Here is a 57,671-nt window from a genome sequence, read left to right as displayed (position 1 = left end):
GCCTCCTTCTCCAATTAGCCGGTGGGAACGTGCTGTTCGTGGGTGAACGGCTTCTCGGCGTTGATGGCCGGTGAGCCTTGCGGGTTCTCGGCAGCGCCGGTGTTCTTGCGAGCGGTCCCCCCGAGCCACTGCTCTTCGGGCTTTTCGACGTACTCCCACTCCATGCCCTCGGGCCAGGGTCCCTGTCCTTGGTTCCACGGACCGCGAACGGACTCGCCACCTCCGTTGGACATGTTGAACGCCACGTTCTGGAAACGTGGGTCACCCGGCAGCTGTCCCGGTGGGAAGTTCACCGGCAGCTCGTTGAGCGCGGCGCTGAATTGCTGGTAGTGCGCTATCTCCCGTGTCATCAAAAACGTCAGGGTGTCCTGCACACCAGGGTCGTCGGTGAACTGCTTGAGGTATTCGTAGACGACCTTCGCGCGCGATTCCGCCGCGACGTTGTTGCGCAGGTCCACGGTCGGGTCACCGTTGGCGTCGATGTAGGCACCCGTCCAGTTGTTTCCCCCGGAATCCTTGACGTCGGGCCCACCGCCACTGAGCACCAGGAACAGCGGATTGACCGATACCGAGTGGATGAGGCCGTCCCGGCCGCCGCCGTTGGCCGCGACCGCCGGCATCCAGTCACATTTCTCATTGGCGATCTTGAGGTTGTCGTTGAGCCCGTCGAGCAACATCGTGATCATCGATCCGACCATTTCGAGGTGGCTGAGCTCCTCGGTCGCGATGTCCATGAACAGGTCATACATTTTCGGGTTCTTCTGGCGCAGCACAAACGCCTGGGTGAAGTACTGCAGCGCCGCAGTGAGTTCGCCGTTCGCGCCGCCGAACTGTTCCATTAGCAGCGACGCGAAGCGAGGATCGGGTCGGTCGACGCGAACCTCGAATTGAAGATCTTTGTTGTGCACGAACACTGGGGCCTCCTGGGGGTCGAGATCGGGGTGTCGACGCCGGATACCCGGGCCCTATACGGCCAAACTCGGGCGGCAGCAAATTTCTCCGACGCTGTCTGCAAAGCGTTGGGCAGACCGCGGGGGGTGACGCGTGGGGCCACATCGTGGAGAATCCGGTCCTATGGAGTCTTTAGACGCGACCTCTCGGCACGAGCTGGCTACCCGCATGGCGGACCTTGCCCGAGATATCGCGGCGCCGCGCTCGCTCAACCGGATTCTCGCCGACGTGACCGCCACGGCGGTGGAGCTGATACCGGCGGCGGACATCGCGGGGGTGTTGCTGGTGAAAGGGGGCGGCGATTTCGAATCGGTCGCCGACACCGACAGCCTGGTCGCCAAACTCGACAAACTACAGCACGACTTCGGTGAGGGTCCCTGCCACGACGCCGCCCTGAAAGAGACGATCGTGCGCACGGACGATCTCCGCGACGAACCTCGCTGGCCGAAATACGCACCGGCGGCCGTGGAACACGGTGTCCTCAGCAGCCTTTCGTTCAAGCTGTACACCACGGAGCGCACCGCCGGCGCCCTGAACCTGTTCAGTTTCCGGCCTAACGTGTGGGACACCGAAGGCGAAACCATCGGAAGTGTGTTCGCCGCGCATGCCGCCTCGGCGATCATGGCCGGGCGGCACGGACAGCAGATGCAATCGGCGCTGTCCACGCGAGACCGCATCGGCCAGGCCAAGGGCATCATCATGGAGCGCTACGGCGTCGACGATATGCGCGCCTTCGAACTGCTGCGCCGGCTTTCCCAGGAGAGCCAGACCAAACTCGTCGACGTCGCCCAGCGCGTGATTGAGACCCGCGGCGACGACTGATCCTCCGCTGCCCCGCTCTTCCTCCGCTGCCCCGCTCTAGGATGGAGTGGCTTCATCAACGAGTCCGGCGCGGCGTTGCGCCGGGGATTGGTTGGCCACGGTGTGGGACTTCGAAACCGACCCCGACTACCAGGCAAAGCTGGACTGGGTCGAGAAATTCATGGCCGAGGAGCTGGAACCGCTCGACCTGGTCGCACTCGACCCGTACGACAAGAAGAACGCCGAGATGATGGCCATCCTGCGGCCCTTGCAGCAGCAGGTGAAGGAGCAGGGCTTGTGGGCCGCGCACCTGCGCCCGGAGCTGGGCGGCCAGGGCTTCGGCCAGGTCAAGCTGGCGCTGCTCAATGAAATCCTCGGGCGCTCCCGCTGGGCCCCCTCGGTGTTCGGTTGCCAGGCGCCGGATTCCGGCAACGCCGAGATTCTCGCGCTCTTCGGCACCGACGAGCAGAAGGCCCGCTACCTGCAGCCGCTGCTGGACGGCGAAATCACCTCCTGCTATTCGATGACCGAGCCGCAAGGTGGTTCTGACCCAGGACAATTCGTCACCGCCGCAACGCGCGACGGCGACTACTGGGTCATCAACGGGGAGAAGTGGTTCTCCACCAACGCCAAACACGCGTCGTTCTTTATCGTCATGGCGGTCACCAATTCCGAGGCCCGCACCTACGACAAGATGTCGCTGTTCATCGTGCCGGCTGAGACGCCCGGCATCGAGATCGTGCGCAACGTCGGCGTAGGAGCGGAATCCGCGAAGCGCGCCACCCACGGCTATGTCCGCTACAACGACGTCCGCGTGCCCGCCGACCATGTGCTGGGCGGCGAGGGACAGGCGTTCATGATCGCGCAGACCCGGCTCGGCGGCGGCCGGATCCACCACGCCATGCGCACAATCGCGCTGGCCCGCAGCGCCTTTGACATGATGTGTGAACGTGCGGTGTCCCGCAAGACCCGGCACGGCCGACTGGCCGGTTTCCAGATGACCCAGGAGAAAATCGCCGACAGCTGGATCCAGATCGAACAGTTCCGGTTACTGGTGCTGCGCACCGCGTGGTTGATCGACAAGCACCACGACTACCAGAGGGTGCGTCGCGACATCGCAGCGGTCAAAGTGGCCATGCCCCAGGTGCTGCATGACGTCGCGCAGCGGGCCATGCACCTGCACGGCGCGCTCGGCGTCTCCGATGAGATGCCGTTCGTCAAGATGCTGGTGGCCGCCGAATCGCTGGGTATCGCCGACGGTGCCACCGAGCTGCACAAGATGACGGTCGCCCGCCGGACGTTGCGCGAATACGAGCCGGTGACAACGCCTTTCCCGTCGGCTCACATACCGACTCGGCGGGCCGAGGCTCAGGCGCGACTGGCCGAGCGGCTCGAACACGCGGTCGCCGAGTTCTAAGGCCGCCCACGTCAGGCGACGAAACGAACCACGCTTTCGGCCACGCACGCCGGTTTTGCCGATCCCTCGATCTCGACGGTGGTCGAGATGGTCGCCTGCACGGCGCCGTTACCCACGTCGTCGACGCTGACCAAGGAACTCTGCGCGCGTACCCGAGAGCCGACCGGAACCGGTGCGGGGAAGCGAACCTTGTTGAGGCCGTAATTGATTGCGAGCTTGATGCCATTGACGGTGTAGATCTGGTGCTGCAGCTGCGGCAACAGCGCCAAGGTCATGAACCCGTGGGCGATGGTCTTGCCGAACGGACCCGACGCGGCCCGCTCCGGGTCGACGTGGATCCACTGGTGATCGCCGGTCGCATCGGCGAACAGGTTGACGTCCTCCTGGGTGATGGTGACCCAGTCGCTGTGCCCCAGAGCTTCGCCCGCAGCGGCGGCAAGTTCGGTGACGGATTCGAAGGTGCGCATCGGCGTGTTCTCCTTGGTTTCGGCTGCTAACAATAGCGCCGCGGTTCGCTGCCTTGTTCATCCGGCCGATGCACCGCACGGTCGGCCCGGGGGCAGCCGTGGCGGAATGCCCGGGTTTCGTTTCGCGTGAGCAGTCGGGGGAATCCCATCCCGAACGCTGCGTCCACAGTAAAGGAAGCCACCATGCCAGATCACAAGGGCCACAAAGCCGAGGAAGACGTGGAAGCCGAGACCCACCAGACTCGCTCCCGCGCCGCGGGCGACGAGGATGGCTCATACGTGGGTGCGGCGGGCTCCGACGATTCCTTTGACGCCGGCGAGTCCGGCGCCGAAGCCCGCAGTCAAGACGGCTAGTCGACCCTTTTGGCGCAAGATGGGTCTGTGAGGCTGCTGCTGATTGCCGATACGCACATCCCCAAGCGCGCCCGCGACCTGCCCGCGCCGGTGTGGGATGAGGTGGCCGCGGCCGACGTCGTCGTCCACGCGGGTGACTGGATTGCCCCGGAGTTCCTCGACGAACTCGAGGACCGGGCGACCCGGGTGGTGGCGTGTTGGGGAAACAACGACGGCCCGGCCTTGCGGGCGCGGCTGCCCGAACGGGCGGACGTGACGCTGGGCGGGGTGGTGTTCACGGTCGTGCACGAGACCGGCGCCGCCATCGGACGAGAAACCCGTATGTCGCGGCTCTACCCCGAAACCCAGGTGCTGGTGTTCGGGCACAGCCACATCCCGTGGGACACCACAACCGAAACCGGCTTGCGACTGCTCAATCCCGGGTCACCGACGGATCGTCGCCGGCAACCCTTCTGCACCTATATGACTGCCCGCGCTGACGAAGGCGAGCTGACCGACGTCGTGCTGCATCGTCTGCCTCGCTAACGGGTACATACCGTATACATAGCTTCCCCACATAGATAGCTCGGCTACAGAGGTATTATGGGTGCATATGAAATCACGCACTGATGTAGCAGTCGAGCTGTTCGGTGTGGTCGGCAGGTTTCGCCGGCAACTCCGCAGGTCGGCTGGCCGCGCGTTCGATTCATCGCGGCTTTCCGAGTCGCAGTCGGAGCTGTTGTGGCTGGTCGGGCGGCGACCGGGGATTTCGGTCAGCGCCGCGGCCGCCGAGCTGGGGCTGGTGCCCAACACCGCCTCGACCCTGGTCACCAAGCTGGTGTCCGGCGGACTGCTGGTGCGGACAGCTGGAGACAGCGATCGCCGGGTGTGCCAACTCCGGCTCGCCGAGCCCGCGCAACAGGTCGTGGACGCATCCCGCGCCACCCGCCGGGCATTGTTGTCCGAGGTGATCGACGAGCTTGACGACGACCAAATCGAGTCTTTGACAAAGGGATTGGAGGTCCTCGACACGATGACCCAAAAAATGCGCGAGCGACGATCATGAGCGGATCGCTGCCGATGGCGGTCGACGGCAGGAACCTGACCTACCGCTATGGCCAGTTCACCGCCGTCGATGATGTGACATTGCAGGTACGCCCCGGCGAAACCATGGGCCTCCTGGGGCCCAACGGCGCCGGCAAGACGACCATGGTCCGGATGCTGACCACGCTGACCCCGGTGCAGGACGGTGCACTGCGCATTTTCGGAATGGACGCGCGCCGCCAGACCACGGACATCAGAAGCAACATCGGCTATGTGCCGCAACAACTTTCGATCGAGCCCGCATTGACCGGCCGGCAGAACGTGCAATGGTTCGCGCGGTTGTACGGGGTGCCTCGCACCGAGCGCACTGACCGCGTCGATCAGGCGCTGGTCGCCATGGATCTCATCGACGTGGCCGACCGGCTGGCGTCGTCCTACTCCGGCGGCATGGTCCGCCGCCTCGAGGTGGCCCAGGCGCTGGTCAACCGCCCCTCACTGCTGGTGCTCGACGAACCGACCGTCGGACTGGATCCCATCGCGCGTGACGGCGTGTGGGGGCAGGTGCAATCGATGCAGGCGCAGTTCGGCATGACCGTGCTGTTGACCACCCACTACATGGAGGAAGCCGACGCCCTGTGTGACCGGGTCGCGCTGATGCACCGCGGTCAGCTGCGGGCCGTCGGCGCACCGGACAAGTTGAAGGCCCAGATATCCAAGGTGTCGCCGGGGGCCACCCTCGAGGATGTGTTCCGCTATTACGCGGCCTCGGGTTTGGCCGACGAAGCGGATCCGGCGGATGCCAACGGATCCATTCGTGAAATCCGTTCCAGCAGAAAGGTGGCGCGCCGTGTCGGTTGATAGCGCCCTAGCCGGAACACTGCTTCGGGCCCCGCGCGGATGGCAACGAGTCGGCGCGCTGTCCAGCCGCATCGGAGCGTTCGCGATCGTCGAACTGCAGAAGCTGCAACACGACAGGACCGAGCTGGTCACCCGGATGGTGCAGCCCGCATTGTGGCTGTTGATCTTCGGGACCACCTTCAGCCACTTGCATGTCATCCCCACCGGATCGGTGTCGTATCTGGCGTTTCTGGCACCGGGGATCATCGCCCAGTCGGCGTTGTTCATCTCCATTTTCTATGGGATACAGATCATTTGGGACCGCGACGCCGGTGTGCTGGCCAAGCTCATGGTGACGCCGGCTCCGGCGTCGGCGCTGATCACCGGCAAGGCTTTCGCGGCCGGGGTTCGTTCGGTGGCCCAGGTGGTCGGCGTGCTGGCGCTGGCGTATGTGATGGGCGTCGGCCTGACGGTGAATCCGTTGCGGATCGTGGCCGCGATGGCCATCGTCATGCTTGGCGCCGCGTTCTTCGCCTGCCTGTCGATGACGCTGGCCGGTCTGGTGCGCAGTCGCGACCGCCTGATGGGCATCGGCCAAGCGATCACGATGCCGTTGTTCTTCGCGTCCAACGCGCTGTACCCGGTCGATGTGATGCCGGCGTGGCTGCACGTGCTGAGCAAGGTCAATCCACTCAGTTACGAGGTGAACGCGCTGCGGGCGCTGTTGATCGGCACCCCGTTCAACCCCGCGGACATCGCCGTGCTGGTGGTCGCCGCCGTGCTCGGAATCATTACGGCATCAACGCTTTTGCGCCGCCTGGTCGCCTGATCCGTCGCCGACGCGATAGCGCATCTGCTAGCGCATCGCAAGGTGGCCGCGGATTCCGAAAGCCGATCGTGACCAGGCCGTGACGATTTCTGGGCGACGCCCAATCGTTAGCTAACCGCGATCTGTCATCGCGGCCGCGACAAGGGAATTCGGCCCTCCCGCTGTGTTTCACTCCCCGAGAACAGATTCGACCGCACCATGCGGCAGATGAAAGTTGGGATGGGTAGAGAGCTATGTCGTTCTTCGAAAAGTTGCGTGGCGCCGCGGCTACCATGCCGCGCCGACTGGCGATCGCGGCTGTGGGGGCCTCCCTGATGTCCGGTCTCGCCGTGGCCTCCGGCGGCTCCCCTGTCGCGGGGGCCTTCTCCAAGGCGGGGCTTCCGGTGGAATACCTGGAGGTGCCGTCGCCGTCGATGGGCCGAAACATCAAGGTCCAATTTCAAGGCGGCGGATCGCATGCCGTTTACCTGCTCGACGGCCTGCGCGCGCAGGACGACTACAACGGCTGGGACATCAACACCCCCGCCTTCGAGGAGTTCTACCAGTCCGGCCTTTCGGTGATCATGCCGGTCGGCGGCCAGTCCAGCTTCTACAGCAACTGGTACCAGCCGTCATCGGGTAACGGACAGAACTACACCTACAAGTGGGAGACGTTCCTGACCCAGGAAATGCCCTTGTGGATGCAGGCCAACAAGCAGGTTTCTCCGGCCGGCAACGCTGCGGTGGGGCTGTCGATGTCGGGCGGCTCCGCACTGATCCTGGCGGCCTACTACCCGCAGCAGTTCCCGTATGCGGCCGCGCTGTCGGGCTTCCTCAACCCATCCGAGGGCTGGTGGCCGACCCTGATCGGCCTGGCAATGAGCGACTCCGGCGGTTACAGCGCCAACAGCATGTGGGGTCCGTCCACCGATCCGGCGTGGAAGCGCAACGACCCGATGATCCAGATTCCGCGGCTGGTCGCCAACAACACCCGCATCTGGGTCTACTGCGGTAACGGCACCCCCACGGACCTCGGCGGCGACAACATGCCGGCGAAATTCCTGGAGGGCATGACGCTGCGCACCAACCAGCAGTTCCAGAACACCTACGCGGCCGCCGGTGGACGCAACGGGGTGTTCAACTTCCCGGCCAACGGGACACACTCGTGGCCCTACTGGAACCAGCAGTTGATGGCCATGAAGCCCGACATGCAGCAGGTGCTCCTGGCCAGCAATACGACGGCGCAACCGGCACAACCGGCACAACCGGCGCAACCGGCGCAACCGGCCACCTAAAACCCTGCAGGCCAGCATCGGCAGTAGCGCACCGGTCAGCGCTACTGCCGATGCTTTTTTCACGTCTCGTCGAGCAGGGCCCGTCGATCGGAGTGGAAGTAGGTGTAAGCGGTGGTCAACGCGCAGACGACGGTGGCCACCACCAGCATCCACGTCCCGTTGACCAGGGTGCTGACGAAGCCGCCCACCGTCGCGCCCGCCGTGAAGCTGGCGAACAGCAGGAAGTAGCCCAACCAGTCCGATGACGATCCGCCGGCGATGTGGCGTTCGATCCCCTGGCCCATCTTCACCAGCGTCCCGGTCACGTAGCTCAGGGGGACCGACACCTCACCGTCCTTGACGAATGACGTGTTCAAAGCGCCAATTCCGAAGGCCACCAACATGATGGGCGCGAAATCGAGCAGATTCTCTTCCCAGCCCTCATCAACGACGTCGGCCAGGGTGGCCGCCGCCAGGCTGAACGTCGTCAGCACCGTCGGGCCGTGCGGGTGCGCCACCCAGAAATGCCGCCGACAGACCGAGGCGACCACCACGCCCGCGACGAAGCACACGATCAACACCCCCGCCGTGGCCGACAGCAGGACGTCGCCGCGGAAATACCCGAGCACCGCGCGCTGGGCGTTGCCGGTCATGAATGTCACGAAGTAGCCGGCGGAGTGGGTGAAGGCGGTTGCCCCCAGCACGCCCGCGAGCGCTGCCAGCACCCACGACAACCGCGACTCGCTGTTGTAGATGTCACTCGGCACACGCACATGCTGTCAGACAGCCGCGGCGCTCGCAGCCGACGGCCGATGGCGGCGACCCGCTAGGCAGCGGTGAGACGAGCGATGGAGCGCAAGGGAATCGGTAACCACCCCGGCCTGTGCCGCGCTTCGTAGCCGGCCTCATAGACGGCCTTGTCGAGCTCGTAGGCGGCCAGTAGCTGGGCCGAATCGCGCGGGTCGATCCCGGAGGCGGCGGCGTAGCCGTCGCAGAACGCGGTGCGGTTGCGCTCGACCCACTCGCGGGCCCGGGCCGCCAATTGCTTGTCGTCCGCCTGGTCGACCAGTGGCCCGTACGCGGCGTACTCGAACGACCGCAGCACGCCGGCCACGTCCCGCAACGCTGAATCGGGCGCGCGGCGCTCCTCGAGCGGCTGTCCCGGTTCGCCCTCGAAATCGATGAGCAACCAGCGCTCCGGTGTACGCAGCACCTGACCCAGGTGCAGATCACCGTGGACGCGCTGCACGGTGATCGTCTCGGTGACCAACTTCTGGAAACGCTCTTCGATCGCCGCCGCGTGCTCCTTCAGCTCGGGAACCAGCGCCGCGGTCGAGGACAGCCGCGCCAGCACGTTGTCCAACGGAAATACGGCTTGCGAGGTGCCGAGGGTCTCGGCCAAGGTGGCGTGCACGGAAGCCACGGCTTCGCCGAGGCGGTAGGACTCACCGGCGAAGTCGCCGCCGACCTCGTACGCATACAGGTCGCCTTCAGCGAACAGGTCACGAACGCTGGCGGTGGCCATCGCCCAGCCCTCGGCGCTGTTGGCGGCGAATTCGGTCACCATGCCCAGCGGCCACGCCTCGTCGGCACTGCCGTCCGACCCGGTCATCTCGTAGGTTCCCAGCAGCCGCGCGACATGCGGGTTGCCGGCCCGCCCGAGCACGCGGTTCAGCTCGATGTCGGGGTTGATGCCGCTGCTGACCCGGCGGAACACCTTGAAGATGGCGTCTCGGTCGAAGATGACGCTGGTGTTGGACTGCTCGGCGTCGGATACGTGGGCCATCGCCTCCAGGGGAAGGTCCGCGCCCGGCTCCTTGGCGAAGATCACCTCGGTGCCCGACGCGCTGCGCACGGCCGACGAATCGATCAGGGAGAGCAGAAACTGCGGTGCAGCGGCATCGAACATCGCGTCGAAGGCGGTCCGATCGTCGGCGGCGCCGATAGTGGCGACGCTGCTGTATTCGGAGACCGGCGCGGAATCCCACCGCACGATCACCTGATACCGGTGCCGGGAACCGTCCGCGTAGTCCGCGTCGACCAGAATGAGGTCAATGTCGTCGCGGAGCGGAACGACAACGCCGGACTCCGCGCTGGACAGTTCACGGTTGCGCCCGGCGTACCAACGTTGCTGTGGAAGCCACTCAGACCAAGGCAGCTTGGCTGGCTGAGTCATTGTGCGCCACTCCTCATCGCTTCGCTCTGCATCGTCACGGCACGAGTAGAAATCATCCGTCCTCCTCGCATCCGGTCAGCTGGAACCAGTAGAACCCGTGTCCCGGCAGCGTCAGCAGGTAGGGCAGGTGACCGATGCGCGGAAACTCCACATGCCCGGTCAGCTCTACGGGTGTACGACCGCTCCAATGCTGCAGATTCAGTTCAATCGGCTGGGGAAAACGCGACAGGTTGTTGACGCACAGCACGGTGTCACCATCGTCGGATGCTTGCCGCACGAACGCCAGTACCGACGGGTTCGAGCCGCCCAACTCTTCGAAGGTTCCGATCGCAAAGGCCTCGTGCCGGCGCCGCACGGCCAGCATCGTGCGGGTGAAGTTAAGCAACGACGTCGAGGTGTCGCGCTGGGCTTCGACGTTGACGGCCTGATAGCCGTAGACCGAGTCCTGGCTGGGCGGCAGATACAGCCGGCCGGGGTTGGCCTTGGAGAAGCCCGCGTTGCGGTCCGGGGTCCACTGCATCGGTGTGCGCACCCCGTCGCGGTCACCCAGCCAGATCACGTCACCCATCCCGATCTCGTCGCCGTAGTAAAGCACCGGTGACCCCGGCAGCGACAACAGCAGCGCGGTAAACAGCTCGATCTGATTGCGGTCGTTCTCCAGCAGCGGCGCCAGCCGGCGGCGAATCCCGACGTTGGCTTTCATCCGTGGATCTTTGGCGTACTCGGAGTACATGTAGTCGCGTTCTTCGTCCGAGACCATCTCCAGCGTCAACTCGTCGTGGTTACGCAGGAAGATTCCCCATTGCGCCATGTCCGGGATCTCGGGCGTCTGGGCCAGGATCTCCGAGATCGGAAACCGCGATTCACGCCGCACCGCCATGAAGATGCGCGGCATGAGCGGGAAGTGGAACGCCATGTGGCATTCGTCGCCGCCGGTGGTGGCGTCGCCGAAGTATTCCACCACGTCGGCCGGCCACTGGTTGGCCTCCGCCAGCAACACCCGGCCCGGGAACTCGTCGTCGATGACCTTGCGCACGCGCTTGAGGAAGGCGTGGGTCTCGGGCAGGTTCTCGCAGTTGGTGCCCTCCCGTTCGAACAGATAGGGCACCGCGTCCAGCCGGAAACCGTCGATCCCCAGCTCGAGCCAGAACCGGAGCACGTCGATCATGGCTTCCTGCACAGCCGGGTTGTCGTAATTCAGGTCGGGTTGGTGGGAGAAGAATCGGTGCCAGTAGAACTGCTTGCGCACCGAATCGAACGTCCAGTTCGACTCCTCGGTGTCGATGAAGATGATCCGGGCGTCGGTGTACTTCTCGCTGGTGTCGCTCCACACGTAGAAGTCGCCATACGGGCCGTCGGGGTCGTGCCGTGACTCCTGGAACCAAGGGTGTGAATCCGATGTGTGGTTCATCACAAGGTCGGTGATGACCCGGATTCCCCGCTCGTGCGCGGCGTTAAGAAGCGCGACGAAATCCTCGACCGTCCCGAACTCCGGCAGCACCTTGTAGAAGTCCCGGATGTCGTACCCGCCGTCGCGCAAAGGCGAGTCATAGAAGGGCGGCAGCCAGATGCAGTCGATGCCCAACCACTGCAGGTAATCAAGGCGGCCCAGCAGACCGCGCAAATCACCGGCGCCATCTGCGTTGGCGTCGTAAAACGCCCGCACCAGCACCTCGTAGAACACGGCGCGCTTGAACCAGGTGGTGTCGGTGGGCAGCGCGGCGGCGTTGTTGAAGTCCTCGGCATCCGGGTGCTCCACGACGCCGTCCTGGACGTGACTGCCCCCCTCGGGATGGTGCTCGACAGCTTCTCTTGCGTCGTTCATCAAATCCACGATGCCACGGATACCCTGGGCGCGACTTTCGGAATCACGCCCACACGCTTATGACGAAACACGCCCGGTGGCAATCGAATTGATCGCCGGGCGGGTCTCGTCGGCGCGCATGTCAGGCCGGCGGTCCCTCCGCCAGTGTGATGTTCGCGGTGCGCTCGCCGCCGTCATTGGACCGGTAGTGCACCGCGATGTTGTCTCCGGGGTGATGCGGAACGAGCACCTCGGTCATGGACGTCGCCCCGTTGATCGCGACGTTGTCGACGCCGGTGATGACGTCGCCGGGCGCGATTCCGGCCGCACCGGCGGGACCGGCGTTGACCACCCGCTGCACCCGCGCGCCGTTGCCGTTGTTGTCCATCACACCCAGGCCGAGGAACGCCGTGGGACCGATGTGAACCGTGTTCGAGCCGGCGCCGGACCGGATCTGGCCGGCAACCCCCATCGCGCGGCCGATGGGAATGGCGAAGCCCTGGCCGCCGGACATCTTGTAGCTGTCGGTGGCGGCGGTGTCCACGCCGATCACCTGTCCGGCGTTGTTCACCATGGGCCCGCCGGAATCACCCGGCTTGATCGGGGCGTCCGCCTGGATCAGTCCGCCCAGGCTCTCTTGCGCGCCGGTGAGCGTGTCAGTTGCCGAGACGCTCTGGTTGAGGGCAACCACCTTGCCGGTCACCGCGTTGGGCGTGCCGCCCTGGCCACCGACGTTTCCGAGCGCGACGATGGGCTCTCCCACCGTGGCCTCGCCGCCGATCGCGACGGTGGGCAGGCCCGCCGCGCCGCGCAATTGCAGCACCGCGACGTCCTGCGTGCGGTCGTACCCGACCACGTCAACGGCGTATGTCTGCCCGTTGCCGACGTCGAATGCGCTGATTTCGGTGGCACCGGAGATCACGTGGTTGTTGGTCAGGACGACGCCGTTGGGATCGATCACGATGCCCGTTCCGGCGCCCACCGCGTTGTTGTAGCCGAACTTGGTGTCGATGTTGACCACCTGCGGCCCCACCTGACCGACCATCGCCGACGGATCCAGCGGCGCCTGGGGACGGTCGGTGAACCGATCCAGCGCCAGGTTCGACGGTGACGCCCCCGCCGGCGCAAGGCCCGCACCGGAGCCGAAGCCGAGGCCCAGTCCCACCACGGTCAGCACGCTCACCAACCATGACCACCAGACCAAGCGGTGGTGCGATTTGCTCATCGGTGTCACCCTCCTGCTTTGCGGTAAGAACAAACTGTCCCGGCCTCAGGCTCTTGGCGGCACATTTGTGTGTATATAACCGTAATGCAGGTAGCTATGCACGGCACGCGCCAGGTTCTGATCAACCTCATCGGCTCCTGCCGTCATTTAGCCCAGGTCCTAAGCTGACACCGTGGGCGATTTCGACCCCAAGGCCAGCTTCACCCGGTCCCCGGTAGCCCGACTGGCCACGGTCGCGCCCGGCGGCCGACCGCACCTGGTGCCGGTGGTATTCGCGGTCGACACCGACGGCCGGGACGGATCCGACATCGTGTACACGGCCGTCGACGCGAAGCCGAAAACGACGCTGCGGCTGCGTCGCCTGGCCAACATCGACAGCAACCCCCAAGTGAGCCTGCTGGTCGACCACTACGCCGACGATTGGACCCAGTTGTGGTGGGTACGGGTCGACGGTGTCGCCACGGTCCACACCGCTGGGGACGCCGTCGATAACGGATGCCGCCTGCTGCGTGCGAAATACCCTCAGTATCAATCTGTTTCACTGGACGGCCCGGTGATCGAGGTAGCCGTTCAGCGTTGGTCCAGCTGGCACTCCTAAGCGGTGGCCGGTGCCGCCCGTGGGAGCAGGCAGCCCATCTGGCCGGACGGTCTTGTGGTCTACCGGAGTTGGGTGAATGGTAGCTAGAGAGGTGCCAGCTAGGTCAGCAACGGCGCGCCATGGGCAACCTGGAGGAAAGTCATGGCCGACAGGACAAATAATTCCCAAGGAGCGGGGAACGCTCCTACCGCCAACGGTCCGGACGAAATTCGCAACGTGGTGTTGGTTGGCCCGTCGGGTGGCGGCAAAACCACTCTCGTAGAAGCCCTGTTGGTCGCCGCCGGTGTGTTGACCCGGAGCGGCTCGGTCGCCGACGGCAGCACGGTCTGCGACTACGACGACGCCGAGATCCGCCAGCAACGATCGGTGGGCGTCGCCGTGGCGTCACTGTCGCACGACGGCGTCAAGGTCAACCTGGTCGACACACCCGGGTACGCCGACTTCGTCGGCGAGCTGCGGGCCGGGCTGCGGGCTGCGGATTGCGCGCTGTTCGTGATCGCGGCCAACGAAGGCGTCGACGAGCCCACCAAAGCGCTGTGGCAAGAATGCAACCAGGTCGGCATGCCCCGCGCCGTGGTCATCACCAAGCTCGACCACACCCGCGCGAATTATTCCGAGGCGTTGGCTGCCGCACAGAATGCATTCGGCGACAAGGTTTTACCGCTCTACCTACCCACGGACCTGCCCTCCTGCCACGGCCTGATCGGACTGTTGTCACAGAAGCGCTACGAATACACCGACGGGAAACGGACCGTGCAACCGCCGAATCCCTCCGACGCCGGGCAAATCGAGGAAGCGCGCGGCGCCCTGATCGAAGGAATAATCGAGGAGTCCGAGGACGAGTCGCTGATGGACCGCTATCTCGGGGGTGAGGCCATCGACGAGTCCGTGCTCATCGCGGATCTGGAGCGGGCCGTCGCGCGGGGATCGTTCTTTCCGGTGATCCCGGTCTGCAGCAGCAGCGGCGTCGGCACCCTGGAATTGCTGGAGGTCGCCACGCGCGGCTTCCCGTCTCCGATGGAACACCCGCTGCCGGAAGTCTTCACGCCGATCGGTGCGCCGCACGCCGGCCTGACGTGTGACGCGGACGCGCCGCTGCTCGCGGAGGTGGTGAAGACGACGTCGGACCCCTACGTGGGCAGGGTCAGCCTGGTCCGGGTGTTCTCCGGCACCATCAGGCCCGACACGACGGTCCATGTGTCGGGCCATTTTGCGTCATTCTTCGGCGCGACCAACGGCTTCGACTCCAGGGGCCATGCGCATCCCGACCACGACGAGGACGAGCGCATCGGGGTGCTGTCCTTCCCGCTGGGCAAGCAACAGCGCCCCGCCCCGGCCGTGGTGGCGGGTGACATCTGCGCGATCGGGAAACTCAGCCGCGCCGAAACGGGTGACACGCTCTCGGACAAGTCGGAACCGTTGGTGTTGAAGCCGTGGACCATGCCCGAGCCCCTGTTGCCAGTTGCCATCGCGGCGCACGCCAAAACCGACGAAGACAAGCTGTCGGTGGGGCTGGGACGGTTGGCCGCCGAGGATCCGACCCTGCGGATCGAGCAGAACTCCGAAACCCATCAGATCGTGCTGTGGTGCATGGGCGAGTCGCACGCCGGTGTGGTGCTCGACGCGCTTGCCAATCGGTACGGTGTCACCGTCGATACCGTGGAACTGCGGGTCCCGCTGCGAGAAACGTTCGGCGGCAAGGCAAAAGGCCATGGTCGCCACGTCAAGCAATCCGGTGGACACGGCCAGTACGCGGTGTGCGACATCGAGGTGGAGCCGCTGCCGGAAGGCTCGGGGTTCGAGTTTGTCGACAAGGTGGTCGGCGGGGCGGTGCCGCGGCAATTCATTCCGAGCGTGGAGAAGGGGGTGCGCGCCCAGATGGAGAAGGGAGTGCATGCGGGCTACCCGGTGGTCGATATCCGCGTCACCCTGCTCGACGGCAAAGCGCACAGCGTCGACTCGTCGGACTTCGCATTCCAGATGGCCGGCTCGCTGGCGCTGCGCGAGGCGGCAGCGGCGACCAAGGTGGCGCTGCTCGAGCCCATCGACGAGATCTCGGTGCTGGTACCCGGCGATTTCGTCGGTGCGGTCATGGGTGATCTGTCCAGCCGGCGCGGCCGAGTGCTGGGCTCCGACACCGCGGGCGACGAACGCACCGTGGTCAAAGCCGAGGTGCCCCAAGTGGAACTGACTCGCTACGCCATCGACCTGCGGTCACTGGCGCACGGGGCCGCCTCGTTCAGCCGGTCGTTCGCCCGCTACGAACCCATGCCGGAATCCGCGGCCGCGCGGCTGAACGCTTCGGTCTAGCCACGGTCTTCAGGCCTTGCGACCGAACTGCTCGGCCACCGCCCGCCGGTCGAGCGAGCCTTTCGCGGTATGCGGCAACTCGCCGGCCTGCTGGAAGTCTGTCGGCACCTCGAAGGGGGCCAGCCGGTCACGGCAGAACGCCGCCAGCTCTTCGGCCGTCGGAGTGGCGGATCCGCGCGCGACGATGACCGCGGCCACCGTCTCGCCGTACAGCCTGTCGGGCATGCCGAACACGCCCACCTCGAGCACGTCGGGGTGGGTGGCCAGGACGCCCTCGACGCGCTCCGGCGAGATCTTCTTTCCGCCCCGGTTGATGAGCTCCTTGATCCGGCCGCGGATGACGAGGTCGCCGGCCGGTGACAGGGTTCCCAGGTCGCCGGTGTGCAACCAGCCCCGGGTGAAGTTGGCGGCGGTGATGGACGGATCGCCGAGGTAGCCGCGCACCACGGTCGGTCCGTGCAGCCAGACCTCGCCGACGGTCTCGGCGGGCAGCTCCTGACCGTCGGGCCCGACAATCCGGATTTCGGGTCCGGTCGACCGGCCGACGAGACCCGGTGTGGCTCCCGGGTTTTCGCTATGGCCGGCGCCGCCGATGGCCGTCGTTGCCACCTGGTGGGTCGACTCGGTCATCCCGAAGGCGCACACGACCGGCGCCGAGAACGTGTCGTGCAGCGCTTGCGCCGTCTCGGCGGTCAGCGGCGCGCTGCAACTCCGGATGAACCGCAACGCGGGCGTGCTGCCCGGCCGCTCGGTCCGGGCGCGTTCCAACAAGATCTGATGGATCGTCGGGACGGCCGTATACCAGGTGGCCGCGACGGCCTCGATGTCGTCCCAGAACGTGTGCGCGGTGAATTTTCCGCGCGCGGGCAGCAACACCGCTCCCCCGGACACCAGCGTGCCCAGCAGCGCGGCGAGCAGGCCGTGCCCGTGGTAGAGCGGCATCACCGCCACCGTCGCGTCCCGCGGACCCAGCCCGTACCCGGCGACGATGGCCGCCACCGAACCGGCGATGTTGTGGCGCGTCCAGGGAACCATCTTGGGCACACCAGTGGTTCCGCCGGTGAACATGATCATGGCGTCGTCGTCGCGCAGCCCCTCCGGTGTCGACACGTCGCGTCGGGGCGCCGCGGCGACATCCAGGCTGACCGCCGGGGCGCTGCCGGGCGACCCGACGGTCACCGCGATCGGCCACCACGGCAAGCTGCCCGATGCAGCCTTGTCGCTGTCGGCGTCGCAGGGCCGGTCGACAAGCACCGCCCGGGCGCCGACCGCTTCGCTGCGGGCACGCTGCTCGGCCACGGGCAGAGCCGGATCCAGCGGAACCACAACGAGATCCGCGCGCGACGCCGCCAGCAGCCCGATGACGAATTCGGCGTTGCTGCCGGCGCGCAGCGCGACCCGGTCCCCCGGCAGCAGGCCACCGGCCTTGAGCTGTGCGGCCAGATCATCGACCAGCCGGACTAAGTCGCGGTAGTTGACCGGTATGCGCTCGGCGGTGACGACCAGCGCCCGTGCCTGCGGCCACCGGCGTGCCGTCGCCTCAACCAGGTCAGCGATGCGGGGGCTCGCGGATTCCGTTGCTGCCGTGAGCTCGCCACCGGCAATCGCGTCAGAGCTCATCGCCACACTCCTTCCACTTCTGCTACCGGTGCCACCCTGCCGCGTGTCGCTCCCGTCCGTCCAATATCGATTCCCTCACGATCGATAATCGCCAGCTATTGATGCCTGGCGCATCCCGGTGACCTGCCGCGATAGAGAACGTAAATCGGTGGATAGCGCTCCCGTCTTGGACACGCGGTGTGCGCGGGGGTCACAGTGATGGCTACGGCAGTAGCCGCCGTGGCGCGCCCACCAGCCGCCGACGCATGCATCCGAGGAGGCGCCACATGTCCACAGCTTCGGCATCTGGAAGTCCGGCACCCGAGCCGACACGTCTGATCGACGGCTTTCATCTCGTGGTGGACGCGCTCAAAGCCAACGACGTCGACACCATCTACGGGATCGTCGGCATCCCGATCACCGACCTCGCCCGCGCCGCGCAGGCCTCCGGAATCCGCTACATCGGCTTTCGTCAGGAGGCATCGGCCGGCAATGCCGCGGCCGCCGCCGGATTCCTCACCCGCCGACCCGGGGTGTGCCTCACCACGTCCGGGCCCGGCTTCCTCAACGGACTACCCGCGCTGGCGAACGCAACGACGAATTGCTTTCCGATGATTCAGATCTCCGGATCCAGCAATCGAGCGCTGGTGGATCTCCAGCGTGGCGATTACCAGGACCTCGACCAGCTCAATGCCGCGAAGCCGTTCGCGAAGGCGGCCTACCGGATCGGCCGGATAGAGGACATCGGGCGCGGTATCGCCCGCGCCATTCGCACGGCGGTCTCCGGACGGCCCGGCGGCGTCTACCTGGACATCCCCGGTGAGATTCTGGGCCAGGCCATGGACGCTGGCGCCGCGGCGGACGCCGTCTGGCGGGTCATCGACCCCGCGCCCCGGCAGCTGCCGGCACCCGACGCGGTCGACCGCGCGCTGGACGTGCTGGCCACGGCGCAGCGGCCGTTGATCGTGATCGGTAAGGGCGCGGCGTATGCGCAGGCCGACAACGTGATTCGGCAGTTCGTGGAGGCCACCGGCATTCCGTTCCTGCCCATGTCGATGGCCAAGGGCCTGCTGCCGGATTCGCACCCACGGTCCGCCGCGGCCGCCCGATCGCTGGCGATCGCGCGTGCCGACGCGGTCCTGCTGGTCGGCGCCCGGTTGAATTGGCTGCTGGGTCATGGCGATTCGCCGCAGTGGAAGACCGACGTCAAATTCGTGCAGGTGGACATCGCCGCTTGCGAGTTCGACAGCAACCGGCAGATCGCCGCGCCGCTGGCCGGCGACATCGGCTCGGTGATGTCCGCGCTGTGTGACGGCCTGGCCGCCCGCCCGATCACCGCCCCACCGGAATGGACCAGCGAACTGGCCGAGCGCAGAGCGCGTAACGATGCCAAGATGCGCGAGCGCCTGGCCGAAGATCCGCACCCCATGCGGTTTTACAACGCCCTGGGTGCGATTCGCTCGGTGCTGCAGAACAACCGGGACGTGTATGTCGTCAACGAAGGAGCCAATGCGCTCGATCTGGCCCGCAATGTCATCGACATGGAACTGCCGCGACACCGGCTCGACACCGGAACCTGGGGCGTGATGGGCATCGGGATGGGGTATGCCATCGCCGCCGCCGTGGAGACCGGCAGACCGGTGGTCGCGATCGAGGGTGACAGCGCATTCGGCTTCAGCGGCATGGAGATCGAGACCATCTGCCGCTACCGGCTGCCGGTGACCGTCGTCATCCTCAACAACGGCGGCGTCTACCGCGGCGACGAGGCCACACCCGGCACGGCTGCAGCGGCGTCGGACCCGGCACCGACCGTGCTCAACGGCCGGGCGCGCCACGAGCTGCTCGCGGAAGCATTCGGCGGCAAGGGATACCACGTCACCACCCCGTCAGGGCTGCGCGCGGCGCTGATCGAAGCCATTGGCTCTGGGGCGCCGTCGATTATCGATTGTGAACTCGATCCGGCGGCGGGGGTGGAAAGCGGGCATCTGGCCAACCGGAACCCGGCCAGTGCTGCCACACCGCCGGCCGCGGTCAACGTCGGCGGGTAAGCACCAACAGCTGCGCGTCGAAAAACTCGTTCAGTGCCAGCTGCCCGGCGGACGCGGCCAGCGCGCGGGCGATCGGTGAACCGGGGCCGGTCGAGTTGGTGGCCAGGGCGACATCGGCTTTGAGCACCGGATCCACCATTTGCACCGCCCGGATGTCGGGGCCCAACGGCGACGTCCACAGCCACGTGTGCGGCACGACGGACGCCCAGTTACCCGCAGAAACCTGGGCGAATAACGATGCGACGGAATCGGTTTCGACCTGCGGGCTGACGGTGATGGAATGGTCGGCGAAGGCTTTGTCGATGATCTGGCGATCGCGCATATCGGGGGTGAGCAACGCCAGCGGCAGCTGCGCGGCCTGCGCCCAGGTCATCGTCGCCGCACCGGATCCCACCATCTCCGCCGGTGCCAGCAGCACGTAGCGCTCCTGGTAAAGCGGAATCAGGTTGACGTCGTGAGCCTCGTCGGGCGCCGCATGCACGATGGCGGCATCGAGCTCGAACTCGCGCAGGCGGCGGTACAGTTCGGTGGCGGCCAGCCGGGAGAGGATGTGCACCTTCACCAACGGGTGTGCCGAACAGAACGCCGAGAGCACCAGGGACGCCGTCGTGGACGCGGTGGGAACGGTACCCAGCCGCAGCGTTCCGGTGATGCCCGAGCGCACGGCGTCCACTTCGGACTTGAACGCATCGTGCTCGGCGAGAATCCGCCTGGCCCACACCACCAACCGCTCCCCTTCGGGCGTGAGACCTTCAAAGCTGTGCCCGCGGTTGATCAGCGTGACGTTGAGTTCTCGTTCCAGCTTGGCGATCGCCGCCGACAGCGCCGGCTGGGATACGAAGCACTTTTCGGCCGCCCGCGCGAAGTGCCGCTCGGAAGCGACCGCAACGAAGTACTCCAGTTGACGGAAGAGCACCCGCACTCCTCGTGTTCGGGCTGGGCCTTTGGGCACCGATCTCGCTGAGGCTAACGCGTTGCAGGCAGGTGGGCCAAGCAAGCCCCCGCCACGGTTGGCTCACGATTTGTGGAGATTCGCTGCTTCTGGGCCGCTCGGTGTTGCAGCCCCCGCGAATACCGAAGCATCGGTGTGGCTTTCACCCAAGTGCGGCTGGAATCTGATGCCTGGCCCACGCAATGCCGGCGGCCATACCCACTCGTTGCGCACCTGAAGCAACCGAACTCGATCGGTGATCGGATCGTTACCGTGACGAGCGAGCCAAGCTGTCATTGTTTGCTGAAACCGGTGATCAGCGGGTAACCAGTAGGATATCCGTGTGTTGATCGCACCATCTCGAAGGGTGGACGCTATGCGTCGAGGTGTTCGTTATCTATTTGTTATGGTCGCGATCACGGCGATGGGCCTGGTGGGATCGATCGGTCGCAGCACCGCCGCCGTGCCGGTACCGCAACCCACCCCCGAAGTCGCCTCGGTTTTGCCCGCTGACGGCGCCGTGGTGGGTGTAGCGCACCCGGTCGTGGTGACGTTCACCGCGCCGGTGGCCGATCGGGCCGCCGTCGAGCGGTCAATCCACGTGACGTCGCCCGGTGGTACCCCCGGGCACTTCGAATGGGTCCAGAACACCGTGGTGCAGTGGGTTCCCAACCAGTATTGGCCCGCCCACACCCACGTCTCGGTGGGCATACAGGCCCTGACGACCGGCTTCGACACCGGCGATGCGCTGCTCGGTGTCGCCAGCATCTCCAAGCACACCTTCACCGTCAGCAAGGACGGCGAGGTGCTGCGCACCATGCCGGCGTCCATGGGCAAGCCCAGTCGGCCCACCCCGATCGGCAGCTTCACCGCGCTGGAAAAGGAGCGCACCGTGGTGATGGACTCGCGGACCATCGGCATCCCGCTCAGCTCCCCCGAGGGATACAAGATCACCGCCCAGTACGCCGTTCGCGTCACCTGGAGTGGTGTCTACGTGCACTCGGCCCCGTGGTCGGTTGATTCCCAGGGCTACGCCAACGTCAGTCATGGTTGTATCAACCTCAGCCCCGACAATGCCGCGTGGTACTTCAACCAGGTGAATGTCGGCGACCCCATTCAGGTCGTGGCCTGAGCGTCACCGCCGAATCCGCGGCGCGGCCTTGGCTCGCTTGCGCAGGCCAACGGGGCGTTGTGATGACCGTCACAGCCGTTGAACGGAAGCCTGGCCCGCGGGCGTTCGTTCCGGTAGACGACTGGATCTGAACGAGAGGCGGCCCATGACCGGTGCAGCGAAGCACGCGAAAGTTAGCTCTACAGGCCCGATCAGCGCCGCGCGGCAGCAGGTCGCCGAACGCATCCGCGAGTTGGACGCCCGCGACGAACAGTTCCGCAACACCAAGCCCGATTCCGCCTTACAGCGCGCGGCACGCGAACCCAACCTCCGACTCCCGCAGATCCTGGAAATCTTTGCCGACGGCTATGCCGATCGCCCAGCACTGGGCTGGCGGGCCCGCGCATTGAACACGGACCCCGCAACCGGCCGCACCAGCGCGCAACTGCTCCCCCGGTTCGACACCATCACCTACCGCGACCTGTGGGCCAAGGTCCGCGCCATCGCGGGCGCATGGCGAAACGACGCCACGAATCCAGTTGCGCCCGGAGACTTCGTCGCCACCGTCGGTTTCGCAAGCGCCGAATACCTCACCCTCGATCTGGTATGCGGCTACCTCGGTCTGGTGGCCGTTCCGCTGCAGCACAACACGTCCGCGTCACGCCTGAAGCCGATCGTCGACGAGGTCGAGCCATCGATATTGGCCGCCGGTGTCGGCTATCTCGACCTCGCCGTCGACGCGGCGCTGGGCAGCTCGTCGTTGCGGCGGGTCGTGGTTTTCGACTACCAACCCGAGGTCGACGAGCAACGCGAGGCTGTCGAACGCGCACAGGCGAAGCTGGCCAGCGCCGGGATCGCGGTGACCATCGAGACTCTCGATGAGATGATCGAACGCGGGCGAAGCCTGCCGCCGGAACCGATGTTCACCGGCGACACCGATGAGCGGCTGGCCATGATCATGTACACGTCGGGCAGCACCGGATTGCCCAAGGGTGCCATGTACACCGAGCGGATGCTCTGCAAGCTGTGGACCACCGAACTGATGCCCGACTTCACCGACACGCCTGTGATCAACGTGAATTTCATGCCGCTGAATCACCTGGGCGGCCGGATACCGCTGTCGACGGCGTTCCAAGCCGGTGGCACCAGTTATTTCGTCCCGGAAAGCGACCTGTCCACCCTATTCGACGACTGGAACCTGGTGCGCCCCACCGAAATGGGACTGGTACCACGAGTGGCGGAAATGCTGTACCAGCGCTACCAAAGTGCCGTCGATCGACTCGAAGCATCGGGTGCCGACACCACCGCCGCCGAGGCGCAGGCACGAGCCGAGCTGCGCGAGCAGGTCCTCGGTGGACGCATTGTGACCGCCTTCTGCGGCACGGCACCCCTGGCGGCGGAGATGCGCGGTTTCATCGAGACCTGCTTGGGCGTCCACGTTCTCGACGGCTACGGCCTGACCGAGGTCGGCATGGTGACCAAGGACGGCCGGATCATCCAGCCTCCGGTGCTGGACTACAAGCTCATCGACGTTCCCGAGCTGGGTTATTTCCTCACCGATAAGCCTTATCCACGAGGCGAACTGCTGGTGAAGTCGCTGACCGCCACACCCGGGTACTTCAAACGACCCGATGTCACCGCCAACGCCTTCGACCCCGACGGCTACTACCGCACGGGTGACGTGATGGCCGAACTGGAGCCGGGTCTGCTCGCCTATGTCGACCGCCGCAACAACGTGCTGAAGCTGGCGCAGGGTGAGTTCGTCGCCGTGGCACGCCTGGAAGCGGTGTTCTCCAGCGCGGCTCTGGTTCGTCAGATCTTCGTCTACGGCAACAGCGAACGGCCGTATCTGCTGGCCGTTGTCGTTCCGACCGACGACGCCGCGGAGAAGTTCGCCGGTGACGCCGATGGACTGAAAGCCGCCCTCGGCGAATCCCTGCGCCAGGCAGCAAAACTCGCCGAGCTGCAGTCGTACGAGGTGCCCGTCGACTTTGTGGTCGAGACCGAGCCGTTCAGTGAGGACAACGGCCTGCTCTCCGGAGTGGGCAAGCTGCTGCGGCCAAAGCTCAAAGAGCACTACGGTGCTCGGCTCGAACAGCTATATGCAGAGTTGGCCGAAAACCGGGTGACCGAATTGCGCGCCTTGCGCGACGGTGCCGCCGACCGCCCGGTGATCGTCACGCTGACCCACGCCGCCGAGGCGCTGCTGGGCCTGGCCGGCGGTCCGCCGGCGCCCGATGCTCTGTTCATCGATCTCGGTGGCGATTCCCTGTCGGCACTGACCTTTTCCAACCTGTTGCGTGACATCTTCGACGTCGACGTGCCCGTGGGAATGATCACGGGCCCGGCAACCGATCTGGCTCAGCTCGCGGAATACGTTGAGTCCGAGCGTGAATCGGGGTCACGGCGGCCGACCTTCGCCACGGTGCACGGGCGAGGTGCCACGCAGGTGCGCGCCGCGGACCTCACGCTGGACAAGTTCATCGACGCCGCAACCCTGGCCGAGGCCCCGACGTTGCCGCGCGCCACCGGCACACCGCACACCGTCCTGCTCACCGGCGCCAACGGTTACCTTGGCCGCTTCCTCATTCTGGAGTGGCTCGAGCGGCTTGCCGAAACCGGTGGAAGACTCATCTCCATCATCCGCGCCGCGGATACCGCGGCCGCCACCAAACGGCTGGAGGCTGTCTTCGACAGCGGGGATCCGCAATTGCTGGAGCGGTTCCGCGCCCTGGCCGCCGACCACCTCGAGGTCATCGTCGGCGATATCGGCGAGCCGAAACTTGGCCTGCCGCAGCCGACCTGGGAGCACCTTGCGCAAAGTGTGGATCTGATCGTGCACCCAGCCGCGCTGGTCAACCACGTGCTGCCCTACGACCAACTGTTCGGCCCCAACGTCGTGGGCACCGCCGAATTGATTCGCCTGGCAATGACAACGCGGATCAAACCTGTCACGTATATGTCGACCGTCGCGGTGGCCCTGTCGGTCGATCCGGGCACGTTCGTCGAGGACGGTGACATCCGTCTCGTCAGCGCGCTACGGCCGGTCGATGACAGCTATGCGAACGGGTACGCGAACAGCAAGTGGGCCGGCGAGGTGTTGCTGCGCGAGGCGCACGACACGTGCGGGTTGCCGGTGGCCGTATTCCGGTCCGACATGATCCTGGCGCACAGCCGGTATGCCGGGCAACTGAATGTGCCAGATGCGTTCACCCGGTTGATATTCAGCTTGCTGACCACCGGCATCGCACCGGCCTCTTTTTACCAGCCCGATCCGCAGGGAAACCGGTCGGTGGCCCACTACGACGGGTTGCCCGCCGACTTCGTGGCCGAAGCGGTTACCACTCTCGGTGGGCAGATCGCCACTGGCGCTGATGAGTCCGGGACGTACCACTCCTTCGACGTGATGAACCCTCACGACGACGGCATCTCGCTGGACGTGTTCGTCGACTGGCTGATCGCCGCGGGGCACGACATCCGGCGCATCGATGACTACGACGAATGGTTGGGCCGGTTCGCTACGGCCCTTCGCGCATTGCCGGACAAGCAGCGTCAGCATTCGGTGCTGCCGTTACTGGACGCTTACCGGAAGCCGGAGGCGCCGTTGCGCGGTGCGCCGGCCCCCACCGACGTCTTCCGGAGCGCCGTGCAGTCAGCCAAAATCGGCACAGACAAGGATATTCCGCATCTATCGGCGGCGTTGATCAAAAAGTACGTCGCGGATCTGCGCTTGCTGGGCCTGGTGTAGATGCGACTGAGCTAGCCGGGCAGCCCGTTCTTGATCGCGGCATCCTGCTTGCGACCGATGTCGAGGGCGACGGCCGGATCGATCGGGTCGTTGGGCGCGCTGTCGAATTCCAGCGTGACCACGGCCTTGCCTTCGATGAAGGCCAAGACCATCATCGCTTGGGAATTGTCCGGTGAGGTGCCCGAAATCGTTGTCCCATTGGAGCCGACGGCAAGCGGTTGCCAGTTCCCACTTACCTTGCCGTTGTAACTGCCTTGGGTGGTAGCCAATTCGGCCGCGGCCGCCGACGGATCGGCGGCGACCACGATGGTGTCCCACAGCCGGCGGCTACTGTCCGCGTTGGCGAACAGCTGGGCGACTCCCGGTGCATTGTTGGGGTTGAGCATCGGCGACTGGGGCGCGGTGAGGCCGCCACCGACGTCGTTCGGCTTGATCAGCAAGAACCCGTAATCCGAGGGCCGGCCCGACGGTGGCCCGGTGACCGCGCTCGAACTGGTCGAAGCGGGGGCACTCGACGACGGCGGCGAGGCTTTGTCAGCGCCGCCGCACCCGGTGCTCGCGGAGCCAACCACGACGAAGACGACGGCCCAGCCGGCGATGCCGATCCGATCAATTTCCACGCATGTTTCCTCCCACGTGTTATCGGTATCCGCCTTTCACCACGGCCCCCGACGCCGCCGGCGAAATGCTGGTGTGAACCAGGGTGGCTACGAACATATGCCCACTCGGCGCCCGGTGGGTAGCACACCTTGGCGTGCCTATGCTGGCGTGGATAATAGCGTCCCGGCGTGGAGGGAGATCGGTATGACGGCTGCAACGGCGCGCGCAGTACGGTTCGACGGTTATGGCGGACGAGAGGTGCTGTACGTGGCGGATATCGAGATGCCGTCCCCCGGACCGGGTGAGGTGGTCGTCGAAGTTCGAGCCGCCGGGATAAACCCCGGTGAGGCCGGGATCCGGGTCGGGGCGATGCACGAGATGTTCCCGGCCACCTTTCCCTCCGGCCAGGGCAGCGACCTCGCCGGCGTCGTCACCGCCGTGGCACCCGGGGTCACCGAGTTTTCGGTCGGCGACGAGGTCTTGGGATTCAGCCTGCGCCGGTCCAGCCACGCCACCCACACCGCGGTTCCGGTGGACCAATTGATCCGCAAGCCTCCCCAACTCAGTTGGGAGGTAGCGGGTTCGCTCTATGTGGTCGGTGCCACGTCCTACGCGGCTGTCCGCGCGGTGGCGCCTCAGCCGGGTGAGACGATTGCCGTGTCCGCCGCCGCGGGCGGGGTGGGCAGCCTCGTCGTGCAGCTTCTGGTGTTGCGCAAGGCGCGAGTGCTCGGCATCGCGGGGCCGGGCAACGCAGACTGGCTGCGCGCGCATGGCGTCATTCCGATCGCCTACGGTGACGGACTCGCTGAGCGATTGCGCGAGGCGGCGCCGGGCGGAATCGACGCCTTCATCGACCTGTTCGGCCCGGACTACGTCCAGCTCGCCGTCGATCTCGGCGTGGCGCCCGAGCGGATCGACACCATCATCTCGTTTCAGAAGGCGGGCGAGGTGGGCGCCAAGACCGAGGGCAGCATGGAAGCATCGACGCCCGAAGTGCTCGCCGAGATGGCCGACCTGGTCGTTTCGGGCACCATCGAGTTCGACATCGCCGCGACCTACCCGTTGGACCGGGTCGCTGATGCCTATGCCGAGCTCGAGCAGCGGCACACCCACGGGAAAATCGTTCTGCTGCCGACTAACTCATAGCGAGACCGCCGGACCGACAACGCCGGCCTGGACGATTCTGATGACCACGAAAGCGATGGCCACCACCAGGTACCCCCGCAGGGTGAACAGCCCCGCCCGGCGCATCGGCGACATCGTCGGACGATCGAGCATCGCGAGGTTGGGAGTCTGCCAGCCGGCCCGGTCCTGACGACGCACGGCCCGCCGCTCGGCACGCGTCAGCGACGACGCATCGTCGAGTTCGTCGACCTCTTCCGGGTCCAGGCCGCCGCCGAGCGTGCGCACGATCGCCTCGGCCTCGGCCAGGTTCCGGTGTCGCCGGCCGGCGAGGATCATCACGGCGCCGCCGACGATGCCCACCACCGCGCCGGCCGCGAGCCCCGCCTCGATGGTGGTCGTGGCGAGGCCGGGGAAGAACGTCGTCGCCGTCAACGCCAGCGACAGCAACACCAGACACCACACGATGGCCCACGCAATGATGTTCTGCCGCACCGTGTTCACCCACGGTCCCAGCACCGCCCGATCGTTGCACAGCAGCACCAGAAAGACGGTGGCCGAGGGAAGCAGCACCCCGGCGAGTGCCTGCACGCCCTGGGTCACCAGCCCCAGGATGTGATCGGGGCTCAAGGAGACCGCCGCCGAAACCGCGAGCAGTATCGCGTAACCGCCGTAGAACAGTGGCGCGTCGCTGATCTTCCAGTGCAGCGAGTGCCGCTTGCCCAGGGCATCGCCCACCGCGTAGGTGGTCGCCAGGCCAACGGCGTTGGCCCCGATCAGCGACGCGTCCAGCAGGATGATCGCGAACAACACCCCCACCGTGCTGCCCAGATGCTTCGACAACCCCGCGGCGACCGCGCCCGCATCGGTGAAATGGCCCGCATCGGGTGTGCCGCCCAATCCGAACGCCGTCACCGCCATCAGCGCTGTTGCGCCGACCATGACCACGACGATTCCAATGGCCAAATCCGCTCGCCCGTAAGGAATCCAGCGGGCGGTGATGCGCTTGTCCACCACGTTGGACTGTTGGAAGAACAGCTGCCACGGCGCGACCGTGGTGCCCACGATCGCGACCACCAGCAGCAGCACCGTCGAGTTGAGTCCACCGGGGAACTGCGGGATCAGCCCGGCCACGGTGGCTTTGGGAGTTGGACGCACCAGCAACACCATCGGGATGATCAGCACATTCACCGCGATCAGCAGAAACATCAACCTCTCCCAGCGGCGGAACGACCCGCCCGCCACCACGGCGAACAGCAGCACGGCGGCGGCCGGGACGGCGATGATCCTCGGGCAACCCAGGAAGCCGAGAGCCAGTGAGACACCGATGAATTCGGTGACGATCGTCAGGGCGTTCAGGACCAGCAGATCACCGACGCTGAAAGCGCCCCAGAACTTGCCGAACCGCTCGAATATCAAGCGCGCGTGCCCAACCCGGGCCACCGCACCCAGCCGCAGCACCATCTCCTGGTTCACGTACAGCACCGGAATCAGCAGTGCCAGCGTCCACAACAGGCCCATGCCGTAGTTCTGGCCGGCCTGCGCATAGGTCGCGACGCCGCCGGCGTCGTTGTCGCCGACCATGACGATCAGTCCGGGACCGGTGATGACCGCCAGGGTCCGCAGACGGCGCCAGCGTCCGCTAAAGGCAGCGTCCCCGTCGCGGCGGATGCGCCCGAACGCGCCGACGATGTCGCCGACGTGCGCGGCGTCCAACACGGCAGGGCTTTGCACATCCGAGCGCTCGTTTTGCCCCGTGGTAGCCGTTCGGCCGAACACCGAGGAGCGGCGGCCGCCGCCGGGGTGGATCGAAGTCATCGGATCCTCGCTATCTCCAACGGTTCTCACCTCGCGGTGAGGCAGTTGTGCTTGCGGCACTGCACGTGCCTACGGCGACGGGCGACGCTGTGGCGCCCGCCGCCGAGGCCTTGCGGAACGGTTCAGCGGTGGTTGCTGTCGGTGTTCGACGCGTGCCCGCCAAGCGACGCGGTGACCACCGCGATCGGCATCCTCGAGACGTACAGGTTGGCCCGCTCCTGCGGGGTCAGGCCGGCTCGCGGGTGAAACTTGTTGGCCAACAACCGGCCTGCACGCAGCATGGACCGCCCCCGCAACCTGGAAGCAGCGGAAAAACGGTGTGTAACAACAAAAGCCATGATCTTCTCCTGCCGGAGGCCCGATCGGCATCGGCACGGCGGGTCAGCCGCGCACGACCAAGCAGGGTCAGGCGGTGAAGAAAATGCCGGAACCGGATCGGGACAAGACGGATTTCGGATAGGGACTATCGCCGGGACTCATCTCGCCCTCACCTCCTCACGGCCAAGACACACGCGGGTGTCACCACATTCACCTGAACAAAAGAGGCAGGAATGACCCGCGGCACATACCGCAGGTCGCACCCCTCTCGTCGGAGCTTCGGCACTGCACGGCGTATCCGGAACATTCCAGAAGCCACTTGGGCTCAACCCTTGGGTCCGGGAAGAGCTGTCCTGACCCGGGGCGTCTCTCGACGTTCGGGGTCAGTGGCCTGTATCCATGCAGACGCCTCACCTACCGAGGTGCTTGCGGGTCCATAGTGACACCGCGGTCGCGGACTCGTCAAACGCTTAACGGATCCCTGACGCCCGCTGCCGCTCTCCCAGCGCCCGCTCAGGCGGCGCGCCTAGGCTCGATGCCATGACCACAACGTTGCAGGATGCCCGGGTCGCATCGACGCTCGACCGCATGTATGCCGAGTCGAAAAACCAGATGTCGCTGTTGCGCGAGCGGCGTGGCACTTTCGATCGACCGATGACCGCCCAGGAGCGGGCCGAGGCGATGAGCGAGTTCTACATCCCGGTGACACCGGAAGCCGGCCGACTGCTGTATTCACTGGTACGGGCCACCCGTCCGGCAACCATCGTCGAATTCGGTATGTCCTTCGGCATTTCCGCCATTCACCTGGCCGCCGCGGTGCGCGACAACGGCACCGGCCAGGTGGTGACCACCGAGCTGAGCGACACCAAAATCGCCGCGGCCAAACAGACGTTCGCCGAGACCGGCCTGGACGACGTCATCACCATCCTTGAGGGCGATGCGCTGTCCACGCTGGCGGACCTGGCCGGGCCGGTCGATTTCGTCTTGCTCGACGGCTGGAAAGACCTGTACCTACCGATCATCGAGCTCCTCGAACCGCGGCTGTCACCCGGCGTGCTGGTCGTCGCCGACAATACGAATTCGCCCGACACCCAGCCGTATCTGGACCGGGTGCGCGACCCCGACAACGGCTACGTGAGCTTCAACTTTCAGGTTCGCGACAGCGACAGCATGGAGATCAGCTGCCGTACAAGCGGTTAGGGACTACCTCAGCGATTCCTCGAGCCATGGCGTCAGCCACTTCACCCCTTCGGGGGTGAGATGGACGCCGTCGCTGCGCACCTTGATGCCGTCGACTTTGGCGGTATAGACGCCGTCGGGGCACAGCTTCTTGTTCAGGTCGAGGATCGCCACGTTCGGGTGGTGGCTAACGGTCTTGCGCAACATGGTGTTCCACAGGTTGACCCGATCCGGCTGGTCCTCCGGATACAGGCGGCCGTCCGGCTTTTCGCCGCCCCGGCTGTAGGGGACGGTGGCGACCACCACGTGGACACCCGTGGCACCGACGATGGTCAGCGCCCGTTCGAGTTCACCGTTGAGGTAGGCGTCGAAGGTCGGGTCACCGATGTGTGTCCACTGGCCCTCGTTGACCCGGTCCACCGTTTCCCAGCGGCCGATGACCAGCAGCGCGACGTCCGGCTGGTCCTGACTGACCTGCCTTGACCAGCGGATCGGCCAGCTGTCGCATTCGGACCGTTGGTCCAAAGTCTGGCCGATGTAGCGGTACGGCGTGCCCCGCACCAGGCTGCATCCGATGACGGTGTGGTCGAGGAACGCGAAGCCGGGCGTCGGGGGCAGGTAGTGCATCCAGGTCCAGCCGATCGAGTCACCGAACACCGAGACGGTGAACGGGCGGTTGGCATCTCGGGGTCGGCTTCCCCCGGGCGGCGACGGCGAGACCGCCGCGACCGCCGAGACCCCGGGCGGTAGTCCGACCTCGCGCAGGCCGGGACCGGTTCCCACCGGGACCGCCAACAGCGTCACCGCGGCGGCGCTGGCCACGGTCGCGGCCGCCAGCGGCAGCAGCGGCACCCGCGCCGGTCGCCAGCGCCGGATGGGCTGTTCGAGCAGCCAATACGACACCGCGGCCACCACCAGCGTGGCCCCGCACCGCGCGGCGAACAACGGCAGCCCGGACCACCCGGTGCGTTCGCCGTTGAGCGCCAAGAAGATTGGCCAGTGCCACAGGTAAACGCCGTAAGAAATGGTCCCCAGCCACACCAGCGGGCGCAAGGCGAGTGCGCGGGCGACGATTCCACGCTGCTCCAGGGCGACCGGGGCGACTACGAGCACCGCCGCGACCGCGACCCCGATCAGCAGACCGTGGCGGAATTCGTTACTGGCACCGGTGGCGTAGTGCGTCGCCGCCGCCAATCCCGCCAAACCCAGCACCGGCAGGATCCGGGCCACCCGACGTCCCCACCGCGTGCGGATCATGCACCAGCCGCGGTTCATCGACGGCCAGTCCCGCACCAGCAGGGCCGCCGACGCGGCACCGACCAGCAACGCCTGCGCGCGGGTGTCGGTGCCGAAGTAGATCCGGTCACGGGTGCTGTCCGACGTCATGACGATGGCGACCGCCGCGGAGGCCAGTGCGCCCACGGTGGCGATCAGGAACGTGGCGAACCGCACACCACCGACGGTGGCCCGGGTCAGGCGCCGCCTCGCTCGGGCGGCCAGCAGCAGGGTGACCGCGATGAGCAACACGGGCCACACGAAGTAGTACTGCTCCTCCACTCCGAGTGACCAGGTGTGCTGTAGCGGCGAGGGCGGAGCGCCCTGGGTGAAGTAGTCCGTCTTCTGGGCGACGAACCGCCAGTTCGCCATCCACAGGAATGCCGCGATGGCGTCATCGCGCAGGCCGGCGAGCGACCGGTCGGGAAGCAGTTGGCGAGCCGCGGCCACGGTGAGCACCATCAACACCAGCGCGGGCAGCAGTCGGCGCGCGCGCCGGATCCAGAAGCCGGTCAACTCGATACGACCGGTGCGTCCCAGCTCGTCCAGCAGCAGTGCGGTGATCAGGAATCCGCTGAGCACGAAAAAGACGTCGACGCCGATGAATCCGCCGCTGACGCCGGGGATGCCGCCGTGCCCGATGAGCACCAGCGCGACCGCGATCGCGCGCAGTCCGTCGAGTGCCGGGATTCCGCTGGCCCGTTCCGGTCCGTCCCAGATCCCCAGTCGGCCGACCCGGCGCACGGGGGCGACCCATCGGGGCCGAGCACGACGAGCCGGTGCGGGGTGATACCCGCCCGGCTCGGTGGTTGCTGTCAGCGCGCCGTGACTACCGTCTCGCCCGGCGCCAATGTCGATGCCGATACGTCGCTGCCCCTCCTGTTGATTTCAGCAAGCTAGCCTAGAGGCGAGCGCGCAGGATCACGTGGAGGACACGCAACGGTTTTCCGCTGTGCTGCGTTCGGTTTTCGTTTTGAAGCGTCAGGCCTCGTCAGGCGCGTAACCGAGGGTGCTCTTGACTTCCAGGTACTCGTGGAAGCCGAACTCGCTCCACTCGCGTCCGTTACCACTGCGCTTGTAGCCGCCGAATGGCGCGTTCATGTCGAATGCGTGATTGATCGTCACCCATCCCGCGCGGATCTTGCGTGCCACCTCACGCGCCTTGTCGAGGTCGGCCCCCGAAACAAAGCCGGCCAGTCCGTACTCGGTGTCATTGGCGATCTCGACGGCGTGGTCGATGTCGTCATAGCCGAGGATGCACAGCACCGGCCCGAAGATCTCCTCACGAGCGATCGTCATGTCATTGGTGACGTGCGCGAAGACGGTCGGCTTGACGTAGTAACCCTTGTCCAGCCCCGCCGGCCGGCCCGGGCCGCCCGCAACCACGGTGGCACCCTCGTCGACGCCTTTTTGGATCAGCCGCTGAACCTTCTCGAACTGCGTCTTCGACGCCACCGGCCCAATCGTCGTCCCTGCACCGGGTTGGCCCACCGTGACCTGTTCGGCTGCTTTCCGCGCGAGGGTAATGGCCTCGTCCATCCGGGAATTCGGCACCAGCATGCGGGTCGGCGCGTTACAACTCTGGCCCGAGTTGGGCATCATGTTGGCCACGCCGGCGCTGACGCCCTCGGCAAAGCCGTTGTCGTCGAGCACGATGTTAGGGCTCTTGCCACCAAGCTCCTGGGTCACTCGCTTCACGGTCGGGGCGGCTAGCTTGGCCACCTCGATACCGGCGCGGGTCGATCCGGTGAACGACACCATGTCGATGTCGGGATGGCTGGCCAGGGCCACGCCCACGCCCGCGCCGTCTCCGTTGACCAGGTTGAACACCCCGGCCGGCACGCCCGCGGCATCCAAGATCTCGGCGAAGATGTAGGGCGAATACGGGGCCACCTCAGACGGTTTCAGGATGACGGTGCAGCCGGTCGCCAATGCCGGATAGACCTTGACCGCAACCTGGTTGATCGGCCAGTTCCACGGCGTGATCAAACCGCAGACACCGATCGGCTCCTTGGCGATCAGGGTCGCCCCTTTTTGTTCGGAGAACGCGAAGTTCTTCAGGGCGTCGATCGCCGTAGTCAGGTGACCGATCCCGAGAAAGACCTGCGGCCCCGCGGCCAGTGACGGCGGCGCGCCGATTTCTTCGGTGACCGCCTCGGCCAGATCGTCGGCACGCTTCTGGTATTCGGCCAGGATGGCCTGCAACAGGTCCAGACGCTGTTCGCGAGTGCTCTGTGACCAGCTCGCGAATGCTCGCCGGGCCGCCTTGACCGCCACGTCGACGTCGTCGGCCGACCCCAGTGAAATCTTGCCGGAAACCTGCTCGGTCGCCGGGTTCTCCACGTCAAAAGTGTTGGGCCGCAGCGGCTCGACCCACTTGCCGTCGATGTAGAAGTTCAGGTATTCGCGCATCAGATCGATCCCTTTCTTACTCCGGTGGCCTTACTGGGTGCCTTCGGCATACCAGGTCCGGAATCGGTCGTACTTGGGCATCTCCTCGGAATTGGCCTTCGGATCGATGCACACGTGCACGACGCCGACTTTGCCACTGGCGTAGGCGCGAGCGATCGCCGGGCCGATCTCCTCTTCCTTCTCGACGTACTCACCGTGGCAACCGAAGCCCTCGGCAACCTTGTCCATCCGGACGTCCTTGCTCCAGTGCACACCGGGCTGCGGCGACGGCTGGGAGAAGGTGCGCTTGTACACGCCCACTTCCAAGCCCCACTGGTGGTCGACGCCCACCACGCACACCAATGGAAGGTTTTGCCGCGCAGCGGTTTCCAGCTCGGCAATGTGGAAGAGGAACGCCGAATCGCTGGTCAGCAGCATCACCGGGCGCTTACCGCCCTCGGCCACGGAGGCTCCGACCGCGTACGGCAGGCCGGTGCCGAGGTGGCCGAAGTTCTGGTTCCAGATCACGTCGCGCGGCTTGGACTGCGAGTAGGTCCACTGGAAAATCACGGTCGCGCCGCCGTCGCGCACCATGATGCCGTCCTCGAGTTCGTTGAACGCCTTAGTGGCCTCGACGACGTAGCGCGCCGGGTGGATGGGCGAGCGTCCGGACGGTGCCGATTCCGCCATGTCCGCAAGCTCTTTCGCATCCTTTTCGACCAGGACCTGTACTGCGGGTGCGGGTTTGCGCGCAAATTCCTTGAGCGCCTCGACCAGCTGCGGCACCACACCGCGCAGATCGCCGACCAGCGCCACGTCGACTGGGCGGTTGACGCCGATGGCGGTCGGGTCCTGCTCCACACACACCCATTTGCGGTTCGCATCGTTGCCGGCCCAATGCTGGGTCCGGCCGTAGTGCATCGGCTCACCCAGCTCGGTACCCAGCGCGACGCACAGGTCGGATTCCTCGACTGCCTCGTTGGCGGCCGGGGAGAACAAGTAGGGGAACGTCCGCTCCTGCAGTCCCGGGATGAACGAGGTGCCGCCGGAGGTTTGGATCACCGGGCAGGCCATCAGCTCGGCCAGCTCCCTGACCGGCTGTTGGGTACGGGAGGTGTGCACACCGTGGCCGACCAGCAGCACCGGGCTCTTGGCCTCGCGGATCAGTTTCACGGCCTCGGCCACCTCGCGGGTACCTGCGCACTGGTCGACCAGTCGGTACCGGTTGGGCGGCAACGGATCCGGCACGTCGAGCTCCTCGAGGATGACGTGCGACGGGAACTCGACGTAGGCCGGCCCGGGTGTGCCGGACATGGCCCGGCGGATCGCCTCGTGGATGATCTCATCGGTCTGGTCGGCGTACTCGATCGAGCTGCTGTACTTGACCGACGCTGCGAAAAGAGGTTCCTGCCGGACGAATTGGATGCGGCCGCGCCGTACCCGGCGCTCGGTGACGCGGGCCCGCTGCCCGCCGAGAAAGATCACCGGCGAGTTCTCCACGAGCGCACATTGGATCGCTCCGGCGATGTTGGCCATGCCGGGGCCGAGCGTGCCGATGCACAGGCCCGGCTTGCCCGTCATCCGCGACGCCGCCTCGGCCATGAATCCCGCGCTCAGTTCGTGGTGCGGTGCGACCACCGACCACCCGCGGGCGTCGGCCTCGGCGAACATGTGCACGAAGTTCGGGTCCGGGATACCGAACAGCGTGTTCACCCCCTCGGCCTCGAACAGGTCGAGGATGCGTTTGTAGACGGGCACGGCCATGGTGGGAAACTCCTTAGTGATAGATGACCGCGAGCGGCCCTGATGCCGCGAGGTCTTCGTGGACTATCGAGAGGGACTGAGGCAGAAGGTATTTCACGACTCGACCTTCAGCCCGAGCTGGTCGAGTATCTCGGCGGTGTGAGCGCCGAGCTCAGGCGCCGGCCCCGCAACCCGACCGGGTGTCTGGGAGAACCAGGTGGGTACCCCAGGGAAGCGCACCGGCCCGTGCGGGGTGTCCACCGTCTCGAACATGCCGACGGCGTTGAGGTGCGGATCGTCGAAAAGCGCGCCGGGTGTGTTCAGTGGCGCGGCCGGTATCTCGAGTTCGCGCAGCAGCGCCAACCACTGGGCGGTGGAACGCTCTTTCATCGTCTCGGCCACCAGCCCGTAGACGATGTCGATCTCGCGGGCGCGCTGTTCCAACGTCGAATACAGCTCGCTGGCCCACGGTGGCTGCACTGCTTTCATGAACGCGTTCCAGTGCTTGTCGTTGTAGATCAGCGCGGCGATGTAGCCGTCGCTGGTGCGGTAGGGGCGGCGGTTGGGCGCCACGGTGCGTGGATATACCGCGGGCCCCAGGGGAGGGTCGAACAGGGCGCCGTTGGCGTGTTCGACGAGCATGAACGACGCCATGGTCTCGAACATGGCGACCTCGACTTCTTGCCCCTGCCCGGTGCGCTCGCGATGGAATAACGCCATCGTCGTTGCGTACAGCGCCGTCAGCCCGGCAATCTTGTCGGCCATGATGGTGCCGACGTAATCGGCCTCGCCGGTCAATTGCTGTTGCACGGCCGGAAGGCCGCATTCGGCCTGGATCGTGTCGTCGTAGGCGGGGCGGTCGTGGTCGGGTCCACGTCGTCCGTACCCGTAGCAATTGGTGTAGACGATCGCGGGATTGATCGCGGTGACATCGTCGTAGCCGAAGCCGAGCTTGGCGACCGCCTTGGCGCGCATCGAGTGGATGAACACATCCGCCGTCTCGACCAAGGCGCGTAACGCACCCGCTCCGGCGTCGGTTTGCAGGTCCAGCACGATGCTGCGCTTGCCCCGGTTGACGTTGACGAACACCCCGCTCATGCCCGGGGCGGGGCCCACCGAGATGTAGCGGGTGTTATCGCCCTGGGGGGGCTCGACTTTGATGACGTCGGCGCCCATGTCGGCCATGATCTGCGTGCAATACGGCCCCATCACCATTGCGGTGAGGTCGATCACGCGCAGCCCGGCCATCGGGCCTGTCGGGCTAGCCATTGAGCGCTCCTTGGTCGGTTGAGCGGTGAGCCAGCTCGAAGCTGTAGCGGATGTGTTCGTTATGTCCGTGCGGGACGACCGGAAAAATGAGTGGCGCCTCGACGTATCGGATCGCATCCAGGTGGCTGCCGACCTCCTCGATGGTCCACGACGGCCGGCTCACGCCCGGGCTCTCCGCGATGACCGCCCGCGCCACCCGCCCCGCCAGCGCGATGAACAGTTCACCGGTCACCGAGCAGGATTCGTGCGCGAGCCAGCCCACCACGGGCGCAACGAGTTCCGGGCCCATCGGCGGATAGGCCGAGGTGTCGATGCCTTCCGCCATGCGCGTCACCGCCGCCGGCACGATCACGTTGCACCGCACGCCCTCGGCGGCGCCTTCGAGCGCGGCGACATTGGACAACCCGATCACGCCGGCCTTGGCGGCCGCGTAGTTGGCCTGGTTGTGGTTTCCGTACAGGCCGCCGATCGATGATGTCAGCACTATGCGGCCGTAGCCCGCGTCGCACATGAGCGGAAACGCGGGCCGCACAACATTGAAGGCACCGCGCAGGTGCACGTCGAGCACGGCGTCGAAGTCCTCGTAGCTCATCTCCTTCAGCGAGGCGCGGCGGACGTTGCCGGCGTTGTGCACCAGGACGTCGATGCGACCGTAGTGCTCGAGCGCGGCCGCGATGATCGCCTCGCCGCCCTCGCGGGTCGCCACCGACGCACTGCAGGCGACGGCCTGGCCCCCGGCCGCGGTGATCTCGTCCACCACCTGCTCGGCAGGACCGGCGTCGACACCGTCGCCGTCGAGGCTGCCGCCGGCGTCGTTGACGACCACCTTGGCCCCCCGCGACGCGAGGAGCATGGCGTAGGAGCGGCCGAGCCCCCGGCCGCTCCCGGTGACGACCGCTACCCTGCCGTCGAATCTCAAGTCAGCCATCTACGTTCTCAAGGACTAAACCGTCTAGGTCGCCTTTTGCACGCCATTCCTTGAGCAAGTCGTCGAACACGTAGAAGCCGGGCATATACGGATCGCCGATGGCCGAGCGGATACCCTCGCCGCCACCGCCGCCCTCATTGTTGTAATAGCCGGGCGTACACGAGACGGCGAATTCTGATGCGTCTATGGAGGTTTCGCGGATCGTCTTGATCCAGTCGTCTTGAGCTTCCTGGCTCGGTTCGACAGTCGTCGCGCGCCGCGCTATTGCTTCGGAAATAATGTAAGCGATGTGTTCGGCCTGTTGCTCGAGCATCGCGGTGGTGTTGCCTGCCACGCCGCCCTGAACGAAACCGGTGAAGAACTGGTTGGGAAAGCCTCGGCTGGTCATCCCGTGGAGTGATTTATAGCTGTCCCGCCAGTGCTCGAAGAGCGACAGGCCGTCGCGGCCCTCGATCACATCGACGGCGTACCGACGGCTGATATCAGTGGTGATCTCGAAACCGCTGGCGAAGATGACGCAATCGACCTCGTACTCAACGCCGTTGGCGACGATCCCGTTCTCGGTAAGCCGTTCGACGCCTTTGGATTCCGACACGTCAATCAATGTGACGTTTGGGCGATTGAACGTCGGCAGGTATTCGTCGTTGCTGCAGGGACGCTTGCACATGAAGCGGTAGTAGGGTTTGAGCGCTTCGGCGGTCTCCGGGTCATCGACGAGCTCCTCGACACGCCGCCGCAGACGCTCCATGACCTTGTAATCCTCTTCTTCGCGGAAGGTCATGATCTGCTCGATGCTCAGCGCCGTGGGATCGTCGGTAGCCGCGATCCGCGCGGTCAGATTGCGGCCGAGTTCAGTCCAGAAATCACACACCATGTCGGGCTCGTCGAACACCGCGCCTTCCCCCAACGGTGACCAACGGTGGAAGTTGCGCTTGCGTTGCTCCTGCCACCCGGGCTGCAACGAAGCCGCCCACTGCGGGTCCGTCGGCTCGTTGCCCCGCACGTCGACCGATGAGGGCGTGCGCTGGAACACATAGAGGTGCTTGGCATCTCGGCCCAAGTGCGGGACCAGCTGTACCCCGGTCGCGCCGGTACCGACAAGGGCGACACGCTTGTCACGCAGCTTGTGCAATCCGCCATTGGAATCCCCACCCGTGTAGTCGTAATCCCACCGAGCGGAGTGGAACATATGTCCGGTGAAGTCCTTGATACCCGGGATACCGGGGAGCTTGGGCCTGTTGAAGGAACCCTGTGCCATCACCACGAACCGGGCACGAATGTCGTCACCGCGGTTGGTGCTCAACCGCCAGCGCTTGATCGTCTCGTCCCAGCGGACCTCGCGAACCTGGGTGGAGAAGATGGCGCCGTCGTAGAGCCCGAAATGCTTTGCGATGCGGCAACAGTGCTCGTAGATTTCGGCGCCGTCGGCGAACTTCTTGGAGGGAAGGTAGTTGAGTTCTTCTAGCATCGGGATGTAGCAGTATGCGTCGTTGTCGCACTGGATGCCCGGGAAACGATTCCAGTACCAGACCCCGCCGAAGTCACCGCCCATCTCGATGACGTGCACATCGTCGACGCCGGCCTTCTTGAGGTACGAGCCGGCAAGCAGACCGGTGATGCCGCCACCGAGGACCGCCACGTCGATGTCCTCGTCGATCGGCGTGCGAGGCGTCACCGGCGTGTGGGGATCGACCTCGGAGAACTCCGCGAAGTCGTCCTTGAGTTCCAAGTACTGCTTCGAGCCCTCCGGACGCAGCCGCTTATCGCGCTCGAACAAGTACTTCTCGCGCAGCGCGGGGATATCGATGTCCTCTGGCGTCTGCGTCGGGGGGCAGGTATCAGACCGCTTATCAAACTGGGTCATCTATCTCAAAGCTCCTGCGGTTCGCCGGTGTTCATGTACTTCGACAATTGGTAGTGCAGATTGACGGTGCTGCGTTCGCGGTAGGGATTGGGCTTGGTGCCCGCGAAACCGAGGGACTTCATGCCGCGCTGCACGGCGGCCATATTGGAGAAGTCCTGCGGCAGAACCGAACGCCATCTTGGGTCACCGACCGGTGTGTACTCCCACTCCGTCTGAGGCTCTTGGCCTTTCGGGTACAGCTCGAAGACCGACACTTCGAAGATGCACTTGTCGGGGTTGTAGCTGGGGTGTGGCCGCGCGCCGTAGCACAGCGCGCTGGTCAGGCCCTGGCCGATCTGGAAATTCGGGAAGATCTGCCATGCGGTGCCGGCCTGTCCGAGGATGTCGGCGGGGATCGTCGGCCAGATCACCCCGCGGGCCTCGTCGTCGCGGCGCGCCGAGGCCAGCCAGTGCTCGAGAACCTTGTCGGCCGGTGTCCCCTCGGGCAGCTCGTCCACCAGCCGCTTGGCGGCGTCCACCAGCGTCTGGGTGGTGGTGGCGTTGGTTTCCTCCATCGTGTACACCTGCATCTGGGCGGTCGACACCCGCGGATCGGCGCCGATGCCGAGGCGAATCTTGGACTTGGTGGCCTCCATGTCCTCGGGTGCGTCGTAGCCGATGTGGCTGTGCCTGCCTTGCGCTTTCGCCCAGCCCTTGAATTCGCCGAACTTATTGAACTCGGGATGTGTGGTGTACACGTGGTAGGTCTCGTTGAAGGCCTCGAGCGCGACCTTCCAGTTGCAATCGAACGACAGCCACTTGCGCCATTTGTAGCGCATGTTCTCCAGGCCGAACGGGTCGAGAATTTTCGCGGCGGGAAACAGGAAATCGGCCAGCGGCTCGCAGTCGGGGTCCATGTTGATCCACAGCCAGCCGCCCCACGTATCGACCCTGACCGGCCGGAGGTGGGTGCGCTCGGGTGTGAGCGCGTCCTGCCAGTCCTGCTGTTCGCGGATATGAGTGCACGCGCCGTCCAGACCGTAGGTCCAGCCGTGGAACCCGCACACGAACGACTTTCGGGTTCGGTCACAGGCATTCTTGGCGCCCTCGGGGGTGTCGATCAACCGGCGACCACGGTGCATGCACACGTTGTGGTGGGCGTGGAATTCGTTGCTACCGGTGCGCACCACGATGATCGAGTCGTCGAGGATGTCGTAGGTCAGGTAACTGCCCACCTCGGGCAGTTCTTCGACTCGGCCGACCTGCTGCCAGACCTTGCGCCACAGCCTGTCGCGTTCGGCGCGGGCGTAGTCCTCGGAGATGTAGGCCTCGACGCCGATCGTCATCGGTTTCGAGAGTTCCTCGGTCGCTCCGGGATTCGCGCCCTTGGCTTGGTTGGTCATCACATCCTCCTGATCGCCGCGCGGAAGGATTCGTCCTTGAGGAACAGCGACGTGTTGTCGACGCCGAGGTGGCTCCACTTGAGGTTCAGGCCGCCGTCGACGAGCAGCGTCTGGCCGGTGATGTAGCTCGACATCTCCGACAAGAGAAAAAGGATGGCGCCGGCCTGCTCCTCGGGCCGCCCGCGCCGACCCATCGCGATCGCCTGCCGGTCGCGGCCGCGGTCCTCGTCGACGTAGGTGCGCGAGGCCGCCGTCTCGGTGACGCCGGGCGCCACCGCATTGACCCGGATTTCCGCCAGCGCCAGCTCTAGGGCCATGGTGCGGGTCATTGCCGTGATCGCGGCCTTGGCCGTCCCGTAGGCGATGTGAAACGGCGCGGTGTTCATGCCGCTGATCGAGGAGATCGACACGATCGACCCCGGCTGTTGCTGCGCGACGAGCTCACCTGCCACGGCCTGGCTCATGAAGAATGCGGTTTCGAGATTGTCGGTGAAGATCTTGCGCCAGTCGCTGCGCGTCACCCGGGTCGACGGCATCCACGTCGATGGCTGCGCGCCGCCGGCGACATTGACCAGCCCGTACAGACGGCCCTCGGCGCGGCGCGCATGGTCGATCACGGCGGCGATGCCCTCGTCGGTGGACGCGTCCGCGGCGACGGGCACCACGGGCAGCCCCTGCTGTGCCAGCGGGGCGATGTGCTCGTCCAGGTTTTCCTTCGACCGGCTCACCGCGATCACGGTGGCCCCGGCCCGGGCGGTCATGGCCGTGACGGTCGTGCCGATGCCGCCCCCGCCGGCACCGGAAACCACCACGACGCGACCGTGGAGCCCTAGAAGATCCTCGTGATCGTCCATGACCTGCTTTCGCCTTCCGCCGACGAGCGTCCGCAGCGGGATCATTGCCGTTTTGTCCGGACAAAATATGGCATTCTGTCCCTTGGAGAACACTATTCCGATCGGCGGACTTGACTGTCAAGGTCGAGCCGCGGCACTTTCCCGGCTATTGTCTGGACTAGACGGAGTTGATAACGTCCAGCCCAAACGGCTGACGGAAGGACCTCGGCGAGCATGTCCATCTCACGGGCCATCTCAACGCAGCCCTCGCGGTATGCCCCACCGAACTCCGAGCCAGCCCCCATCGACGTCGCCGAGGGCTGGGAGCTCGAACGGGTCACCGCGCCCAGCCGGCTGTTCGGCGCCAACGGGTTGCGCACCGGACCGGATGGTCGCATCTACATCGCCCAGGTGACCGGCAGTCAGATCAGTGCACTCGATCACCGCACCGGGGAATTGGTGACGGCCAGCCCCAAGGGCGGCGACATCGTGGCGCCCGACGACGTCGCGTTCGACCCCAGCGGCAACCTGTATGCGACCGAGGTGATGGACGGCCGGGTCAGCGTCCGCGATACCAGCGGCCGAACACGAGTGCTGCGCGACGACGTTCCGTCGGCCAACGGCATCACCTTCCATGCGGGCCGGCTGTTCATCGGTGAATGCCGTGCGGGCGGGCGGCTGCTGGAATTCGACCTCGCGGGCGGTCCACCGCGGGTGATGTTGGAAAACGTCCCGTCGCCTAACGCGATGGAGGTCGGCCCGGACGGCTTACTCTACTTCCCGGTGATGGGCGCCAACGAAATCTGGCGCGTCAGTCCCGACGGTGGCGAACCACAGTGTGTGGCAACCGGTCTCGGGGTGCCCGACTCGGTAAAGTTCGACCCACACGGTTACATCGTTTCGACTCAGGTGGCAAGCGGACAGGTGCTGCGCATCGATCCGCGCACCGGCGAGCAGCGGCTGCTCGCCCAGCTGAATCCGGGCCTGGACAACTGCACCTTCGTCGGCGACCAGCTGTTCGTCTCCAACTTCACCGGCGAGATCACTCAGATATCGCCCGACGGCACAACGCGATCCGTGTTGGCGGGTGGCCTCAACTGGCCGATGGACCTGGCGGTCGGCCACGACGGGCAGCTCTACATCGCCGACGGTACGTACTTCTACGTCGCACTGCCCGACGGGTCCTTGCACACCGCGGGAATGTTGTTCAGCCCAGGCTATCCCGGATTCCTGCGCGGCATTGCGGCGAGCGCACCCGGCGAATTCGTCGTCACGACATCGGGCGGCCAGGTGAGCCGCTACCGGCCGGAGGCGAACGAAAGCGACGTGCTGGCAGACGGTTTCGACCAGCTCTATGGTGTCGCGCTGGGCCCCGGCGGTGTGGTGTTCGCCGAGCTGGGCACCGGCCGGGTGCTGTCGCTGCGAACCGGTGGCATCGAGGTGCTGGCGACCGGGCTGCGTGAGCCGGTCGGCGTCGCGATCGACGCCGACGGGTCGTGTCTGGTCGCGGAGGCCGGAGCGGGACGGGTAATCAGGGCGAACGGCTCGAGGATCGACACCGTGATCGCCGATCTGCAACGCCCGCAGGGCATTCTGGTTCGCGACGGTGTGCTCTACGTCGTCGACGCCGGCGCCAAGGAGTTGATCGCGTTCGACCTGAGCACCGACGTACGGCGGACGATCGCGTCCGGGCTGCCGGTCGGTCCGCCGCCGGGCGTGATGCCCAAGCCGCTGCGCGGCATGCCGCCGTTCTCCGGGCCGCAGGGACCATTCGCCGGCATCACCGCCGCGGCCGACAGGACGCTCTACATCTCGGCCGACGGAGACGGCAGCGTACTGGCCTTGCGCCCGACACCGGCCGGTCCATGATGCCCCAGGCCATCGCGGGCGACCACCGCTACCTACAGATCGCACGCACGCTGCGCAAGGAAATCGTCGACGGCGTTTACCCGGTGGGCTCACAACTGCCGACCGAGCACCAGCTGTGCGAGCGCTTCGCGGTGAGCCGCTACACCGTCCGCGAAGCGCTGCGCCGGCTGCGAGAGGACAACCTGGTCGCTTCGCGGCCGCGGGCGGGCACCCGGGTGGTTCCCCGACCGGCGTCGAGTTCCTATGCCCAGGACGCGATGTCGATCGACGACCTCCTCGCATTCGCGGCCGGCGCCCAGCTCACGATCGAATCCAACGCCATGGTGACGATCGACGACGAGCTCGCCGCTCGGACCGGCCTGGAGATCGGCACTCAATGGCTGTCGGTCCGCGGCTACCGGCAAGCCGACGGCGCGTCGGTGCCGATGTGCCGAACGGAGTACTACATCAGCCGCACTTTTGCCGCGGTCGGCAGGCTGCTGCAACGCCATGCCGGGCCCATTTTCCCGTTGATCGAGGATCTGTTCGGTGTGAGCGTCGCCGAGTTGCACCAAGAGATCGCTGCCGTATTGCTGTCGCCGGAACTGGCCGACGGCCTCGGTGTTGAGGCGGGGACGGCCGCGCTGCAGATGCGGCGCACCTACACGACCTCCGACGGCGAAGTGGCCCAGGTGACCATCAACACCCACCTGTCGTCGAGGTTTCGGTACGCGATGACCATGCGTCGCGTGGATGAATAAGGGCGCCCAAGATGAGGTCGCGGTGATCGCCAGGGCCCCCCAGGACGCGGCACATGCGGCGCAGGCTTACCAACGCGGGTTATGGGTGCACACGACGCTGGCCGATACACTGCGCATGGCCGCGGAATCGTCGCCTCGGCGAATACTTCTGGTAGACGGGGATATTCGGCTCGACTGCGGCACTCTCCACACCCAGGCCAGGGCGCTGGCCGCCGCGCTGTTGGCGCGCGTGCCGGCGGGCAGCATCGTGTCGTTCATGTTGCCGAACTGGCACGAGAGCGCCGTCATCTATCTGGGTGCGACACTGGCCGGGATGGTGGTGAATCCGATCCTGCCGTCGCTGCGTGACCACGACCTGCGTTTCATCCTCGACGACGCGCGCACCGCAATGATTTTCGTGCCACGGCATTTCGGCGGCCACGACTTCGCGGCGATGCTCGAACGTGTGACGGCCGGAATGAGCCGTGCGCCGGAAGTGGTGGTGCTGCGCGGTGACGCCGGGTCGAACACACCGTATGCGGCTTTGTTGGAGCAGCCGGCCGATGCCGCACCTCTTCCGACGCTGGATCCCGATTCCGTGCGAATGATCCTCTATACCTCTGGCACCACGAGCCGCCCGAAAGGCGTGCTGCACACTCACAATTCGATACACGCCCTGATCTGCCAGATCCGTGACCATTGGATGATCGCCCCGGGTGACGCATTTTTGGTCCCGTCGCCGGTCGCGCACATCGGCGGCTCGATCTACGCATTCGAGTGCCCGCTGCTGCTGGGCACCACCGCGGTGCTCATGGATAGATGGGATGCATCGGAGGCGGTCGCCCTGATGGACTCGCAGCGGTGCACCCACATGGCGGGGGCCACGCCATTTCTGCAGCAGCTGTTGTCCGCCGCCGAGCGGGCCGACACCCGCCTGCCCGGCCTGAAGGTGTTCATCTGCGGCGGCGCGTCCGTATCGCCATCGCTGATCCGCCGTGCCGCAGACTATTTCGACCGCGCGGTGATCACCCGGGTGTACGGCTGTACGGAAGTGCCCGTCGCGACCGTCGGCGCTCCCCGCCCGAACGAAGCCGGCTACGCCGCGGACACCGACGGCAGGCCCGGGATCGCCGAGATCAAGGTCGTCGCCCACGAGGCCGCACCCGCCGGTGACGGCGAGATCTGCGTGCGCGGTCCGCAGATGTTGCTGGGCTACCGTCACGCCGAAGACAGCGCCGACTCCTTCGACGCCGCAGGCTTTTTCCGCACCGGGGATCTCGGGCGCTGGGTCTCCGCCGGTTTCGAAGACCAGTACCTCGTCGTGACCGGCCGGGCCAAGGACGTCATCATCCGCAGCGGCGAGAACATCTCGGCCAAGGAGGTCGAGGACCTGCTCGCCGACCATCCGGGCATCGCCGAGATCGCGATCGTCGGGCTGCCCGACGAGCGCACCGGGGAGCGGGCCTGTGCGGTGATCGTGCCCGCGGGCGCGGCGAACCCGGACGTCGCGAGTCTGCTTGAACTGCTGGTGAGCAAGGGCGTCGCCAAATTCAAGGCACCCGAACAGGTCGTGATCTGGGGCGCCCTGCCCAAGAACGACGCGGGCAAAATACTCAAGCATCAGATCCGGGCGGCGCTGATTAAGGATGGGTGAGATGCAGGTCGCAATCGTCACGGGAGCGAGCAGCGGTATCGGCTTGGGGTGTGCAACAAAACTCGCCGACATGGGCATGGCGGTCGTGGGTACCGGCCGCGACGAAAGTCGGCTGGCCGGACTGGAAGAGGCGATCGGCGATCCGGATCGCGTCGCGACACTCGCTGTCGACTTGACCGACGACGACGCGCCGCGCCGCATCGTGGACCTCGCGGTCGACCGGTGGGGCCACATCGACTTCCTGATCAACAACGCCGGGGCAGGCAGCCCCAAGCCATTGCATGAAACCGATGACGAAACCCTGGACTACTTCCTGGGTTTGATGCTGCGGGCGCCGTTTCGGCTCGCTCGTGACGTGCTGCCGCACCTGGCGCCCGGGTCGGCGATCATCAATGTGACATCGACGTTCGCGGTTGTCGGCGGCCTGCGCGGCGGCGCCTACTCCGCCGCCAAGGGCGGGCTGACCGCGCTGACCACCCACATCGCCTGCCAATACGGTGCGTCCGGCATCCGCTGCAACGCCGTCGCGCCCGGGGTGACGGTGACGCCGATGGTTGAAAAGCGCCTGGAGGACGAGCGATTTCGCAAGATCAACACCGAGATGACGCCGCATCAGCGGTTGGGCCGCATCGACGACATTGCCAGCACCGTCGCATTCCTGTGCTCGCCGGGCGGAAGCTTCATCAACGGCCAGACGATCGTCGTCGATGGGGGATGGAGTTCGACGAAGTATCTTTCAGAGTTCGCGTTGTCATCGCAGTGGATCGAGCGATGAATCTGTTCGCGATGCTCGATCAGGCCGCGAGCCGATTCCCCGATCGCGGCGCCGTCTACCACGGTGACCGCCGCGTGTGCACGTGGGTGGAGTTGCGGGATCGGGCGTTACGGCTGGCCACGTCGATCCGCCAACAGCATGGTGTGGGTGCTCGTATCGCGATAGCGACCCACAACCGTCCCGAGATCATCGAGCTGATGTTCGCGATCTGGTCCGCCGAATGCGTCGTCGTCCCGGTCAACTACAAACTGCATCCGCGCGAGACCGCGCAGATCCTCGAGGATGCCGGCGCAGCGCGGGTCTTTGCCTCGTCGGGCATTGGCGCCGAGCTCGCATCGATCTGCACCACGCCCACGGAAGTCATTGCATCCGAGGCCTATTCACGGCGGCTCACGGCCGCCCCATCGGCGCCGCCGCCCACGGACCCGTCGGCGCTGGCGTGGCTGTTCTATACGAGCGGAACCACCGGCCGGTCGAAGGGCGCGATGCTCTCGCACCGCAACCTCACGGCGATGACGGTCGCGCACCTCGCCGATATCGACGCCCCGGACGAGGGCGGCAGCCTGGTGCACGCGGCCCCGATGTCGCACGGCTCCGGCCTGTACGTTCTGCCGTACGTGCTGCGCGCCACCCGCCAGGTGGTGCCCGAATCGGGTGCGTTCGATCCCGACGAGTTCCTCGATCTCTGCGAGCATCACCCCGCCGCCAGCGCGTTTCTGGCCCCGACGATGGTGCAACGGCTGGTCGATACGGGCCGCAGCCGCCCGGCCAATCTGAAGACAATCGTCTACGGTGGCGGCCCGATGTATGTCGAAAGCCTGCGAAAGGCGATCACGGCTTTCGGCCCGATCTTCGCGCAGATCTACGGGCAGGGTGAGTCACCGATGACCATCACCGGGTTGCGTCGTGCCGATCACGAATCCGACGACGAGGCGATCCTGGGTTCGGTCGGTTATCCGCGGTCGGGGATGGAGGTCGCGGTGCTGCGCGCCGACGGCGGCCCGGCGCCAATCGGCGTAATCGGCGAAATCGTTTGTCGCGGAGACGCGGTCATGTCCGGATACTGGCACAATCCCGACGCGACCCGCACCACGCTCAAAGATGGCTGGCTCTACACCGGCGACATGGGCTCATTCGACGCGCGCGGCTTTCTCACGCTGCGGGATCGGTCGAAGGATGTCGTCATCAGCGGCGGGAGCAACATCTATCCCCGCGAGGTGGAGGAGGTCCTGCTCGAGCACCCCGGCGTCGCGGAGGCATGCGTGGTGGGGGCCCCCGACCCCGAGTGGGGTGAGGTGGTGGTCGCTTTCATCGTCGGCGCGGTCGACCCCGCGGCGTTGGACGCACATCTGTTGGAGCGCATCGCCCGCTTCAAACGGCCCAAGCGCTACGAATTCGTCGACGAGTTACCAAAGAACAGCTACGGCAAGGTGCTCAGGCGGGAACTGCGCACCAGCCTGGCGCAGTGAACCCGCCGGGCGCCGCCGTAACTGCCACAAGAGACTAAGGAGGTCGAAATGAAGTGTCGTGCCGCTGTGATCCGCGGGGTCGGCCAGGACTGGGAGATCCGCGAGATTGAGCTTGATCCGCCCCGCGGCGGTGAAGTCCTGGTGCGGATGGCCGTCGCCGGAATCTGCCACTCCGACGACCATTTATTCACCGGCGATGTGGTGCCGCCCCCCGAGGTGCTGGCTGCGAGCGGTCAGCCCGCGCCGGACTGGTTCCCACTGCTCGGCGGTCACGAGGGTGCTGGTGTGGTCGCGGAGGTCGGCCCGGGCGTGACGACGGTGCAGCCGGGGGACCATGTGGCGCTCTCGTTCATTCCGGCGTGCGGCAGTTGCCGGTTTTGTGTAAACGGGCAGAGCTACATCTGCGACATCGGCGCGAGCCTGTTCGTGCGGGAGATGCCCACCGACGGAACGTGCCGTCGACATCTCGGTGACGAAAACCTGCTCGCCTATGGGCAACTCGGCACGTTCGCCGAATACGCGGTGCTCTCGGAGAGGTCCGTCATCAAGATCGACGAGGCGATCCCGTTCCATGCCGCCTCGCTCGTCTCGTGCGGGGTCAGCACCGGTTGGGGTTCCGCGACGATCTCGGCGGGCACCGAACCCGGCGACACCGTCGTCGTCATCGGCGCCGGCGGGGTCGGGATGAACGCCCTGCAAGGAGCGCGCGCCGTCGGCGCAAAATACGTCGTCGCGGTGGATCCGGTTGAATCCAAGCGGGATTCGGCCAAGATTTTCGGAGCCACGCACACCGCCGCCTCCGCCGAGGAGGCGATACCGCTGGTCAAGGACATCACCCTGGGCCTGATGGCGGACCGCGTCGTGGTCTGTCCCGGCGTGGTGCATGTGGACTTGATCCCGCTGGCGCTGACGCTGCTTCGCAAGGGCGGGATCTGCGTGCTCACCGGCATCACCCCGTACACCGAGCCCCCGGTCCCGTTGGTCCTGCAGGAAATGACGCTGTCGGCCAAACAGTTGCGGGGAGCGCTCTACGGCGGGATGAATCCACGCACCAGCGTGCCGATGCTGTTGTCGTTGTATCAGGCCGGCGCGGTGAAACTCGACGAACTGGTCACCCGTCACTACCAGCTCGACCAGATCAACGAGGCGTTCGTGGATCTGCGCGAGGGCCGCAACATTCGCGGAGTGATCGATTTCGCGGGCTTCTAAACCACCGAACTCGCAGCGGCTCAGTCGGATTCGAAATGACTCCGGATGCCGGCCAGCATCTCGCCGTGCGCCTTGACCGCCTCTCGGATGGTCACCCTGGCCAATAGCCGGGGCGCGGTGATCCCTATCCGCTCGGTGACGCGGGTGCCGTCGTCGACCGGATCGAAACTCACCGTGCCGCGCAACCGCACCCCCGGCGACTGATCGGCCTCGGTCAGCACATCGCCGCTGGCGGGCACTCGCAGGCGGGCCTGATAGGCGGTCCGTATTGTCAACGGTCCCAATCGGATTCGGTCGACCACCCGGTAGGTCTGCTGGTATCCATCCTGGGTTTCGCTGCGGGACACTGTTTGCACGGACACGATCAGCGGGTGCACGAGCTTGATGTTGTTCAGGTCCACGTAGAAGTCGCGCACCGCGTCGGGCGGCGCGGGCACTTGCTCAGACAGCGTCCGGTCGGTGTGGACGGTCCACCAGTTCATAGAAGGAACCTAGCCCGACGACGATGTCGCGCTTACCGTGGACCCACAAGCGAGCGGAGAAGACATGGGCACTCACGGCCAAGTGGTCGAGCGCTACCTGGAATGCCTGGCCGCTCACGACTGGGATGGACTGGCCGACACCATTGCCGAGGAAGGTTTGACCCGGGAGGGGCCGTTCTGTGACGTCGTCGAGGGCAAGGCGCGCTATGTCGCCTACCTGCGCAAGATATGCACGAATTTGAAAGGCCATCGGTTGCAGGTACACCGGGTCTCACATGTGGACGCCCGGGTGTCGTACGCCGAGCTGTTCGAGACATTCGAGGTCGACAACGTTGCCACCACGTGGCCCGAATGCATTCTTTTCGAGCAGGACGACGACGGCCTGATTTTCCGGGTGAGCGTGTTTTTCAAGCAGCGGCAGGCCGGCACCGCGTAGCGGTCTATTCCCTCGCTCGCGGAAGTGACCTAGCGTGTCATGGATGGAGGCAGATGGAACTGCGGAGTCGGTGTCGGTCGAGAAATTGCACTCGGGCGACCCGATCACCGATTGTGGTCAGCGGTACATAGTTCTCGAGTCAAAATCCCTCGGCGACAGCTGCGTAGTGCTGGAGCTGGAGTCCAGGGTGGACCACCAGCTGCAAGTCATCGAAAAGTCGTTTCCGGCCGGGTATCAGGTTGACAGGGCACATCACCGAATTCTGTAAAGCCAATCCTGATCGTCCGGATAATGCGCGAGTAGCCGTCCGACGGGTACCGCGCTTTCGTGTTGTGCGGCCCGATGTGGTCAATGAGACGACCCCGTTAAGCGTGGCGGCCGTTGATCGTTGGGATCGTTGGGGTCGGGCTCACCGAACCAGCGTGACGGCTCGTGCTTGCCGTACGCGTCGTGCCAGTCCCACCACTCGTAGGGAGCGGTCTGCGGGTAGCCCTCGGGCGAATCCTCCCAGTTCTCCTGGCGTCCCAATGCGGTCATGTCAAGGAAGCTCCAGGTGGTCCCCAGCGCCTCGTCGCCGCGGTTGTTGATGAAGTAGGTGCGAAACACCCGGTCGCCGTCGTGGATGAAGGCGTTGGTGCCGTGCCATTCGTCCACTCCGAAATCGATGTCGAAATCATCGGTGATGGTGTACCACGGCATTTTCCAGTCCATCCGCGCCTTGAGCCGCTCGATGTCGGCCTGCGGCGCGCGCGAAGCGAACACCAGCGTGGTGTCGCGCGCGTTCAGGTGAGCCAGATTGCCGACGTGGTCGGCCATCATCGAGCAGCCGCGGCAGCCGTGCTCGGGCCAGCCGTCGATGCCGGGCCCGTAGAAGGCGCGATAGACGACCAGTTGACGCCTGCCCTGGAACAGACCCAACAGGTTGACCCTGCCCTCCGGTCCCTCGAATTCGTACGCGGAGTCGACGGCCGTCCACGGCATCCGGCGCCGCATGGCCGCGAGCGCATCATGGGCCCGGGTGAGTTCCTTCTCCTTTGCCAGCAGTTGCTGGTGTGCCTGCGCCCACTCCTGGGCCGACACGATCGGCGGTGTGTTCATCGCTGTCTTGCCTTTCGGTCTCGGATTTCAGGCCAGCGGCGAGAGGCCGACGGACGTGAGCAGGTAGGCGTCGTGGTCGGTGGCGTCGCCGGTGGCGATCTCGAGCACCGACTTGCCCACCTGTTCGGCGGTGAGCGCGGGACCGGTGGCCTGCACGAAGGAGTCGACGTCGACGCCTTGCCGCTCGGCGTAGGCCGCCACGGCCGCGGCGCCCAGGTCGGTGGCCGGCGTCAACCGCGGCAGCACGGCGGTGAAGCCGATCCCGAGCCCCGCGCGTTGCGATTCGATGGCGGCATAGCTGGAGATGAACCTGACGGTCGCCTTCGCACCCGCATAGCCGCCAGACAGTGGTGATCCGTTCAGCGCGGCGCCACTGGACATCGCAATCACCGAGCTGCCCGGTGCCAGTGGGTGTCGCAACGCATGGCGAATCCAGTGGAATGCCTGTGCGACGTCGGAGTTCCAGTTCTCACTGAACGTCTCCCAGGTCTGCTCGTGTAACGGCGTCATCCGCGGCGTCGCGCCGGCGCACAGCACCAGTGTGCGCGGCCGGTACTGGTCGATCAGCCTGCCGGCGGTGGCCGGATCCGCGGCGTCGGCCACCATCGGGGTGAAGGCGTCGCCGAGTTGGGTGCGCACCTCGTCGACCTGTGATCGGGTGCGCGCAACGCCGACGACCTGGGCGCCGGCCGCCACCAATGCGGAGGCGATGGCGCGGCCGAAGCCACGGCCGGCGCCGGTCACAATCGCGGTGGTGCCGACGAGCCCATCGGCGTGGGCGGTGCGGGTTTGGTTCATGGTCGTTCTCGCTCTCTGACGTGGTCTGCGGCCGTGGTCGCGTCTTCACCAATTCAGATACGGCGGACCAGCTGGATTCATCGCGGGTGGACCGATGAATTTCGGCGGCCGGATGTCTCCAAGGGAGTAGGTTCTTCGCACCGAGAGGAGAGTGTGGTGCCGGCGCAGGAGGATTTCATTGAGCAGGCCGCGCCTTTTCGTGCCGAGCTGATCGCGCACTGCTATCGCATGCTGGGTTCGGTGCACGACGCCGAAGACCTGGTCCAAGAGACGTATCTGCGGGGTTGGCGCGGCTATCCGGCATTCGAGGAACGCGCGGCGTTGAAGACGTGGCTGTATCGGATCGCCACGACCGCCTGTCTGCGCGCGCTGGAGAACCGCGCCCGCCGGGTGCTGCCGATGGGGGTGGTGGACGGATCGATCGACCCGGACGCCGATTTCGACGCGAAGGCCGGCGCGCATGCCTGGCTCGAGCCCATTCCCGACGCGATGTCAAGAGCCCGGAAGACGACCTCTCCGCAAAACAGAGCGTGCGGCTGGCCGTGATGACGGCCCTTCAGGAGCTTCCGGCGCGGCAGCGCGCGGTGTTGATTCTGCGCGACGTCGTGCAGTTCAGCGCGGCCGAGGTCGCCGAGCTCCTGGAAACCACGCCCGCCGCGGTCAACAGTTCGCTGCAGCGCGCCCGGGCCCACCTTGCCGAGCTCTCGCCCGCGGAGGAGAGCATGTCCGAGCCGGGCGATGCCGAGCGCCGCGAATTGGTCGACCGGTATTGCGCGGCATTCGAAAACGCGGACATGGCGGCGCTGACGGCGCTGCTGCAAGCGGACGTCAAACTTGAAATGCCGCCTATACCAGTGTGGTTCACCGGCCGTGACGCCGTGCTGCGGTTCCTCGCCGGACGCGCCCTGGCCGCGCCCGGCGATATCGTGATGATCCCGACAGCCGCGAACGCGCAACCCGCCGTTGCTGAATATCGCCGCAGCCCGGACGGGGAGATACGGGCCCATTCCATCCATGTCTTGACCACCGGCGCTACCGGGATCGCCGGCATCACCGTCTTCCTCGACGCCGGGTTGTTCAGCAGGTTTGGTTTGTCAGCAACCCGGTAACCTGTGTCCAGGGACGTAATCGCACCCTTGCTCTCTAAGGGAGGCCCGAGCTGCATCGTCATCGGTGTCGTCGCACGGTTTTACCTTCCCGGCCCACGTGTGGACAGGTCCTCCACACGCCAGGATCATTAGGCGCGGTAGACGTAGTTGAAGGGTAACGAGTGAAGATTCCCGGCGTTTCCAGCGTCGTCGCTGGCGTAGCTGGCGGAGCCGCGCAGGCAGTGCGGGCGGGCGTGTCCACCGCGGCAGGGGCCGCGGGCGCGCTGCAGATGTTGGCCAGTCCGGTAACCGAACTCGCCGGGCCGGTCATTCAGTCGGTTGCTCAAACGACGGGCCGAGCGATCGGATTGGACAGTTCGTCCAACGGCTCCCCCGCCGCCATCCTGCCCCCGGTGCGCTGGAACAGCGGGCAGCGCGTGCACCTGGACTTGGATCCGCTGCTGCCATTCCCACGTTGGCACGAGTACGCGCCCGCCGTGGAGGAGCCGGTGCGCCGGATCCCGGGTGTAACCAAGGCCCACGTCGAGGGGTCGCTGGGCCGTTTGGTGGTCGAACTGTCCGACGACGCGGACAACGACGCCGTTCTGGACGAGGTGCGCACGACGGTTTCCTCGATCGCCTCGGACATCACCTGGTCGAAGTCGGAGTCGCCACCGCTCTCCGCACCATTCGCCGATCCGGGAAACCCCCTGGCGATTCTGGTGCCACTCACCGCGGCGGCGATGGATCTCGTCGCGATGGGGGCCGCGGTCACCGGATGGGTGACCCGGCTGCCGGCCGCGCCGCAGACCACCCGGGCCGCGGCCGCGCTCATCAATCATCAACCGCGCATGGTCTCGATTTTGGAGGCGCGGTTGGGCCGGGTGGGCACCGACATCGCGCTGGCCGCGACGACGGCGGCCGCCCACGGTCTGACTCAATCGTTCGGCACACCGATGCTGGATCTGACGCAACGCACCCTGCAGGTCTCCGAAGCGTCGGCGCACCGCCGCGTATGGCGAGACCGCGAGCCGCAGTTGGCCTCCCCCGACCGGCCGCAGGCTCCGGTGGTCCCGGTCATCTCCTCGGCCAAGTCGGAGGTGCCCCGGCACAGCTGGGCCGCGGCGGCCGCCGGTGAGGCTTCCCACGTCGTGGTGGGCGGAACGATCGACGCCGCAATGGATAAGGCGAAGGGCTCGATGGCCGGGCCGGTGGAAAGCTATGTCGATTCGGCGGCCAACGGCTCGTTGATCGCGGCGGTCAGTGCGCTGGTCGCCGGTGGCGGCACCGAAAATGCGGCTGCGGCCATCGAAGCGGGGGTGCCCAGGGCCGCGCATATGGGCCGCCAGGCGTTCGCGGCGATATTGGGCCGTGGGCTCGCCAATTCCGGCCAACTGGTCCTCGACCCGGGCGCGCTGCGCCGCTTGGACCGGGTGAAGGTGGTCGTCATCGACGGTGCCGCGCTGCGCGGTGATCATCGCGCAGTGCTGCATGTCCGCGGAGACGCTCCCGGCTGGGACGATGACCGGGTCTACGAAGTGGCCGACGCGCTGCTGCACGGCGAAGAGGCACCCGAGCCCGACCCGGACGAGTTGCCCGCGACCGGCGCCCGCCTGAGATGGGTTCGGACCCAGGGGTCTTCGGCAACACCCGCGCAGGGCCTGGAGAGTGCCGACCTGATCGTCGACGGCGAATGTGTCGGCAGCGTCGACGTGGGCTGGGAGGTCGACCCCTACGCGATACCGCTCTTTCAGACCGCGAACCGCACCGGCGCGCGGGTGGTGTTACGCCATGTCGCGGGCACCGAGGACCTTGCCGCCAGCGTCGGCACCACGCACCCGCCCGGCACGCCGCTGCTGAACGTCGTCCGTGAGCTGCGAGCCGACCGGGGACCGGTGCTGCTGATCACCGCGCTGCATCGGGACTTCGCCTCGACCGACACCCTGGCCGCGCTCGCGATCGCCGATGTCGGTGTGGCACTTGATGATCCGCGTGCCGCCACGGCGTGGACCGCGGACATCATCACCGGCACCGATCTGGCCGACGCGGTGCGCATCCTGTCGGCGATTCCGGTGGCCCGGTCGGCCAGTGAATCGGCGGTGCACCTGGCGCAGGGCGGCACCACGCTCGCCGGGCTGCTGCTCGTCACCGGTGAGCAAGAGGCGGGCACCAGCCCGGTGAGCTTCCGGCGCTGGCTCAACCCGGTCAATGCCGCCGCGGCCACCGCCTTGGTAGCGGGGAGCTTCTCGGCCACCAGGGTGCTGCGGCTGCCCGACCCCACACCGCAACCGCTGACCGCCTGGCACGCACTGGATCCCGAGATCGTCTACTCGCGGCTGGCCGGTGGTGCGCGGCCGATGGCCGTCGAAACCGAGTCGTCCTGGCGACGCCGCCTCGACGACCTGACGTACAGCCCGGCATTGGAACCCCTGCGCAAGCCGCTGCACAACGTGGCCCGGCTGGCGTCGGCCACCCAGACCGAACTCGCCGACCCACTGACTCCCATCCTGGCCGTCGGGGCGGCGGCATCGGCGATCGTCGGCAGCAACATCGACGCGCTGCTGGTCGCCGGCGTCATGACCGTCAACGCGATAACCGGTGGGGTACAACGGCTCCGGGCCGAGTCCGCCGCCGCCGAGCTGTTCGCCGAGCAGGACCAGCTGGTGCGTCGGGTGGTCATCCCGGCCGTCGCGACGACGCGCCGCCGGCTCGAGGCCGCCCGACACGCGACCCGCACGGCGACGGTATCCGCGAAGTCCCTGCGGCCCGGTGACGTCATCGACCTGGCCGCACCCGAGGTGGTGCCCGCCGATGCCCGTCTGCTGATCGCCGAGGATCTCGAGGTCGACGAGTCGTTGCTGACCGGCGAGTCGCTTCCGGTGGACAAGCAGGTGGATCCCGTCGCCGTCAACGACCCCGACCGTGCCAGCATGCTGTTCGAGGGCAGCACCATCGTCGCCGGACATGCCCGGGCGATCGTCGTCGCCACCGGGGTCGGCACCGCCGCGCACCGCGCGATCTCGGCGGTCGCCGACGTCGAGACGGCGGCCGGCATCCAGGCCCGGCTGCGGGAACTGACAAGCAAGGTGTTGCCGCTGACGCTGGCCGGCGGCGCAACGGTGTCGGCGTTGGCGTTGCTGCGCCGCGCGCCGCTGCGCCAGGCGGTGGCCGACGGCGTCGCGATCGCGGTGGCAGCGGTCCCCGAGGGTCTGCCGTTGGTGGCCACCCTGTCTCAGCTCTCGGCCGCGCAGCGGCTGACGGCGCGCGGAGCCCTGGTCCGCGCGCCGCGCACCATCGAAGCGTTGGGCCGTGTCGACACCGTCTGTTTCGACAAAACAGGCACCCTCACGGAAAACCGGCTGCGCGTCGTGTGCGCCGTGCCCGAAGACGTCAACCCGCACGACCCGTTCCCGAAACTGACCGACCCGGAATCGGCCGGTCTGCTTCGGGCCGCCGCACGGGCGTCCGCTCAGCCGCAGGAAGGCCAGGGTCATGCGCACGCCACCGACGAGGCGATCCTCACCGCGGCGAGTTCGCTGAACGGCCACAGTGATTCGGACTGGGCGATGCTCGCCGAGGTGCCGTTCGAGTCCAGTCGCGGCTTCGCCGCCGCGATCGGCACCGTGGGCCACGACAACGGCCACCCCGCGGACGCGCCGGTGCTGGTCCTCAAGGGAGCGCCCGAGGTCATCCTGCCGCGCTGCAAGTTCGCCGACCCGGAAGCCGACCAAGAGCGGGCCGAGGCGGTGGTGCACGGCCTTGCCGAGCAGGGCTTGCGGGTGCTCGCCGTGGCGCAGCGCGGCTGGAAGCACGAGACCGACGACGACGACACCGACGCCGACGCCGTGGACGCCGCGGCGAAGAACCTCG

At 66.2% G+C, this 57,671-nt stretch carries 46 protein-coding genes, 1 pseudogene and 1 riboswitch; of the genes and pseudogenes, 25 read left to right on the top strand and 22 right to left on the bottom strand.

Annotated features, from left to right (window positions below; all coding sequences use genetic code 11):
- Positions 1-14 precede the first annotated feature (14 nt).
- Positions 15-914: a manganese catalase family protein gene (locus A5782_RS22280; RefSeq protein WP_067104252.1), complete on the bottom strand. Its 900-nt coding sequence runs from the start codon at positions 912-914 to the stop codon at positions 15-17.
- 160 nt (positions 915-1,074) lie between these two features.
- On the opposite strand from A5782_RS22280, the gene A5782_RS22275 reads away from it, so the two are divergent.
- Both A5782_RS22275 and A5782_RS22270 read left to right on the top strand, forming a co-directional pair.
- Positions 1,075-1,773 (top strand): GAF and ANTAR domain-containing protein, encoded by a 699-nt coding sequence (locus A5782_RS22275; protein WP_067104251.1) that lies wholly within the window; start codon positions 1,075-1,077, stop codon positions 1,771-1,773.
- 100 nt (positions 1,774-1,873) lie between these two features.
- Positions 1,874-3,169: an acyl-CoA dehydrogenase family protein gene (locus A5782_RS22270; protein ID WP_067104324.1), complete on the top strand. Its 1,296-nt coding sequence runs from the start codon at positions 1,874-1,876 to the stop codon at positions 3,167-3,169.
- 11 nt (positions 3,170-3,180) lie between these two features.
- Here A5782_RS22270 and A5782_RS22265 read toward each other — a convergent pair whose 3' ends face one another.
- On the bottom strand, positions 3,181-3,636 hold the full coding sequence (locus tag A5782_RS22265) for a MaoC family dehydratase (RefSeq protein WP_067104250.1): 456 nt from the start codon (positions 3,634-3,636) through the stop codon (positions 3,181-3,183).
- A gap of 183 nt (positions 3,637-3,819) precedes the next feature.
- Here A5782_RS22265 and A5782_RS26570 point away from each other — a divergent pair, with 183 nt between their 5' ends.
- The 6 genes from A5782_RS26570 to ag85C all read left to right on the top strand — a co-directional run bounded on the left by A5782_RS26570 (position 3,820) and on the right by ag85C (position 7,953).
- On the top strand, positions 3,820-3,990 hold the full coding sequence (locus tag A5782_RS26570; RefSeq protein ID WP_197694311.1) for a hypothetical protein: 171 nt from the start codon (positions 3,820-3,822) through the stop codon (positions 3,988-3,990).
- A gap of 27 nt (positions 3,991-4,017) precedes the next feature.
- Positions 4,018-4,515, top strand: coding sequence for a metallophosphoesterase (locus A5782_RS22260; protein ID WP_067104249.1), 498 nt, complete (start codon positions 4,018-4,020; stop codon positions 4,513-4,515).
- A 67-nt stretch (positions 4,516-4,582) separates the two neighbouring features.
- The gene (locus A5782_RS22255; protein ID WP_067104248.1) at positions 4,583-5,035 is read left to right on the top strand and encodes a MarR family winged helix-turn-helix transcriptional regulator; all 453 of its coding nucleotides are present in this window, start codon (positions 4,583-4,585) and stop codon (positions 5,033-5,035) included.
- A complete protein-coding gene (locus tag A5782_RS22250; protein WP_067104247.1) occupies positions 5,032-5,871 on the top strand; it encodes an ATP-binding cassette domain-containing protein in 840 nt (279 codons plus the stop codon). The genes A5782_RS22255 and A5782_RS22250 overlap by 4 nt, the downstream gene beginning before the upstream one ends.
- Complete coding sequence (locus A5782_RS22245) at positions 5,861-6,679, top strand: ABC transporter permease (RefSeq protein WP_067104246.1); 819 nt, start codon at positions 5,861-5,863, stop codon at positions 6,677-6,679. The genes A5782_RS22250 and A5782_RS22245 overlap by 11 nt, the downstream gene beginning before the upstream one ends.
- Positions 6,680-6,912: 233 nt before the next feature.
- A complete protein-coding gene (gene ag85C, locus A5782_RS22240; RefSeq protein ID WP_067104245.1) occupies positions 6,913-7,953 on the top strand; it encodes a diacylglycerol acyltransferase/mycolyltransferase Ag85C in 1,041 nt (346 codons plus the stop codon).
- Between the two features lie 59 nt (positions 7,954-8,012).
- On the opposite strand, the gene A5782_RS22235 is transcribed toward ag85C, so the two are convergent.
- The 4 genes from A5782_RS22235 to A5782_RS22220 all read right to left on the bottom strand — a co-directional run bounded on the left by A5782_RS22235 (position 8,013) and on the right by A5782_RS22220 (position 13,137).
- The gene (locus A5782_RS22235; protein ID WP_067104323.1) at positions 8,013-8,699 is read right to left on the bottom strand and encodes a YoaK family protein; all 687 of its coding nucleotides are present in this window, start codon (positions 8,697-8,699) and stop codon (positions 8,013-8,015) included.
- Positions 8,700-8,758: 59 nt separating this feature from the next.
- Positions 8,759-10,108: a maltokinase gene (locus A5782_RS22230; RefSeq protein WP_067104244.1), complete on the bottom strand. Its 1,350-nt coding sequence runs from the start codon at positions 10,106-10,108 to the stop codon at positions 8,759-8,761.
- Between the two features lie 52 nt (positions 10,109-10,160).
- The gene (treS, locus tag A5782_RS22225) at positions 10,161-11,933 is read right to left on the bottom strand and encodes a maltose alpha-D-glucosyltransferase (RefSeq protein ID WP_067104322.1); all 1,773 of its coding nucleotides are present in this window, start codon (positions 11,931-11,933) and stop codon (positions 10,161-10,163) included.
- Between the two features lie 121 nt (positions 11,934-12,054).
- On the bottom strand, positions 12,055-13,137 hold the full coding sequence (locus tag A5782_RS22220) for a S1C family serine protease (RefSeq protein ID WP_067104243.1): 1,083 nt from the start codon (positions 13,135-13,137) through the stop codon (positions 12,055-12,057).
- A gap of 172 nt (positions 13,138-13,309) precedes the next feature.
- Here A5782_RS22220 and A5782_RS22215 point away from each other — a divergent pair, with 172 nt between their 5' ends.
- Both A5782_RS22215 and A5782_RS22210 read left to right on the top strand, forming a co-directional pair.
- Positions 13,310-13,735: a TIGR03668 family PPOX class F420-dependent oxidoreductase gene (locus A5782_RS22215; protein WP_067104242.1), complete on the top strand. Its 426-nt coding sequence runs from the start codon at positions 13,310-13,312 to the stop codon at positions 13,733-13,735.
- Between the two features lie 141 nt (positions 13,736-13,876).
- Positions 13,877-16,045 carry an elongation factor G-like protein EF-G2 gene (locus A5782_RS22210; RefSeq protein WP_067104241.1) on the top strand — a complete coding sequence of 723 codons (2,169 nt, stop codon included), beginning with the start codon at positions 13,877-13,879 and terminating at the stop codon, positions 16,043-16,045.
- A gap of 9 nt (positions 16,046-16,054) precedes the next feature.
- On the opposite strand, the gene A5782_RS22205 is transcribed toward A5782_RS22210, so the two are convergent.
- Entirely contained in the window at positions 16,055-17,665 is a 1,611-nt protein-coding gene (locus A5782_RS22205) for a FadD7 family fatty acid--CoA ligase (protein WP_067104240.1), read from the bottom strand.
- A 266-nt stretch (positions 17,666-17,931) separates the two neighbouring features.
- Here A5782_RS22205 and oxc point away from each other — a divergent pair, with 266 nt between their 5' ends.
- Positions 17,932-19,692, top strand: a complete 1,761-nt coding sequence (gene oxc / locus A5782_RS22200; protein ID WP_067104239.1) for an oxalyl-CoA decarboxylase — start codon at positions 17,932-17,934, stop codon at positions 19,690-19,692.
- On the opposite strand, the gene A5782_RS22195 is transcribed toward oxc, so the two are convergent.
- On the bottom strand, positions 19,676-20,608 hold the full coding sequence (locus A5782_RS22195; protein ID WP_067104321.1) for a LysR family transcriptional regulator: 933 nt from the start codon (positions 20,606-20,608) through the stop codon (positions 19,676-19,678). The genes oxc and A5782_RS22195 overlap by 17 nt on opposite strands.
- 391 nt (positions 20,609-20,999) lie before the next feature.
- Here A5782_RS22195 and A5782_RS22190 point away from each other — a divergent pair, with 391 nt between their 5' ends.
- Complete coding sequence (locus A5782_RS22190) at positions 21,000-21,755, top strand: L,D-transpeptidase family protein (protein ID WP_067104238.1); 756 nt, start codon at positions 21,000-21,002, stop codon at positions 21,753-21,755.
- A 145-nt stretch (positions 21,756-21,900) separates the two neighbouring features.
- Positions 21,901-25,482 (top strand): carboxylic acid reductase, encoded by a 3,582-nt coding sequence (gene car / locus A5782_RS22185; protein WP_304440357.1) that lies wholly within the window; start codon positions 21,901-21,903, stop codon positions 25,480-25,482.
- Between the two features lie 11 nt (positions 25,483-25,493).
- Here car and A5782_RS22180 read toward each other — a convergent pair whose 3' ends face one another.
- Positions 25,494-26,102, bottom strand: a complete 609-nt coding sequence (locus A5782_RS22180) for a hypothetical protein (RefSeq protein WP_067104237.1) — start codon at positions 26,100-26,102, stop codon at positions 25,494-25,496.
- Positions 26,103-26,286: 184 nt separating this feature from the next.
- On the opposite strand from A5782_RS22180, the gene A5782_RS22175 reads away from it, so the two are divergent.
- Positions 26,287-27,228, top strand: a complete 942-nt coding sequence (locus A5782_RS22175) for an NADP-dependent oxidoreductase (protein ID WP_067104236.1) — start codon at positions 26,287-26,289, stop codon at positions 27,226-27,228.
- On the opposite strand, the gene A5782_RS22170 is transcribed toward A5782_RS22175, so the two are convergent.
- Positions 27,223-29,022 (bottom strand): NRAMP family divalent metal transporter, encoded by a 1,800-nt coding sequence (locus A5782_RS22170; RefSeq protein WP_067104235.1) that lies wholly within the window; start codon positions 29,020-29,022, stop codon positions 27,223-27,225. The genes A5782_RS22175 and A5782_RS22170 overlap by 6 nt on opposite strands.
- Before the next feature lie 122 nt (positions 29,023-29,144).
- Entirely contained in the window at positions 29,145-29,303 is a 159-nt protein-coding gene (locus A5782_RS26565) for a hypothetical protein (RefSeq protein ID WP_197694310.1), read from the bottom strand.
- Between the two features lie 293 nt (positions 29,304-29,596).
- A riboswitch (M-box (ykoK) riboswitch) is annotated at positions 29,597-29,769 on the bottom strand.
- 111 nt (positions 29,770-29,880) lie between these two features.
- Here A5782_RS26565 and A5782_RS22165 point away from each other — a divergent pair.
- A complete protein-coding gene (locus A5782_RS22165) occupies positions 29,881-30,540 on the top strand; it encodes an O-methyltransferase (protein WP_067104234.1) in 660 nt (219 codons plus the stop codon).
- Positions 30,541-30,543: 3 nt separating this feature from the next.
- Here A5782_RS22165 and A5782_RS22160 read toward each other — a convergent pair whose 3' ends face one another.
- The 8 genes from A5782_RS22160 to A5782_RS22125 all read right to left on the bottom strand — a co-directional run bounded on the left by A5782_RS22160 (position 30,544) and on the right by A5782_RS22125 (position 42,225).
- Positions 30,544-32,538 carry an acyltransferase family protein gene (locus A5782_RS22160; RefSeq protein WP_067104233.1) on the bottom strand — a complete coding sequence of 665 codons (1,995 nt, stop codon included), beginning with the start codon at positions 32,536-32,538 and terminating at the stop codon, positions 30,544-30,546.
- A gap of 237 nt (positions 32,539-32,775) precedes the next feature.
- On the bottom strand, positions 32,776-34,206 hold the full coding sequence (locus A5782_RS22155) for an aldehyde dehydrogenase family protein (RefSeq protein ID WP_067104232.1): 1,431 nt from the start codon (positions 34,204-34,206) through the stop codon (positions 32,776-32,778).
- 30 nt (positions 34,207-34,236) lie between these two features.
- A complete protein-coding gene (locus A5782_RS22150) occupies positions 34,237-35,949 on the bottom strand; it encodes a thiamine pyrophosphate-binding protein (RefSeq protein ID WP_067104231.1) in 1,713 nt (570 codons plus the stop codon).
- Positions 35,950-36,042: 93 nt separating this feature from the next.
- The gene (locus A5782_RS22145; protein WP_067104230.1) at positions 36,043-37,176 is read right to left on the bottom strand and encodes a CaiB/BaiF CoA-transferase family protein; all 1,134 of its coding nucleotides are present in this window, start codon (positions 37,174-37,176) and stop codon (positions 36,043-36,045) included.
- 13 nt (positions 37,177-37,189) lie between these two features.
- Positions 37,190-38,125 carry an SDR family NAD(P)-dependent oxidoreductase gene (locus A5782_RS22140; RefSeq protein ID WP_067104229.1) on the bottom strand — a complete coding sequence of 312 codons (936 nt, stop codon included), beginning with the start codon at positions 38,123-38,125 and terminating at the stop codon, positions 37,190-37,192.
- Positions 38,118-39,989: an NAD(P)/FAD-dependent oxidoreductase gene (locus A5782_RS22135; protein ID WP_067104228.1), complete on the bottom strand. Its 1,872-nt coding sequence runs from the start codon at positions 39,987-39,989 to the stop codon at positions 38,118-38,120. The genes A5782_RS22140 and A5782_RS22135 overlap by 8 nt, the downstream gene beginning before the upstream one ends.
- 5 nt (positions 39,990-39,994) lie before the next feature.
- Positions 39,995-41,371 (bottom strand): SRPBCC family protein, encoded by a 1,377-nt coding sequence (locus tag A5782_RS22130; protein WP_067104227.1) that lies wholly within the window; start codon positions 41,369-41,371, stop codon positions 39,995-39,997.
- Positions 41,371-42,225: an SDR family NAD(P)-dependent oxidoreductase gene (locus tag A5782_RS22125; protein WP_067104319.1), complete on the bottom strand. Its 855-nt coding sequence runs from the start codon at positions 42,223-42,225 to the stop codon at positions 41,371-41,373. The genes A5782_RS22130 and A5782_RS22125 overlap by 1 nt, the downstream gene beginning before the upstream one ends.
- A 213-nt stretch (positions 42,226-42,438) precedes the next feature.
- On the opposite strand from A5782_RS22125, the gene A5782_RS22120 reads away from it, so the two are divergent.
- Genes A5782_RS22120 through A5782_RS22095 form a run of 6 tightly spaced genes read left to right on the top strand, consistent with a single transcriptional unit; the run spans position 42,439 to position 49,899 of the window.
- On the top strand, positions 42,439-44,073 hold the full coding sequence (locus A5782_RS22120) for an SMP-30/gluconolactonase/LRE family protein (protein ID WP_067104226.1): 1,635 nt from the start codon (positions 42,439-42,441) through the stop codon (positions 44,071-44,073).
- The gene (locus A5782_RS22115) at positions 44,073-44,813 is read left to right on the top strand and encodes a GntR family transcriptional regulator (protein ID WP_067104225.1); all 741 of its coding nucleotides are present in this window, start codon (positions 44,073-44,075) and stop codon (positions 44,811-44,813) included. The genes A5782_RS22120 and A5782_RS22115 overlap by 1 nt, the downstream gene beginning before the upstream one ends.
- The gene (locus A5782_RS22110; protein ID WP_197694309.1) at positions 44,806-46,446 is read left to right on the top strand and encodes an AMP-binding protein; all 1,641 of its coding nucleotides are present in this window, start codon (positions 44,806-44,808) and stop codon (positions 46,444-46,446) included. The genes A5782_RS22115 and A5782_RS22110 overlap by 8 nt, the downstream gene beginning before the upstream one ends.
- Positions 46,439-47,221: an SDR family NAD(P)-dependent oxidoreductase gene (locus A5782_RS22105; protein WP_067104224.1), complete on the top strand. Its 783-nt coding sequence runs from the start codon at positions 46,439-46,441 to the stop codon at positions 47,219-47,221. The genes A5782_RS22110 and A5782_RS22105 overlap by 8 nt, the downstream gene beginning before the upstream one ends.
- Complete coding sequence (locus A5782_RS22100) at positions 47,218-48,690, top strand: AMP-binding protein (RefSeq protein WP_197694308.1); 1,473 nt, start codon at positions 47,218-47,220, stop codon at positions 48,688-48,690. The genes A5782_RS22105 and A5782_RS22100 overlap by 4 nt, the downstream gene beginning before the upstream one ends.
- Positions 48,691-48,738: 48 nt before the next feature.
- Complete coding sequence (locus tag A5782_RS22095) at positions 48,739-49,899, top strand: NDMA-dependent alcohol dehydrogenase (RefSeq protein ID WP_255360787.1); 1,161 nt, start codon at positions 48,739-48,741, stop codon at positions 49,897-49,899.
- Positions 49,900-49,919: 20 nt separating this feature from the next.
- Here A5782_RS22095 and A5782_RS22090 read toward each other — a convergent pair whose 3' ends face one another.
- Positions 49,920-50,381: an SRPBCC family protein gene (locus tag A5782_RS22090; RefSeq protein WP_067104221.1), complete on the bottom strand. Its 462-nt coding sequence runs from the start codon at positions 50,379-50,381 to the stop codon at positions 49,920-49,922.
- A 64-nt stretch (positions 50,382-50,445) separates the two neighbouring features.
- Here A5782_RS22090 and A5782_RS22085 point away from each other — a divergent pair, with 64 nt between their 5' ends.
- Both A5782_RS22085 and A5782_RS22080 read left to right on the top strand, forming a co-directional pair.
- Positions 50,446-50,817: a nuclear transport factor 2 family protein gene (locus tag A5782_RS22085; protein WP_067104220.1), complete on the top strand. Its 372-nt coding sequence runs from the start codon at positions 50,446-50,448 to the stop codon at positions 50,815-50,817.
- A 43-nt stretch (positions 50,818-50,860) separates the two neighbouring features.
- A complete protein-coding gene (locus A5782_RS22080; RefSeq protein WP_067104219.1) occupies positions 50,861-51,085 on the top strand; it encodes a hypothetical protein in 225 nt (74 codons plus the stop codon).
- 80 nt (positions 51,086-51,165) lie between these two features.
- Here the strand turns inward: A5782_RS22080 and A5782_RS22075 are convergent, their stop codons facing one another.
- Both A5782_RS22075 and A5782_RS22070 read right to left on the bottom strand, forming a co-directional pair.
- Complete coding sequence (locus A5782_RS22075; RefSeq protein ID WP_067104218.1) at positions 51,166-51,915, bottom strand: DUF899 domain-containing protein; 750 nt, start codon at positions 51,913-51,915, stop codon at positions 51,166-51,168.
- Positions 51,916-51,942: 27 nt separating this feature from the next.
- Positions 51,943-52,713: an SDR family oxidoreductase gene (locus A5782_RS22070; protein ID WP_067104217.1), complete on the bottom strand. Its 771-nt coding sequence runs from the start codon at positions 52,711-52,713 to the stop codon at positions 51,943-51,945.
- A 156-nt stretch (positions 52,714-52,869) separates the two neighbouring features.
- Here A5782_RS22070 and A5782_RS27355 point away from each other — a divergent pair.
- Both A5782_RS27355 and A5782_RS22060 read left to right on the top strand, forming a co-directional pair.
- Positions 52,870-53,822 (top strand): annotated as a pseudogene (locus A5782_RS27355) (sigma-70 family RNA polymerase sigma factor).
- A 161-nt stretch (positions 53,823-53,983) separates the two neighbouring features.
- Positions 53,984-57,671, top strand: a 3,688-nt coding sequence (locus A5782_RS22060; protein ID WP_067104317.1) for an HAD-IC family P-type ATPase, incomplete at its 3' end; no start/stop codon positions are given.

The organism is Mycobacterium sp. 852002-40037_SCH5390672 (genome assembly GCF_001665875.1).
Classification (GTDB): Bacteria; Actinomycetota; Actinomycetes; order Mycobacteriales; family Mycobacteriaceae; genus Mycobacterium.
This window is presented reverse-complemented; position numbering and strand designations above follow the sequence as displayed.

Coding starts and splice junctions, on each gene's coding strand:
- A5782_RS22125 (WP_067104319.1), bottom strand. CDS start 42,225: ATGGACGATCACGAGGATCTTCTAGGGCTCCACGGTCGCGTCGTGGTG.
- A5782_RS22075 (WP_067104218.1), bottom strand. CDS start 51,915: ATGAACACACCGCCGATCGTGTCGGCCCAGGAGTGGGCGCAGGCACAC.
- A5782_RS22140 (WP_067104229.1), bottom strand. CDS start 38,125: ATGGCTGACTTGAGATTCGACGGCAGGGTAGCGGTCGTCACCGGGAGC.
- A5782_RS22135 (WP_067104228.1), bottom strand. CDS start 39,989: ATGACCCAGTTTGATAAGCGGTCTGATACCTGCCCCCCGACGCAGACG.
- A5782_RS22205 (WP_067104240.1), bottom strand. CDS start 17,665: ATGAGCTCTGACGCGATTGCCGGTGGCGAGCTCACGGCAGCAACGGAA.
- A5782_RS22170 (WP_067104235.1), bottom strand. CDS start 29,022: ATGACTTCGATCCACCCCGGCGGCGGCCGCCGCTCCTCGGTGTTCGGC.
- A5782_RS22220 (WP_067104243.1), bottom strand. CDS start 13,137: ATGAGCAAATCGCACCACCGCTTGGTCTGGTGGTCATGGTTGGTGAGC.
- A5782_RS22070 (WP_067104217.1), bottom strand. CDS start 52,713: ATGAACCAAACCCGCACCGCCCACGCCGATGGGCTCGTCGGCACCACC.
- A5782_RS22230 (WP_067104244.1), bottom strand. CDS start 10,108: ATGACTCAGCCAGCCAAGCTGCCTTGGTCTGAGTGGCTTCCACAGCAA.
- A5782_RS22115 (WP_067104225.1), top strand. CDS start 44,073: ATGCCCCAGGCCATCGCGGGCGACCACCGCTACCTACAGATCGCACGC.
- A5782_RS22080 (WP_067104219.1), top strand. CDS start 50,861: ATGGAGGCAGATGGAACTGCGGAGTCGGTGTCGGTCGAGAAATTGCAC.
- A5782_RS22130 (WP_067104227.1), bottom strand. CDS start 41,371: ATGACCAACCAAGCCAAGGGCGCGAATCCCGGAGCGACCGAGGAACTC.
- A5782_RS22120 (WP_067104226.1), top strand. CDS start 42,439: ATGTCCATCTCACGGGCCATCTCAACGCAGCCCTCGCGGTATGCCCCA.
- A5782_RS22175 (WP_067104236.1), top strand. CDS start 26,287: ATGACGGCTGCAACGGCGCGCGCAGTACGGTTCGACGGTTATGGCGGA.
- A5782_RS22250 (WP_067104247.1), top strand. CDS start 5,032: ATGAGCGGATCGCTGCCGATGGCGGTCGACGGCAGGAACCTGACCTAC.
- A5782_RS22105 (WP_067104224.1), top strand. CDS start 46,439: ATGGGTGAGATGCAGGTCGCAATCGTCACGGGAGCGAGCAGCGGTATC.
- A5782_RS22255 (WP_067104248.1), top strand. CDS start 4,583: ATGAAATCACGCACTGATGTAGCAGTCGAGCTGTTCGGTGTGGTCGGC.
- oxc (WP_067104239.1), top strand. CDS start 17,932: ATGTCCACAGCTTCGGCATCTGGAAGTCCGGCACCCGAGCCGACACGT.
- A5782_RS26570 (WP_197694311.1), top strand. CDS start 3,820: ATGCCAGATCACAAGGGCCACAAAGCCGAGGAAGACGTGGAAGCCGAG.
- A5782_RS22150 (WP_067104231.1), bottom strand. CDS start 35,949: ATGGCCGTGCCCGTCTACAAACGCATCCTCGACCTGTTCGAGGCCGAG.
- A5782_RS22155 (WP_067104232.1), bottom strand. CDS start 34,206: ATGCGCGAATACCTGAACTTCTACATCGACGGCAAGTGGGTCGAGCCG.
- A5782_RS22085 (WP_067104220.1), top strand. CDS start 50,446: ATGGGCACTCACGGCCAAGTGGTCGAGCGCTACCTGGAATGCCTGGCC.
- treS (WP_067104322.1), bottom strand. CDS start 11,933: ATGAACGACGCAAGAGAAGCTGTCGAGCACCATCCCGAGGGGGGCAGT.
- A5782_RS22275 (WP_067104251.1), top strand. CDS start 1,075: ATGGAGTCTTTAGACGCGACCTCTCGGCACGAGCTGGCTACCCGCATG.
- A5782_RS22265 (WP_067104250.1), bottom strand. CDS start 3,636: ATGCGCACCTTCGAATCCGTCACCGAACTTGCCGCCGCTGCGGGCGAA.
- A5782_RS22095 (WP_255360787.1), top strand. CDS start 48,739: ATGAAGTGTCGTGCCGCTGTGATCCGCGGGGTCGGCCAGGACTGGGAG.
- car (WP_304440357.1), top strand. CDS start 21,901: ATGACCGGTGCAGCGAAGCACGCGAAAGTTAGCTCTACAGGCCCGATC.
- A5782_RS26565 (WP_197694310.1), bottom strand. CDS start 29,303: ATGCTGCGTGCAGGCCGGTTGTTGGCCAACAAGTTTCACCCGCGAGCC.
- A5782_RS22210 (WP_067104241.1), top strand. CDS start 13,877: ATGGCCGACAGGACAAATAATTCCCAAGGAGCGGGGAACGCTCCTACC.
- A5782_RS22090 (WP_067104221.1), bottom strand. CDS start 50,381: ATGAACTGGTGGACCGTCCACACCGACCGGACGCTGTCTGAGCAAGTG.
- ag85C (WP_067104245.1), top strand. CDS start 6,913: ATGTCGTTCTTCGAAAAGTTGCGTGGCGCCGCGGCTACCATGCCGCGC.
- A5782_RS22145 (WP_067104230.1), bottom strand. CDS start 37,176: ATGGCCGGGCTGCGCGTGATCGACCTCACCGCAATGGTGATGGGGCCG.
- A5782_RS22190 (WP_067104238.1), top strand. CDS start 21,000: ATGCGTCGAGGTGTTCGTTATCTATTTGTTATGGTCGCGATCACGGCG.
- A5782_RS22110 (WP_197694309.1), top strand. CDS start 44,806: ATGAATAAGGGCGCCCAAGATGAGGTCGCGGTGATCGCCAGGGCCCCC.
- A5782_RS22165 (WP_067104234.1), top strand. CDS start 29,881: ATGACCACAACGTTGCAGGATGCCCGGGTCGCATCGACGCTCGACCGC.
- A5782_RS22100 (WP_197694308.1), top strand. CDS start 47,218: ATGAATCTGTTCGCGATGCTCGATCAGGCCGCGAGCCGATTCCCCGAT.